41 protein-coding genes and 5 pseudogenes are annotated in these 40953 nt (G+C 66.4%); 30 read left to right on the top strand and 16 right to left on the bottom strand.

Going from position 1 to position 40953, the window contains the following annotated elements; translation table 11 throughout:
- Positions 1-362 (bottom strand): annotated as a pseudogene (locus tag ACQUQ0_RS15855) (IS5/IS1182 family transposase); the annotation flags it as partial.
- Positions 363-437: 75 nt separating this feature from the next.
- Here ACQUQ0_RS15855 and ACQUQ0_RS15850 point away from each other — a divergent pair.
- A pseudogene (locus ACQUQ0_RS15850) lies at positions 438-704 on the top strand (CoA-binding protein); the annotation flags it as partial.
- 120 nt (positions 705-824) lie between these two features.
- Here ACQUQ0_RS15850 and ACQUQ0_RS15845 read toward each other — a convergent pair.
- Positions 825-1847 (bottom strand): succinylglutamate desuccinylase/aspartoacylase family protein, encoded by a 1023-nt coding sequence (locus tag ACQUQ0_RS15845; protein ID WP_435186527.1) that lies wholly within the window; start codon positions 1845-1847, stop codon positions 825-827.
- Between the two features lie 187 nt (positions 1848-2034).
- Between ACQUQ0_RS15845 and ACQUQ0_RS15840 the strand changes: the two genes are divergently transcribed.
- The 3 genes from ACQUQ0_RS15840 to ACQUQ0_RS15830 all read left to right on the top strand — a co-directional run bounded on the left by ACQUQ0_RS15840 (position 2035) and on the right by ACQUQ0_RS15830 (position 4413).
- Positions 2035-3348, top strand: coding sequence for a RimK/LysX family protein (locus ACQUQ0_RS15840; RefSeq protein ID WP_435186525.1), 1314 nt, complete (start codon positions 2035-2037; stop codon positions 3346-3348).
- Positions 3349-3485: 137 nt separating this feature from the next.
- On the top strand, positions 3486-3758 hold the full coding sequence (locus ACQUQ0_RS15835) for a hypothetical protein (RefSeq protein ID WP_435186524.1): 273 nt from the start codon (positions 3486-3488) through the stop codon (positions 3756-3758).
- A 58-nt stretch (positions 3759-3816) separates the two neighbouring features.
- A complete protein-coding gene (locus ACQUQ0_RS15830; protein ID WP_435186523.1) occupies positions 3817-4413 on the top strand; it encodes a helix-turn-helix domain-containing protein in 597 nt (198 codons plus the stop codon).
- A 41-nt stretch (positions 4414-4454) separates the two neighbouring features.
- Here ACQUQ0_RS15830 and ACQUQ0_RS15825 read toward each other — a convergent pair whose 3' ends face one another.
- Together ACQUQ0_RS15825 and ubaA are read right to left on the bottom strand one after the other, a co-directional pair.
- Positions 4455-4823 carry a SaoD/DsrE family protein gene (locus ACQUQ0_RS15825; RefSeq protein ID WP_435186522.1) on the bottom strand — a complete coding sequence of 123 codons (369 nt, stop codon included), beginning with the start codon at positions 4821-4823 and terminating at the stop codon, positions 4455-4457.
- Between the two features lie 187 nt (positions 4824-5010).
- Positions 5011-5865 carry an SAMP-activating enzyme E1 gene (ubaA, locus tag ACQUQ0_RS15820; RefSeq protein ID WP_435186520.1) on the bottom strand — a complete coding sequence of 285 codons (855 nt, stop codon included), beginning with the start codon at positions 5863-5865 and terminating at the stop codon, positions 5011-5013.
- 140 nt (positions 5866-6005) lie between these two features.
- On the opposite strand from ubaA, the gene ACQUQ0_RS15815 reads away from it, so the two are divergent.
- On the top strand, positions 6006-6269 hold the full coding sequence (locus ACQUQ0_RS15815) for a MoaD/ThiS family protein (RefSeq protein ID WP_435186519.1): 264 nt from the start codon (positions 6006-6008) through the stop codon (positions 6267-6269).
- 16 nt (positions 6270-6285) lie between these two features.
- Here the strand turns inward: ACQUQ0_RS15815 and ACQUQ0_RS15810 are convergent, their stop codons facing one another.
- From ACQUQ0_RS15810 to ACQUQ0_RS15800, 3 genes are all read right to left on the bottom strand, one after another.
- Positions 6286-7926: a histidine kinase N-terminal 7TM domain-containing protein gene (locus ACQUQ0_RS15810; protein WP_435186517.1), complete on the bottom strand. Its 1641-nt coding sequence runs from the start codon at positions 7924-7926 to the stop codon at positions 6286-6288.
- A 106-nt stretch (positions 7927-8032) separates the two neighbouring features.
- The gene (locus ACQUQ0_RS15805) at positions 8033-9064 is read right to left on the bottom strand and encodes a PLP-dependent cysteine synthase family protein (protein WP_435186515.1); all 1032 of its coding nucleotides are present in this window, start codon (positions 9062-9064) and stop codon (positions 8033-8035) included.
- A gap of 93 nt (positions 9065-9157) precedes the next feature.
- Positions 9158-10366: a YeeE/YedE family protein gene (locus tag ACQUQ0_RS15800; RefSeq protein WP_435186514.1), complete on the bottom strand. Its 1209-nt coding sequence runs from the start codon at positions 10364-10366 to the stop codon at positions 9158-9160.
- A 155-nt stretch (positions 10367-10521) separates the two neighbouring features.
- On the opposite strand from ACQUQ0_RS15800, the gene ACQUQ0_RS15795 reads away from it, so the two are divergent.
- The 6 genes from ACQUQ0_RS15795 (at position 10522) to ACQUQ0_RS15770 (ending at position 14995) form a co-directional block, all read left to right on the top strand.
- Entirely contained in the window at positions 10522-11826 is a 1305-nt protein-coding gene (locus ACQUQ0_RS15795; protein WP_435186512.1) for a YncE family protein, read from the top strand.
- Positions 11826-12884, top strand: a complete 1059-nt coding sequence (locus tag ACQUQ0_RS15790; RefSeq protein WP_435186510.1) for a sulfurtransferase — start codon at positions 11826-11828, stop codon at positions 12882-12884. Before ACQUQ0_RS15795 ends, ACQUQ0_RS15790 begins: the two co-directional genes overlap by 1 nt.
- Complete coding sequence (locus ACQUQ0_RS15785) at positions 12884-13825, top strand: YncE family protein (RefSeq protein ID WP_435186509.1); 942 nt, start codon at positions 12884-12886, stop codon at positions 13823-13825. The genes ACQUQ0_RS15790 and ACQUQ0_RS15785 overlap by 1 nt, the downstream gene beginning before the upstream one ends.
- A 108-nt stretch (positions 13826-13933) precedes the next feature.
- On the top strand, positions 13934-14230 hold the full coding sequence (locus ACQUQ0_RS15780; RefSeq protein ID WP_435186507.1) for a sulfurtransferase TusA family protein: 297 nt from the start codon (positions 13934-13936) through the stop codon (positions 14228-14230).
- Positions 14231-14232: 2 nt separating this feature from the next.
- The gene (locus ACQUQ0_RS15775) at positions 14233-14556 is read left to right on the top strand and encodes a rhodanese-like domain-containing protein (protein WP_435186505.1); all 324 of its coding nucleotides are present in this window, start codon (positions 14233-14235) and stop codon (positions 14554-14556) included.
- Between the two features lies 1 nt (position 14557).
- Positions 14558-14995: a desampylase gene (locus tag ACQUQ0_RS15770; protein ID WP_435186504.1), complete on the top strand. Its 438-nt coding sequence runs from the start codon at positions 14558-14560 to the stop codon at positions 14993-14995.
- A 42-nt stretch (positions 14996-15037) separates the two neighbouring features.
- Here ACQUQ0_RS15770 and ACQUQ0_RS15765 read toward each other — a convergent pair whose 3' ends face one another.
- Together ACQUQ0_RS15765 and ACQUQ0_RS15760 are read right to left on the bottom strand one after the other, a co-directional pair.
- Positions 15038-15985, bottom strand: a complete 948-nt coding sequence (locus tag ACQUQ0_RS15765) for a sulfite exporter TauE/SafE family protein (RefSeq protein ID WP_435186502.1) — start codon at positions 15983-15985, stop codon at positions 15038-15040.
- Between the two features lie 117 nt (positions 15986-16102).
- Positions 16103-16528 carry a hypothetical protein gene (locus tag ACQUQ0_RS15760; RefSeq protein ID WP_435186501.1) on the bottom strand — a complete coding sequence of 142 codons (426 nt, stop codon included), beginning with the start codon at positions 16526-16528 and terminating at the stop codon, positions 16103-16105.
- Positions 16529-16697: 169 nt separating this feature from the next.
- Here ACQUQ0_RS15760 and ACQUQ0_RS15755 point away from each other — a divergent pair, with 169 nt between their 5' ends.
- Positions 16698-17084, top strand: a complete 387-nt coding sequence (locus ACQUQ0_RS15755; protein ID WP_435186500.1) for a winged helix-turn-helix transcriptional regulator — start codon at positions 16698-16700, stop codon at positions 17082-17084.
- A 32-nt stretch (positions 17085-17116) separates the two neighbouring features.
- Here ACQUQ0_RS15755 and ACQUQ0_RS15750 read toward each other — a convergent pair whose 3' ends face one another.
- On the bottom strand, positions 17117-17848 hold the full coding sequence (locus ACQUQ0_RS15750) for an NAD(P)H-hydrate epimerase (protein WP_435186499.1): 732 nt from the start codon (positions 17846-17848) through the stop codon (positions 17117-17119).
- A 514-nt stretch (positions 17849-18362) separates the two neighbouring features.
- On the opposite strand from ACQUQ0_RS15750, the gene ACQUQ0_RS15745 reads away from it, so the two are divergent.
- The 3 genes from ACQUQ0_RS15745 (at position 18363) to ACQUQ0_RS15735 (ending at position 21701) form a co-directional block, all read left to right on the top strand.
- On the top strand, positions 18363-19913 hold the full coding sequence (locus ACQUQ0_RS15745) for an ATP-binding protein (RefSeq protein ID WP_435186497.1): 1551 nt from the start codon (positions 18363-18365) through the stop codon (positions 19911-19913).
- A 65-nt stretch (positions 19914-19978) separates the two neighbouring features.
- Positions 19979-21121, top strand: coding sequence for a DUF3179 domain-containing protein (locus ACQUQ0_RS15740; protein WP_435186496.1), 1143 nt, complete (start codon positions 19979-19981; stop codon positions 21119-21121).
- On the top strand, positions 21108-21701 hold the full coding sequence (locus ACQUQ0_RS15735) for a hypothetical protein (protein ID WP_435186494.1): 594 nt from the start codon (positions 21108-21110) through the stop codon (positions 21699-21701). Before ACQUQ0_RS15740 ends, ACQUQ0_RS15735 begins: the two co-directional genes overlap by 14 nt.
- A gap of 146 nt (positions 21702-21847) precedes the next feature.
- Here the strand turns inward: ACQUQ0_RS15735 and ACQUQ0_RS15730 are convergent, their stop codons facing one another.
- Positions 21848-21985: a hypothetical protein gene (locus tag ACQUQ0_RS15730; RefSeq protein WP_435186493.1), complete on the bottom strand. Its 138-nt coding sequence runs from the start codon at positions 21983-21985 to the stop codon at positions 21848-21850.
- Between the two features lie 148 nt (positions 21986-22133).
- Here ACQUQ0_RS15730 and ACQUQ0_RS15725 point away from each other — a divergent pair, with 148 nt between their 5' ends.
- The 3 genes from ACQUQ0_RS15725 to ACQUQ0_RS15715 all read left to right on the top strand — a co-directional run bounded on the left by ACQUQ0_RS15725 (position 22134) and on the right by ACQUQ0_RS15715 (position 24763).
- Positions 22134-23093: a DUF3179 domain-containing protein gene (locus ACQUQ0_RS15725; RefSeq protein ID WP_435186491.1), complete on the top strand. Its 960-nt coding sequence runs from the start codon at positions 22134-22136 to the stop codon at positions 23091-23093.
- Positions 23090-23617 (top strand): hypothetical protein, encoded by a 528-nt coding sequence (locus ACQUQ0_RS15720; RefSeq protein ID WP_435186490.1) that lies wholly within the window; start codon positions 23090-23092, stop codon positions 23615-23617. Before ACQUQ0_RS15725 ends, ACQUQ0_RS15720 begins: the two co-directional genes overlap by 4 nt.
- 123 nt (positions 23618-23740) lie before the next feature.
- The gene (locus tag ACQUQ0_RS15715; protein WP_435186488.1) at positions 23741-24763 is read left to right on the top strand and encodes an NAD(P)/FAD-dependent oxidoreductase; all 1023 of its coding nucleotides are present in this window, start codon (positions 23741-23743) and stop codon (positions 24761-24763) included.
- A gap of 25 nt (positions 24764-24788) precedes the next feature.
- Here ACQUQ0_RS15715 and ACQUQ0_RS15710 read toward each other — a convergent pair whose 3' ends face one another.
- Complete coding sequence (locus ACQUQ0_RS15710) at positions 24789-25493, bottom strand: methyltransferase domain-containing protein (protein ID WP_435186487.1); 705 nt, start codon at positions 25491-25493, stop codon at positions 24789-24791.
- Positions 25493-26983 carry a radical SAM protein gene (locus ACQUQ0_RS15705; RefSeq protein ID WP_435186486.1) on the bottom strand — a complete coding sequence of 497 codons (1491 nt, stop codon included), beginning with the start codon at positions 26981-26983 and terminating at the stop codon, positions 25493-25495. The genes ACQUQ0_RS15710 and ACQUQ0_RS15705 overlap by 1 nt, the downstream gene beginning before the upstream one ends.
- Positions 26984-27117: 134 nt before the next feature.
- Between ACQUQ0_RS15705 and ACQUQ0_RS15700 the strand changes: the two genes are divergently transcribed.
- The 11 genes from ACQUQ0_RS15700 (at position 27118) to ACQUQ0_RS15650 (ending at position 38644) form a co-directional block, all read left to right on the top strand.
- Entirely contained in the window at positions 27118-27855 is a 738-nt protein-coding gene (locus tag ACQUQ0_RS15700) for a DUF547 domain-containing protein (RefSeq protein WP_435186484.1), read from the top strand.
- Between the two features lie 41 nt (positions 27856-27896).
- Positions 27897-28403 (top strand): peroxiredoxin family protein, encoded by a 507-nt coding sequence (locus ACQUQ0_RS15695; RefSeq protein ID WP_435186483.1) that lies wholly within the window; start codon positions 27897-27899, stop codon positions 28401-28403.
- A 99-nt stretch (positions 28404-28502) separates the two neighbouring features.
- A complete protein-coding gene (locus ACQUQ0_RS15690) occupies positions 28503-29930 on the top strand; it encodes a dihydrolipoyl dehydrogenase (RefSeq protein WP_435186481.1) in 1428 nt (475 codons plus the stop codon).
- 153 nt (positions 29931-30083) lie between these two features.
- Positions 30084-30440, top strand: coding sequence for a DsrE family protein (locus ACQUQ0_RS15685; RefSeq protein ID WP_435186480.1), 357 nt, complete (start codon positions 30084-30086; stop codon positions 30438-30440).
- Positions 30441-30506: 66 nt separating this feature from the next.
- Positions 30507-31580: a two-component system sensor histidine kinase NtrB gene (locus ACQUQ0_RS15680; RefSeq protein ID WP_435186478.1), complete on the top strand. Its 1074-nt coding sequence runs from the start codon at positions 30507-30509 to the stop codon at positions 31578-31580.
- A 190-nt stretch (positions 31581-31770) separates the two neighbouring features.
- Entirely contained in the window at positions 31771-33756 is a 1986-nt protein-coding gene (locus ACQUQ0_RS15675; RefSeq protein WP_435186477.1) for a thiamine pyrophosphate-binding protein, read from the top strand.
- Between the two features lie 111 nt (positions 33757-33867).
- Entirely contained in the window at positions 33868-35565 is a 1698-nt protein-coding gene (locus ACQUQ0_RS15670; RefSeq protein WP_435186475.1) for a glutamate synthase-related protein, read from the top strand.
- Positions 35566-35709: 144 nt separating this feature from the next.
- Positions 35710-36039 (top strand): hypothetical protein, encoded by a 330-nt coding sequence (locus ACQUQ0_RS15665; RefSeq protein ID WP_435186473.1) that lies wholly within the window; start codon positions 35710-35712, stop codon positions 36037-36039.
- Between the two features lie 52 nt (positions 36040-36091).
- Positions 36092-36574: a dihydrofolate reductase gene (locus ACQUQ0_RS15660; RefSeq protein ID WP_435186529.1), complete on the top strand. Its 483-nt coding sequence runs from the start codon at positions 36092-36094 to the stop codon at positions 36572-36574.
- 19 nt (positions 36575-36593) lie between these two features.
- Positions 36594-37862 (top strand): M20 family metallopeptidase, encoded by a 1269-nt coding sequence (locus ACQUQ0_RS15655; RefSeq protein ID WP_435186471.1) that lies wholly within the window; start codon positions 36594-36596, stop codon positions 37860-37862.
- A 32-nt stretch (positions 37863-37894) separates the two neighbouring features.
- Positions 37895-38644, top strand: a complete 750-nt coding sequence (locus ACQUQ0_RS15650) for a sulfite exporter TauE/SafE family protein (RefSeq protein ID WP_435186469.1) — start codon at positions 37895-37897, stop codon at positions 38642-38644.
- Positions 38645-38661: 17 nt separating this feature from the next.
- Here ACQUQ0_RS15650 and ACQUQ0_RS15645 read toward each other — a convergent pair whose 3' ends face one another.
- Both ACQUQ0_RS15645 and ACQUQ0_RS15640 read right to left on the bottom strand, forming a co-directional pair.
- Positions 38662-38922 (bottom strand): winged helix-turn-helix transcriptional regulator, encoded by a 261-nt coding sequence (locus ACQUQ0_RS15645; RefSeq protein ID WP_435186467.1) that lies wholly within the window; start codon positions 38920-38922, stop codon positions 38662-38664.
- 82 nt (positions 38923-39004) lie between these two features.
- Positions 39005-39327: pseudogene (locus tag ACQUQ0_RS15640) on the bottom strand (winged helix-turn-helix transcriptional regulator).
- 184 nt (positions 39328-39511) lie between these two features.
- Between ACQUQ0_RS15640 and ACQUQ0_RS15635 the strand changes: the two are divergent.
- Positions 39512-40477: pseudogene (locus ACQUQ0_RS15635) on the top strand (FAD-dependent oxidoreductase); the annotation flags it as partial.
- 30 nt (positions 40478-40507) lie between these two features.
- Here the strand turns inward: ACQUQ0_RS15635 and ACQUQ0_RS15630 are convergent.
- A pseudogene (locus tag ACQUQ0_RS15630) lies at positions 40508-40756 on the bottom strand (bifunctional 4-hydroxy-2-oxoglutarate aldolase/2-dehydro-3-deoxy-phosphogluconate aldolase); the annotation flags it as partial.
- Positions 40757-40953: the final 197 nt, after the last annotated feature.

Genomic DNA, 40953 nt, shown 5'->3' with positions numbered 1-40953 from the left:
CGTTCGTAGAATGTCGCGTCGATCGCGCCGTGTTTCGAGGGGTCGTGCAGCTGCGCCGACTGGCGCAGCAGCACTCGACAGACGCTTATGCTGATCCGGTCGAACGCCTTACACAACGTGGAGGGCGCGGGGAGATCGGCCGCGTCAAGGCCGATCTCCCCGGTTATTTGTGGCATCTCTTTGAGCAAGTCAATCGTCATTCGGTAGGACGTGTCGAGATAAATCCGGAGACAATAGAGGGAAACGAGAGCATAGTCGGCGAATTCGCCGCCACCTTCCGGGGCGGCGGATTCGTCTCCATCGCCAGTAACTCTTTGAGAAATCGGGACGACTTCGCTAGTGAAGCGGGAGATTTGGGTCATAGACAACTGGAGTCTCCCGCTTCAACTCCTTCGATTTAGCGACCTATCCCGACGCCGTCTAGTGATTCAACACAGCCGGTCAATCCCACTGCAGACGAGGTTCTCGGACGACCCACCTACGATTCGCTCTCCGACGTCGAGGAGGAAATCGATATCGTGGACGTGTTTCGACCGAGCCCCGAAGTGTCTGGCATCGTCGACGAGGCTCTCGCCCGCGACGACGTCAAGGTGATCTGGCTCCAGCTCGGCATTCGCGACGACGATGCCGTTGCCCGAGCAGAGTCAGCCGGCCTGCGCGTCGTCCAGGACCGATGTGTGAAACCGGAACATCAACGGCTGGTCGCATCAGCGGAGATTCTCCAAGGACGGAGCCCTCCACACCCAGTACTCCGAAAACCGTCCATACCGAGCGACCTCGTGAAGTATCCTCAGCTTCGCTCACAGAGGACAGGTTAAGTCGAGCTATTTGTGAGGTACACCACGCTGATTCTCGATGATGCGTTCTTGCATTTCCTCGAGCTTGATGAAGTGACAGAGTGGGTTCCCAGGATACACAACGGGGTTTTCGAGAACTCCGACAAGCAATCCGGTGAATGGGGCTTCAACGGTCGTTTCATCGGCTTTGAACGGGTTCGTGATCCGGCAGATCGTCTCGCCCTCGTGGACTAACTCCCCCCGTTTGGTGTTCATTTCGACGATCCCGCCGGCGTCAGCACGGAGCCACGTCTTTTCACTCCAGCCCTCGATTACGGTCCGCCAGCCTGGCCATCGAACCGTTTCCTGTTGGTAGATACCATATTCGGCGAAGACGCTTCGAACGCCATCGAGGGCGTGGTCGATCAAGTCCCGCTCGAAGCGATGTGCTTCCCCCATCTCGAGGGTGATCGTCGGAATGCCGGCGTCGGTCGCCTCGCGACGCAGCATCCCCGAGGAGCCTTCACCGGCCATAATGAGATTTGTTCCGAAGGCACGAGCGAGTCGGGCAGCCCCCTCGTCGTCCATATCGGCACGGACGTGGAACATATTCGTTCGCCCCCGCGTAGAGGTGTGAAAATCGAGGCCGAAATCGCAGGGTTCGATGAAATTATGATAGATCTGGTAAGCGATCCGGTTCGAGCTCGTGCTGTCCTGTTTCCCTGGGAAGGCTCGATTCAGGTCTCGTTCGTAAATCGGGAGATACCGCTCCTGCGCAACGAATCCCTGGACGTTCAGAACGGGGAGACAAACGAGCGTCCCACAGACGTCTGAATGGTCCCACTCCTGAGCGACTTCTCGGACGACCTCAATGCCGTTGAGCTCGTCACCGTGGATCGCAGCCGAGAGAAATGCCGTCGGGCCGGGCTGTGGGCCGTTGATAATCGTCACTGGAATGCGAACCGGATCGCCCAAATAGGTCTCACTCACTGGATATCGGAGTTCTTCCGTTTCACCGGGTTCCACACGGCCGCCATCGAATGTGAACGCGTCCGCCTGTTGTTCGCTCATCAGTCCCTACATAGTGGATCCTATCGGGTTAAGTCGAGAGAGCGGTTGTAACTGTGTTACACGTTCGCAGAACTCGTAATGACGGGGGTTCCGAATACGAACGTGAGCAACGCTAATGACTGCCTCTTCCAATTCCCCCGAACCGGAGGGTGCGACGGACTCGGCACGGTCTGCGAGCATCGATAGTGTGCAGACCGATGCTGGGACACAGCGAGTGGGCGTGTTGAGCACCCACAACAGCAAGGAGACCAAAGCGATCCTGAACGCGGTTCGGGTGCTGGGGCACGAACCCGTCTGGATCCGCGACGAGAACGTCACCTCACGGATCGAGGACGGCACTGTCCAGCTCTCACCCCGTGTCGATGTGCTCGTCAACCGGATGCTCTTAACCAAGAGTGACCACCAGCTCGAAGATCTTCAACTTGCTGCGCTCTACGAGGAGACGACGCCCGTTGTGAACACACCGCAAGCCGTCGCGAACACACTCCATAAGTATCGCGCCGGTGCGAAGCTCGCTGCAGCCGGCCTGCCAGTACCGGACGCGTTCTTCGGCCGCTCCCCGCGAACGTTCGAAGAGTGGCCGGAGCACCTCCCGGATACCGCTGCCTACAAGCATACCATCGGGACGAACGGGCAGGATATGTCGGTCGTCTCGCCGAACGAGCCCGTCAGTCCGATGATCAACGACGAACACGCGTTCGTCCAGGAGTTCCTGGAGGACTCCGACGACCGCCCCTCCGACGTGCGCGTGTACGTCGTCGACGGTGAGATCGTCGGGGCGATGCGACGCCACGCGCCCGAGGGAGACTGGCGGACGAACGTCGCGCTCGGTGGTGACGTCGAGGGCGTGACCGAGGAACTCGGGGGAGAACCGCGCCGACTCGCCACGGAGGCGACGGCTGTCCTCGGACTGGACCTCGCCGGGGTCGACCTGATGCCGATAGACGGCGAGTGGTACATCCTCGAAGTCAACGCCACCGCGGGATTCAAAGGGCTGTTCTCGGCGACGGGCGTCTCGGCCGCTCCGCACATCGCACGCCTCGCCATCGAGCGGGCGGGCGGCAGCGTCGACGCCTCCCGAGTCGTCGAACTGGAAACGACACTGGACGACTCAGTCCCCGACTGCAAACCGCCGCTCGTCCAAGAACAGGGCGGGGACGGCGTCCTCGGCTACACCTCGCGGATACGGATCAACGGCCGCGACGGGGCAGAACAGGCGGTCGCGAAGTCGGACACGGGCGCGAAGCGAACGAGCATCGACACGGAGCTCGCCGGTCGGATCGGCGCCGGCCCCCTCGTCGGCACGACCGACGTGCGGTCGGGGGCGGGAGGCGACACGGAGACCCGCCCCCTCGTCGACGTCGACCTCTGTCTGAACGGACGGTGGCGGACGGTCACCGCCAGCGTCACCGACCGGTCGGATATGACGTATCCGGTCCTGCTCGGCCGAGACGTGCTCGAAGCATACACGCTGGACATCAGCCGAACCGTCGAAGAATAACCCCGGAAACACGATGGAAGCCACACCCCGGTACCGACGCATTGAACCCCCGCCAACGGTGAGCGGGACACGGAGCGCGCAGCAATGGTTCTGACACGTATGTCTCCTCCGCCGGGGCAGAACGCCCGCCACTCCCGATGTCCGTAACGAGACGAGCCGTCCTGGAGCAGCTGGCTGCCGCGAGCGACGCGACGCGACGGGAGACGACGACCGTCGACGCGCTCGCAGGGACGCTCGGCGTCGACGAGCACGCGGTCGAAGTGCATCTCCGCGGCCTGAAGGCCTGTGATCTCGCCCGAATCGCGCCCGATGGAACCGCACGAGTGACGATCACCGGGGAGGAACTCCTGGCGCTGGACACCGATGCGGTGGTCATCGTCGACGCCGCGAGACCGAGTTCAGACGGATGAGAGGACCGGCATTTATCAGAACTGCAGGTGATATGAACCGTATGGAGCTGCATAGCTAATGGCGGGAGGCGAGGCAGATCAGCCGTCTGATCCCCCCGAGGAGGTACAGTACGACCCCGACGCGAGCCGATATAACCTCTATGAGTGCCCGGACTGCGACAACGTCGTTCTCGCGCTGGGGCGCGACGAACCGCCGATGTCGTGTCACGACAAGCCGATGGAACGGGTGACCGACGTCGAGATGAGCGTCAAGCCGCCGGACGTCAAACAGGTGCTCCTCCAGGCGTTCGGACTGCCGAAAGCCGGCCTCGACATCTGTCTGTGCGTCATCGGCGAGGGGCCGCTATCGGCCAACGAGGTCGCCGAATCGCTGGGGTACGACCGAAGCACGATCACCCGCTATCTCAACAAACTCGTGGAGTTAGGCCTCCTCAGACGGTCCGAACTGAACCGGGAGAACGGGGGCGTCGTCAACGTGTACCACTCCGTCGACCTCGAACGGATGCGACGCGAGACGCTGATCGGGTTCTACGTCTGGGCGGGTGAAGCCGCCACGCTGATCGAGGACGCGAACCTCACGAAGCAGGACTACCTGGACGAAAACCCCGAGCAGGACCTGCCGGACGTGTTCTGGGACTCGTTCGGGACCGACTGACCCCACCAGGCTCCGAGGCTCTCACGACTCCGCACGTCGTATCAGAGCGTGATCACCTGGTCGACCCCGACCTCGCCGAGGGCGGCGTAGAGGTCAGGGAAACACCCGACCGTGGCGTTCTCGATCGTGTTCGTCGGCGTGAAGTGATCCCTGCCGGCCTCGTCGGTGTGATCGAACTCCGCGAGCCCGCGCTTTCTCGCACACTGATCGCACAGCATCAAGAGCATCTCCCGCTCGTCGGCGAGGTCGTCGAGCCGTTCGCCGATCGGATCCCCTTCTCGGAGCGCGTACGTGTTGTCGTGGAAAAAGAACATCCCGGCCACGTCGACGCCGTGAGTGCCGGCTTCGAGCTGCGGCAGGATCATACCGCCGAGCACGTAGTCGATCGTCTGTCCGGCCGTCGCGAACACGTAGGCGACTTTCGTAGTCGTCCGTCCGGGCTGGTACCTATTTCGCTACCGACTCCGGAGCGGATCGCCGCTGTCTCTGACACCGGCTCTACGGACCGTCCGTTTCATAGTGATTACTCTGACTGTTTACCGCCGAACGCGACGCCCGGTGACGGCGCTCGGCGGTAAGAGACGAGAGTACTCACTATCAGTCCATCGAGAGTTCAGGATCTGCTTCCTGACCGACGTCGATCGCACAGGAGGCGGTGTATTCGACGTCGTGGACCGAGTCGATCGCCGGATCGTCGCCGCAGACCGGGCAGTCGTCCTTTTTGGTGATCTCGACGGTGTCGAACTCCATATTCAGCGCGTCGTAGAACACCATCCGCCCGTCGAGGAGTTCGCCCTTGCCGATGATCGCCTTCACCGTCTCGGTGGCCTGAATGCACCCGACGGTGCCCGGGAGGACGCCCAGCACGCCCGCGGTGGCACAGTTGGGGACCATCCCCGCGGGCGGCGCTTCGGGGAACATACACCGGTAGCACGGCGAGTCATCGCCGCCGGTGAACGTCGTGATCTGGCCCTCGAACTTGAAGATCGAGCCGTGGGAGAAGGGGACGCCCGCCAGCGTACACGCGTCGTTGACGAGGTAGCGCGTCTGGAAGTTGTCCGTCCCGTCGACGACGAAGTCGTAGCCCTCGATGAGTTCCTCGATGTTGTCCGGGCGGACCCGGAGGTCGTGCTTCTCGACGTCGACGTCGGGGTTCAGGTCTTCGACGAACTCCGCGGCGCTGTCGACCTTCTTCCGGCCGACGTCGTCGTCGCCGTGGATGACCTGCCGCTGGAGGTTCGACAGTTCGACCTCGTCGTCGTCGGCGATGCCGAGCGTCCCCACGCCGGCGGCCGCGAGGTACTGGATGATCGGCGCTCCCAGCCCTCCGGCCCCGAGGACGAGGACGTTCGCGTCGAGGAGATCCCGCTGTCCCTCGGGGCCCACGTCGTCCATAATGATGTGCCGGGAGTACCGGTCCAGCTGCGTCGGGTCGAGGTCCAGTTCGCTCATATCCCTCGTATGGAATCCCCGGGCGAAAAGGCCGACGGAGGTGTGCGCGTCTTCCGCTATCGCGGGCGCGACGGATCCCCGTGGACACCGTGGTTGCCGCCGACGTGCCGCTTATGTGTCGTACGGCCCAACCGCGGCGTATGCCGAAGATCAAAGTGCCGGCAGTGCTCGGCGGCGGCAGCGCCTCTTCGACCGTCGAAGTCGCTGGGGGAACGCTCGCGGAAGCGTTCGAGAACCACGCCGCCGAACACGGCCCGGAACTCCGAGACAGCGTGATCGACGACGGCGAGATCAAGGAGTTCATCAACGTCTACGTCGACGGCAGCGAGGTCGCCGACCTCGACGCCGCCGTCGAGGAGGACAGTCGGATTCGGGTCATTCCCGCCGCCAGCGGCGGCCGGTAGTCGAGATCGGTACGCCCTACGACGTTTTGATGCGGATCGTCAGCCCGTCGTCGTCCGCGGTCCCCGTGGCCTCCCAGCCGTGGGCCCGCGCGAGCGTCCGGACGTTCGGGAGGAGCATCCCGGTCTCCGCGGAGGGGACCGCCTCCCCGTAGCTGAACGCGCGCTCGAACTCCGCGGGCGAGAGGGCATCGCCGTCGCTCGCGATTCTGAGTTCCTCGTCCGTCCGCGAGACGGTGACTGTCGTCGCCCCGTTCGCACGGGCGAACTCGAAGGCGTTCTTAAACAGGTCCGCGATGCGGACCTCGTCGCCGTAAATCGATCCGTCGGCATCGATCGAGAGCGACATCCCGTCCGTCGTCGCGGCCGCCCAGCCGCGATCGACGACCGCCGAAACGTGGCATACGTCCCGCCCCTGGAGGGTCTGGCCGTCACGTGCGAGCTTCGAGAGGTCGGTGGTGATCCGGTCCATCCGCTTGAGGGCGTTGGTCACCCGCTCGTAGAACTCGGGAGAGGCGGACGACGACCCCGCGTCGTCGAGGGCCTCCTCGCCCATCACGTCCAGATACCCCCGGGCGATCGCCAGCGTGTTCCGGAGTTCGTGGGTGATGGCCTCGGCGAAGTCGTCGAACTGGTCGTTCTGCCGCTGGAGCTCCCGGCGCTGGCGCTCCAGAACCGTGACGTCCGAGAGGATCACGACTCGCCCGAACCGCTCGCCACCGCTCTCGAGCGACTGCCGCTCGACGGCGTAGTACTGCGTCACACCGCCGACATCGGTCTCGACGAGGTCGTCCCCGTCCGTGAGCTTCGCCGCCAGCGACGGGTACGCGGCGGCGAGCGGCTCTCCCGCCGCGTCCCCCAGGTCGGGGAAGTGGTCGGCCGCGGCCGTGTTGTAGTCGCGGATCGCCTCCTCCCGATCGAGCACGACGATGGGTTCGTCGAGCGCCTCCAAGACGTCCTGCCGCCAGAACGCCGGCAGGGCGACGAACTGCTCGTCGACGACATAGAGGACGCCGACGGCGAACACCGCCACGCCGACGGGCTCGTAGTTCAGCGTGAAGAGGAGGTCGCCGGTGTAGCTGAGGATGTCGAGGACGACGGGGAGCGCCGTGACGAGGACGAGCGCGCTGAGCGATCTCGTCTCCAGGCTCGACTGGGAGAACAGCTCGTACAGCAGATAGAAGCCGATCGCGGTGAGGACGTAGGAGAGCCCCGTCACGAACCAGTGCGCCGGCATCAGCTGAATCGTCAGGTGGGGGAACGGCTCGGCGACGAGGCTGCTCCGGAAGTAGAGGCCGTGGTAGGGGTTCGTGATCTTCACCGCGACGACTACGGTGTAGACGACGACGGCGAGCTGTCGAAACACCGGCTTGCGATGATAGTCGTGACCCGTGTAGGCGGAACAGAAGAACAGCCAGGCGCCGACGGTGGGTAGTCCTACCACCAGCCCGAGGATGTACACCAGTTCCTTGCCGGCCGGGGACGGAACGAGCAGCCGAGCGGCCTCGCTCGCCGCCCACAGCCCGCTCAGCAGGAGCAGCGCGAGGAGCCCCCGCCGGACGTCCGCGTTCGGCACCTGCGAGACGGCCCGGATCGCCGCGAAACACACCGCCCCCGACAGCGCGAAGAGGAGAACCAGCGCTATCTGGAGCGCGTTCATAGGGTAATCCTAAGTTATTCTTAGGAAATTCGCTTAAAAAGTGTTACTTAAACGCATATGCAGTTTTTTCCGCGACAGCGCGTCGAATCCCGGCGTTCCGCCACGATTACGCCGCGTCGGAGGCCAGATAGTCCTCCCACAGCGGGATGTCGGCGTACTTGTCGCCGCGGTCGCACAGCACGATCACGATGGTGTCGTCGGCGCTCAGGCCCGACTCGGCGTGCAGTTCGTGGACGGCCTGGACGCCGCCGCCCGAGGAGGTGCCAACGACGAACTGGCCGTCGACGCGGAGTTCGTCCCGCACCGTCGACTCGTCGTACTGGCCGGTGTCGACGATCGGGACCTCGTCGTCTTGGTAGCGCTCCCTGAGCTCCCTGGCGCGGTCGTAGGCGTCGTCGGTGCCGACGTAGACCCTCTCGTCGAGCACGGACTCGTCGTAGGTCTCGGGGTGGTAGTGATCGCCCGTCCTGAGGTATTTCAGGCCGTCGATGGCATGGAGCGCCTCGGCGGGCTCGAAGCCGACGACCGTCACGTCGCCCCGCTCGTGGAGCCCCCGGCCGGTGCCCGTGACGGTACCGCCGGTGCCGGCGCCCGCGACGAAGTGGGTCACCTCGCCGCCGGTCTGGTCCCAGATCTCCGGGGCGGTCGTGCGCTCGTGGGTCCCGGGGTTGTCGGGGTTCTCGTACTGGTTCGGGCGGTAGTACCGGTCGGGGTCGGCAGCGATGAGCTCCTCGCAGCGCTCGATGACGGCGTCGTAGCCCAGGTCGGCGTCGACGAAGTGGATCTCCGCGCCCGCGTCCTCCACCGCGCCGATCTTGCCGCCGCTGGCGTTGTCGGGCATCACGATCTCGACGTCGTAGCCGCGGGCGCTCGCCAGCCGGGCGATCTCGCTGCCGGTGTTGCCGCTGGTCGGCTCGATGACGGTCTTCTCGGGAGTGAGGTCGCCGCGCTCCTCCGCGCCGTCGAGCATCCCCTTGGCGATGCGGGACTTGATCGACCCGCCGCCGTACGGGGCGCCGTAGAGGTTCAGCCACTCCACCTTGGCGTAGACGGTCGCGGGCACGTCGACGTCGAGTTCGACGAGCGGCGTCTCGCCGATGTGGGCCTCGTCGAACACCGGCGCGTCGCTGTCGCTCATATCCGGATCACCGCCCCGGACGGCCAAAGGCCTGCCGTCTCCGAAATCGTCGGACGGAGACGGGAGTCGTCGCTATTGAGCGCTCCGGCGGCCTCAGATCGCACAGCCGACCTCCCGGTAGAGCCAGTGGGTCATCACGTACGTGCCGAGGATGATGCCCGCGCCCGCGAGGATCGAGTGCAGCGACAGCAGCGCGACGCCGCTGAAGAGGTTCGCGATGTTACAGCCGGGGGCCAGCCGGGAGCCGACGCCCATCAGCAGGCCGCCGACGATGGGGTTCGGCAGGCGCTGGAGCTTGGGCCACCGGATCCGGAAGTCCCCCGAGGCCCGCGCCGCGAGGAACGAGCCGACCACGACCGAGAGGACCATCAGCATGTCCACCGTGACCGAGATGTCGCCGCCGCGGAACAGGATCGACCCCCAGTACTCGACGCTGCCGACGTCGACGCCGGCCTGCGCGAGGAGCCAGCCGGCCCACTTGGCCTCGCTGCCGGTGATCGCCCAGGCCCCGTACACCCAGAACCACAGGCTGGCGACGAGCGCGAGGCCGATTCCGGCGGTCCGCGCGTCCCAGGAGTCCCGCAGGCGGTCGGCGAGCGGCCGGTCGTCGGAGCGGATCCCGTCGACGTACGCCCGACTCCCGTCGAACACCTCACGGAGCCCGATCGACAGCGCCGAGATCGAGCGGGTGGGCAGATTCGCCTGCGCCCGGGCGTCGGCGGGCGCGTCGGTCCCGCCGCGCGGCTCGTCGGGCAACTGCGCCCGGCCCCGCACGAACGCGTACAGGAGTACGAGCACTGCGGCGACCAGCACTCCGGTGAGCGCCGGCGGCCACGGCAGCGCGAGGTAGAGCGTCGCGCCGTCGCCGAAGCGCAGCGGCTCGAAGTAGACCGAGCGGAGCGTCGGGAAGGCGTACGCGAAGGCGACGTAGCCGACCCCCATAAACAGGAGCGTGATCCAGAACTGCACGTAGCCCTGGCCGGCCCGGTAGAGCGTTCCCGAGGCGCAGCCGCCGGCCATCGTCATCCCGATCCCGAAGACGAAGCCGCCGAACAGCGACGCCAAGCCCCACGGCGGCGTCCAGAAGCCCCGGAAGAAGCCCAGCGTGGCCTGGAGGCTCCAGAACAGGGTCATCACGATCACCCCCGCGATGACGCCTTTCAGCACGCGGGTGTCTTTGAACGCGACGAAGTCGCGGAACGCGCTGACGAAACAGAAGCGTGCCTTCTGGAGGAGCACTCCGAAGGCGAGGCCGACCCCGATCGAAACGAGGACGTACCCCAGTGGCGAGAGCGTTGGCATAGGAACGGGAAAGCGCTCCCGGCGCGTCCCTCTGACGAAGGGGACCAGTCTTGCCCGTTGACGCCGAAAAAGGCAACATATTCTCCTTTCGGAGACAACGGGCAATGGCTGAGCGCTCCGACGTACCTAACCCTGTACGCCCTGTTTACTCGACAATGAGCGACGAGTCCGACGACGAGATCCTCTATCCGAACCGAGGCTCCGCGGGGGAGCGAGACGACGGCGGCCGCGTGTCGCGACGGGCGCTGCTCGCCGGCTCCGCGGCGGCGGGGACGGCGGCGACGGCCGGCTGTACCGGGCTGACCGGGGGCGACGGCTCCGGCGGCGGGGGCGGGCAGGAGGGCCCGCCGACGGTGTTCGTGTTCAACACGGGCGACATGACGGTCAGCGTCATCGACGCCGAGGCGGACGAGCTGGTCACCACGACGTATTTGGGCGCGACGGCGTCGTTCCCCTCGAACCAGTACATCGTCGAGCAGCTCGATCAAAGCCGGCCCATCGCGTGGCTCAACGTCGACAACGGCGTCCGCGGCGTCGACGTCGCGTCCCTCTCCGAGGAGGCCTCCTTCGAGACCGGCTCCGGCGCCAACTGGCAGGAGGTCACCCCCGACGGGAAGCACCTGATCGTCAGCGCGCGCGAGCCGGTCCACAAGCAGTTCCGGCTCGACGCCGACCCGAGTTCGGAGACGTTCGGCGAGGTGACCGGCGAGATCGACCGCAAGCCCGAGGGCGGCCGCGGTGACCACTCGGGCCCCGGGCCGTGCGACGTCACGATCCACCCGGACGGCGAGTACGCGTTCGTCCCGGACATCTTCAGCGACACGCTCACCGTCCTCCGGATCGACCCCTTCGAGATCGTCACGCAGGTCGGCGTCGATCCGGTCGTCGACGGCGTCGACGCTGTCAGCCCGTGGATGGACACCGCCGCCTGGAACGGCGACACGCTGCTCGTCGAGAACAACGAGGGCGAGCACGGCACCGAGAGCGTCTGGGACGTCAGCGACCCCGAGAACCCCGAGGAGGTCACGCGGCTAACCGCCGAGGACGACCTCGGCGCGCTGCCGCTGACGAGCGAGATCGGCCCCGACTCGAAGACCGGCTACGTCTTCACCGCCAACTCCCAGGACGTGACCGTCGTCGACCTGGAGTCGAACGAGGTGACGAACCGCCTCGACGTCGGCGGCTCGGCGTTCGTCGGCACGTGGGGGCCAAGCCAGGAGAAGCTCTACGTCCCGGTCCAGACGTCCGACGAGGTCAAGATGATCGACCACGCCGCCGGCGAGATCACCGCGACGATCGGCGTCGGCTCCAAGCCCTACGGGGCGACCGCGGGCAACGTCCGCCCCGAGGGCGACACCGCGAGCGACCTGATGGCGTCGATGGCGAAGCTCGGCGTCGAGTTCGCGAACGCGGGAACGACGTACTGCATCGGGAACTGCGCCTGCGGCCACCAGCTGTGATGCGCGGCGGCGACAGGAATTCGACCGACGCTGGCGACGAGGCCGCACTGACTCGCCGGTCCCTCCTGGCGGCCGCGGCGGGCGCGGGCGTCGCCAGCACCGCCGGGTGTTCGGGCGTGAGAACGCCCGCCGATGTCGCGGAGGCGGCGTCGATCGGCGGCAACGTGGCCTACTTCCGCGGGCCCGACCAGGTCCGGCCGGACTCGGAGGTATTCCTCGACGCCCGGCGTCGGGAGCAGTTCCGCACGGAACACGTCTACGGCGCCCGCCACGTCCCGGTCGACGACCTGACAGCCCGGACCGAGACCGACGCGGGGCTGGTCCCCGACGCCGACGCGCTCGCGGACCGACTCGGTGCGCTCGGCCTGACTCGCGACACCGACGTCGTCGTATACGGCAGCAGCGTCGGTTCGCGGGTCTCGCGAGTGGTGTTCGTCCTCGAGTACCTGGGCCACGAGGGTGACGTCTCGGTCCTCAACGGCGGCTACGAGGCCTGGAACGGCCGCGTCGGCGTCGGCTCCCGGTCGCCCAGGGGCGCGACCTACGAGGCGTCTCCCCAGGAGGAGTTCGTCGTGACGCGCGACTGGATCGCCGAGCGAGTCGGCTCGTTCAACGCCGACGGGCCCGGCCTCGTCGACGTCCGACCGCCCGAGGCGTACCTCGGCGCCCGGAAGTCCCCGGAACTGGTCGCCTCCAACGACCGCCACGGGCACATCCCGGGCGCGATCGACGTCCACTGGACGGGGAACGTCGACGGCCGGATGCTCGCCGAGCCGGGGACGCTCGCCGGGCTGTACTTCAACAACGCGGGCCTGAGCCAGAGCGGTCGGACCGTCGTCTACGGCCAGGGCAACGTCAATCCGACCCACACGTGGCTCGTCCTCCGTGCGCTCGGCGCCGAGGACGTCTGCCTCTACGACGGCGGCTTCGCCGAGTGGGCAAACGTGCCCGAAGACCGCCGCGGCCGCTACCCCGTCGAGACGAAGACCACGACCGTCGTCGAGACCTCCGGGAGCGTCGGCGGCGGGGGTGGCGGCGGCTTCTCCTGCACCGGGTGATGCTCGTCGCCGTCCCCTGCGCCGGCGCGGACTGCGTCGTCCTGCTCGACGGCGACGACGGGACCGAGCGGGGCCGGATCGCGGTCGGGGACCACCCCGTCCACCTCGCGGCGGTCGGGAGTGCGGTGTTCGTCGCCACGATGGGCGAGCGGGCGGTCAGCGTCGTCGACGACGGGCGAGTCGGAAAAATCGGGACGGGCATCCTCGGCCCCTCGCACTTCGCGCTGGCCGACGGGCTGGTGTTGGTTCCCTGCACCGGCGGCGACGCCGTGGCGATCCTCGATCCCGATTCCCGCTCGCTCGCGGGCCGAGTCGGCGTCGGCGCCGAACCGCACGACGCCGCCGTCCGCGACGGGCTTGCGTACGTCGGCAGCCGCGTCGACGGGACCGTCTCCGTGGTCGATCCCGACGCCGCCCGGGTGAAGCAGACGATCGACGTCGGCGCGGACGCGCGGGTCCAGGGCGTCGACGCCGGCTTCGGCGCCGTCTACGCGGTCGACCAGACCGGGGGGCGCGTCGTCCGCGCCGACGAGACCGACGTCACGGCACGCGCGGACGTCGGCGCCAACCCCTACGAGGCCACGCTCGGCCCCGAGCGCGTGTACGTCGCCGGTCGCGACGACGGGACCGTGACGTCGCTCGCGCCGGACCTGTCGGATCCGGAGACCCACGGCGTGGGCGGCCGACCCACGGCCGTGTCGATCGTCGACGGCGCGCCCTGGGTGCTCGACCGCGAGCGCGCCCGGATGGTCGCCCTCGACGCCGACGCGTCGCTCTCCCTTCCGGCGCCAGCCTTCGCCGCGGACCCGGTCGGCGACGGCGACGGCGTGACGGTCTCCCACTACGACGACGACCGGGTGAGCCTGGTCTCCACTGCGGACCGCGAGGTTCGCTGGACCGTCGAGACGCCGGCCCAGCCGTTCGAGCCGCTCGTGCTGTGAACGCAGTGCGCGCGCTGAACCTAGTGGACGCGGGACGCGCGTCAGAGATACGGGAGATGACTGCGACGTTCGAAAAGGGTTTGCTTGCAGGCGACCTCGAAACCGGTAATGGCTACTGACTGGGAAGACGTCGTCGAACTCCCCGACGAGCTCGACGACGAGACCGCAGAAGAACTCTACGAACAGGCCGACGAGGTGCAGGATATGACCGGCGAGGTCTGTCCGTATCCCCAGGTCGAGGCCAAGAAGGCCATCCAGGGGCTCGGCTCCGGCGACCTCCTGGTGCAGGAGACCGACCACGTCCCGAGCACCGAGAACGTCCCGAAGGCCGTCGAGGAGATGGCCCAGGCCAACGTCTGGAAGAGCGGCGACGGGCGCTATCGCATCTTCCTCCGGAAGCGATAACGATGGTCGACGAGATCACCACCGACGAGCTCCACGAGCGCATCGAATCGGGGGACGCCCCGCAGATCGTCGACATCCGCGACCCCGACGAGTACGAGCGGGGCCACATCCCCGGCGCGGTCAACGTCCCGATGAGCGAGCTCCCGAGCCGGATCGGCGAGATCGAGTGGGACGACGACGTCGTCGTCGCCTGCCCGATCGGCCAGTCATCGGTCCAGGCCGCCCGGCTGATCGGCAGCTACGAGGACGTCGACGACGCCGGGAGCGTCCGGAGTATGGCCGGCGGCTACGAAGCCTGGGAGTACGACCTCGAATCCGAGGAGTGACGTGAGCGACTCGACCCTCGTTCTCGACCGCGACGCCTACGACGAGATCGTCTACCAGGGCTACGGCGGCGGCGACAAGGAGATCTGCGGCATTCTGGCCGGCGCGTACGGCGAGACCGAGAGCGTCGTCCACGAGGTTCACCAGGTCACCAACGCCGCGGAGACGCCCCAGATCCGCTACGCGATGGATCCCGAGGAGCAGCTCGAAGTCACCGAAGCGATCGAGGACGCGGGGCTTGAGGTGGTCGGGTTCTATCACTCTCACCCCGCGGGGCCGGTCCACCCGAGCGAGACCGACGCCGAACGCGCGACGTGGCCGGGGTACTCCTACGCCATCTGCGCGTTCGACGGCTATCCCTACCTGGGGTCGTGGCGCTGGACCGACGAGGGGTTCGAGCGGGAGATGGTCCGCCTGTCCGATGCCCCGGCAGAGTCGTAGGCCCCCGCGAGCGAGGTCGGCCAACCGACCGATACCTGCGTCCTACGCGAGCAGTTCGCTGGCGAGCACGACGACACCGACGACGGAGAAGACGGCCCCGAGAGCCGGCTCCATTACCTCGCTGGGGACGTACTTCCCGACGCGGGTGCCGACCGTCCCGCCGATGAGGACGCCGGGGATCGACCACGCCACGACGTACCACACGGGCGTCGCGGCGAGCGCGTGCACCGCCGCGCCCGCGAGGGCGGCCACCGCGAGGACGAAGACGCTGGTCGCGACGGCCACGCGCGGCGGGAGGCGACAGCGGACGATCAGTTGCGTGGTCGTCACCTCCGGGAGGCCCGCACTTATCAGCCCCGTGATGAAACCGCCGGCGGTGGCGAGTCCGACGCCGGGAGGGCGCCAGCAGGTGTCGTACGTGAACGTCTCGCCGTCGGTCGTCTCGACGGTCGTCGTCCCCCGTCCGGTGTTCTTGCGTCGGAGGAACTCCCCTTCGCACTCGCCCGGGACGCACTCCTCGGGCGGATCGTAGTACACCAGGAACCCGCCCAAAACGAGGAGCCCGACGCCGAAGGCGAGTTTGAGAAGCGTCGTGGGGACGTAGTGGGCAGCGAACGCGCCGGCGACGACCGCCGGGACCGCACCGAGCAGGAGCCACTTCGCGGTGGAGTAGTCCACGACCCGCTGCCGCACGTAGTTCAGCAGCCCGTTGCCCATCCCGAACACCTCGGTCAGGAGTCCGGCACCGATCGCCTGCGACGGCGAGAGGCCGACGATCAACATGAAGAACGGGCTGAAGAACAGCGCCCCCGACACCCCGGACGCGAGGGCCACGAGCGAGAACAGGATCGAGGCAGGGAATATCCACCAGTGGGCGAGAAACTGCTCGACCGGGAACCCCGCCGGCACGGGGAGCGACTGCAACGCGGACGTCCCAGCGGACATCGTCGCCGCTGCTGCAGGCGACGTCACGGCGAAGAGGCTAATCATCGACACGAGACCACCGAAGACGACGAAGCGGGAGCGGATCATAACGGCGTATCGAGCGAGTGAAATTGGAAGCGGGCCACGGCGTGATCGACGGACGGCACGAGACGATAGGCGCGCTTACGCGAGGATACCCGTCCCGAGGAACGCCCCCAGGACGACGCCGTAGACGACGTGAACCATCCCGAACATCACCATCATATCGCGGTCGGGTTCCATCCCGATGATCGTCCGCATCCAGAACATCATCCCGCCGATCATCAGCACGATGCCGTACACGATTCCGAGGCCGACCGCGACGGCGATCGAGCCCAGACTGAGGCCGAGCAGCGGGACGCCGACGACGAAGACCGCGCCCGCGACGATCCCGTAGACGAAGTGCAGTGCCATCCCGGGCATCGCGTAGTCCTCGGCATTCCCGTCGGAGAACTTCGCGACGAGCGCCGCGGTCGGCGGCGGACCGCCGTCGCCCATCACCATCATCACGATGGTCATTACGATCGTCGCCACGAGACCTCCAGCCAGGCCAGCGAAAACTGATACCATACCTCCACCGACGCGAGAGATCTATTAAACCGTAGCGCGGCCGTTGAATCGCGCCACACGACCGTGACGAGCGGCCCAGTCGATCGTTGCAAGCACCCTGCACTCGCACGTCAATACTAACATCTTCGCCCCCGACGGTCCAGCCAGCGACACTCATCGTTACCTGATTATGACGAACGAACCGACGGAATCCGTCGCCGAACTCGAGGGCTGGTGCGCCGGGGAGGAGTGGTGTCCGATAACGACGACCTCCGCGCTCATCGGCAAGAAGTGGCACCCGGTCATTCTGCATCGGCTCCTCGAACACGGCCCCAGCGGATTCAACGAACTCAAGGGGAACATCGACGGCGTCTCCAGCAAGGTCCTCTCGGACAGCCTCGAGGACCTCTGCGAGAAGCGCCTCGTCGAACGGGACGTCATCAACACCAAACCGTTTCGGGTGGAGTACTCCCTCACCGACCACGGGCGCTCTCTCGAGTCCGTGATCGACGAGATGTACGAGTGGGGGCTCGAACACCTCTCGGAACCGGACAGCCAGACGTCGCCGGTCGTCTGAACCGCCGCCAGCCGTCCCAGGTCGCCGCGGCGTCACCCACCGGGGTTCCGGTGTAACTCGACGGAGGGCCGCCCGTCGAACGGCGGTCGGTAGTCGATATCCATCCGGTCGTATACCGTTCGCGGGACGCCGATGTCCGCGAGGAAGAGCGACCCCTCGACGTCCCGAAGTCCGGTCTTCGGAAGCGCCAGCGTCACCGTTCGGTCCGGACTGACGGGGGGTCCCTCCTTGTGACCGTCCGACGCGTCGACGCCCGACGGGACGTCGAGCGAAACGACGGGGGCCGGGGAGCGGGCCGTCCGTTCGATCAGCTCCCGGGCCGTGCCCCTCACGGGTCCGGACAGGCCGTAGCCGATGAGCGCGTCGACGAGGACCCCGGACTCCGCCGGGTCGCCTCGCTCCTCGGCCCCGTTCCGGACCGGGACGGCCATCTCGTCGAGGATGCGGTGTTGGTGGGCGGCCGCGCCGGACAACGTGTCGGGGTCCCGGTCGAGGACTACTGTGATGGGGACGCCGTTGTTCGCGAGGTGCCGCGCGCAGACCATCCCGCCGCCGCCGTTGCCGCCGTTGCCGGCGAGGATCTCCACGGGCGCGTCGGGGGCGGAACGCGCCTCGAAGACGTGCGACGCGAGCGCGCGTCCGGCGTTTTCCATCATCTGCAACAGTTCGAGACCGACGTCCTCGACGGCGACTCGGTCGACCGCTCGCATCTCCTCGGCAGTTACCGCCGGGACGATGCGGCCGTCGTCGGTTCGGAACTCCATACCCGTCCCGAGGGACACCCGTCTGTTAGCAGTACGTCGTTCGTGCAAGGAGCACACACACCACGCCCCGGGCGGAGGATCGCCCGTCAACTAGTGGGGTCGCGGACGTCGCGTCGGTTTGTGTGCAGAACGGCTCGTCGTGGGAGTTACCCCGTGGAACGACTCGTCGCCACCGCGCTCCGGGGAACGTGATGGGTGCTCTCGGGTGACAAAAGGGGATGTGGGAGAAGGGGGGGTGTGGGAGTGAGCTACGGTTGGGGGCGTGACACCGGCAGCCGACCCCCCGGTAGCCGGTTGTCCCACGGTCCACATAAGCTCACGCGAACGTATTCGTATCCGAGTTACCGCGTGGTAATCGAATGAGTTTCCCGTTCCCGAAGGATGATTCCGGACGGTCTCGCATACCGTACCGTGATCTCCTCGTGACTCTACTGACCCGTTCTCGGAATCGCTGTGGCTGGACGAGAGGGGGCCGAGACCGGTGGCATCCGTCACTCCTGGGCGGGGGGCCGCGATGAACGTCACCGATCGGTTGGAACCCGGGGGCCTGCTCATCGCGATCTCCGGGTTCGGCGTCACGCGGTTCTTCGTCGCGGAGACGCTCAGGACCGACGCCGCGCTCCCGTTTCTGGTCGCGGGACTCCTCCCGCTCGTCGTCGGACTGGGACTGAGCGTCTACGGCGTCGTCCTCACGGTCGGACCGTTCGAGTCCGATTACGTGAACACGGTCGCCCGGTGGCACGTGTTGGGGGTCGCGGCGATGGCAGTCGTGTTCGGGATCACGGCGGTCGATCAACTGCTCCGCACCGGCGCGATCACCGTCGGTCGGGAGGCGCCGCTCCTCGTCGCGAACGTGCTCCTCGGCGGTGCGATCGGGGGGACGCTCACCGGCGTTCAGTCGGGCAGGGCGTTCCGACAGCAGCAGGAGATCCAACGGTCCGCGAACCGCGCGCTGCTCGTCAACCGACTGCTCCAACACGAGGTGGTGAACGCGATCACCATCATCGGCGGGCACACCGACGTGCTGAGCAGCACCGAGGGGGGCCGCCCGGCGTCGACGGCGGCGATCCAGCGAGCAATCGATCGGATCCGCAACACGATCGAGGAGGTCGGCGTCGTCGCTAGGGACGCCGACCGGTCGACTCGGACCGATCTCGAACGGATCGTCAGGGCCGAAGTGGAGGCCATCCGGGAGGCGTACGACGTCGATCCGGAACTCGCCGTCGACGCCGAGGACACGACCATCGTGGGCGACGATCGCCTCTCGCTCGTGGTCCGCGAGTTGCTGACGAACGCCGCGACCCACGGCGACGCACCGAGCATCACGATCACCGAGCGGCTCCACGCCCTCGAACTCACGGTCGCCGACGACGGACCGGGGCTCCCGCAGCGACAGCGGTCGCTGCTCGAGACGGGGCAGTTCCCGGAGTTCGACGATCCGTCGGCCGGGTTCGGGCTGCAGATCATCCGTCTGCTGGTGACGCAGTTCGGCGGGACCATCCGGGTGAGTTCGGGCGAGTCCGGGGACGGCCGCACGGAGATCGCGGTCGCGTTTCCCCGCACCGAACGGGAGCGGATCCGACCGGAGTCCATCGGCCTCGGCGTCTCGACTCTCATCGGCGCCATCGTGGCCGGACTCGTGGGCGGCGTCGCGATGGGAGCGTACTTCCAGCTGACGGCCGGCGTCCTGCCGGTCATCGGGTCGCTGTACGGCATCGAGAGCCCGCTGGTGGGGTGGATCACTCACCTTTTCCACAGCGCGATCTTCGGACTGCTGTTCGCCGCCGGGGTCGCAGCGCCGGGGCTCCGCCGATACGCCTCGTGGCCGGGTGGGTCCGGGGTTCTCGGCCTCCTGTGGGGCGTCGTGCTCTGGCTTGTCGCCGCCGGGATACTGATGCCGCTCTGGCTCCAGTTGCTCGGGATACCCGCGGCTCTCCCGAACCTCTCGGTCATCGGGCTCGTCGCGCACGCGATCTGGGGGACAGTGATGGGTATCACCCACCCGCTCGTCAGCGGTGCCGACCCGGCGCGGGTCCTCCACCGGGTCCGACGATGGCTGCGCTAACACGGAGCGGGCGGTTACCCGCTGGTTAGGGTGCGCTTTTCACCTTCGGGTGGCAACGTGTGGGTATGGTTACCACTTTAACTCGGAGAGCGGTGCTCGCCGCGCTCGGGACTGGGTCGGTGGCGGGCTGTCTCGGCGGCTCACGGGGCGGGTCCGCCGGTGACGCCCGGGAGCGTGCGGCCAACGGGAGCGAGCGCAATGCCACGACGGCGTCCTCGACGGGCGCACGACCGCCCCCGACGACCGAGGAGCGCCTTCCGCTGCCGATGCAGCCGGGCGAGATACGCGACCAAGCGGTGTCGGGCGGTCCGCCGAAGGACGGGATCCCCTCGATCGACGACCCGTCGTTCGTCGAGAGCGAGACGGCGTCGTCCTGGCTCGCCCCGGGCGATCCCGTATTCGGTGTGGCCGCGAGCGGAGAGACGAAGGCGTACCCACAGTCGATCCTCGTCTCCCACGAGATCTGTAACGACGTCGTCGACGACACGCCCGTGAGTGTCACCTACTGCCCGCTGACAGGGACCGCGATGGGGTTCCGGCGGGGCGAGACGACGTTCGGCGTCTCCGGTCGGCTGGTGAACAATAACCTGATTATGTACGACCGGGCCACCGAGACGTGGTGGCCGCAAGTGCTCGCGACGGCCGTTCCCGGCCCCTGGAACGGCGATCCGACCGTCCAGTCGCTGTCGGAGTTCCGGGTAGTCTGGACCACCTGGCGGCGGTGGAGAGAGACGTATCCGGAGACGCTGGTCCTGTCGCGCGACACCGGCTTCGCGTCCAACTACGATCGGGATCCCTACGGATCGTACAACCCCCGTTCCGGGTACTACAGCCCGGATTCCGGGACGATGTTCCGGTCGCTCTCGGAGGACGACCGCCTCGAACCGAAGCGCGTCGTCATCGGGACCAGAACGCCCGAGGGGGCGGCGGCCTTCGAGAAAGAGGCGCTCCGGAACCGGAAGGTCATCCACGGAACGCTCGGCGAGAGTCCGATCGTCGCGGCGTACGAGCCGACGCTGGATACCGGCTACGTGTTCCGCAATCCCGACGAGACGCGCTACGAGTGCCGGGATGGGCGCATCATCGACGAGACCGGCGAAAGGCACGAACCCGCGGCGCTCCCGGGCGAGCGCCTGCTGGCGTTCGACGCGATGTGGTTCGCCTGGAGCGGCTTCTACCCCGATACGTCACTGTATGTCCGAGACTGACCGCGGGTTCGCTGCCGGCCGCGACGCGCTCATCCGAACGCGGACGGCGCTATCCGCCGCCTGGTCCCGTCGGGACGCCCGGTTCGTCCTCGTGGGCGCGGGGGCGCTCTACCTCATCGGCTACCTGCTCACCGTGGGCGACATCGCGGTCGGCGGCGGCGGTCAGCCGTCGATCCGCGTCGCCGACGACCTCTCTCGGGCGTTCGCCAGCCTCGGGTTCTTCCGGTTCGGCGCCGTCGCCGTGGTTTCTATCGGCCCGCTGACGTACCTGTTCTCCCCGCTCAACACCGCCCTGGCGCTCGCACTCGCCGCACTCGTCGGGGCGAACCTCGCGCTCACGTACCTCGGCTTGGTTCAACCGCGCGCCTGCGGACTGAAGAGTTCGACCGGCGTGCTGGCGGGGGTCCCGGCGCTGTTGTCCGGCGCGGCCTGTTGCGGCCCGACGATCCTCCTCGTGATCGGCGTCCAGGCCAGCGCGACGATCGTCACCGGGTTCCAGTTCCTCGTGCCCATCGCGTTCGCGATGCTCGTCGGGAGTCTGGTTTCGATCGGGCGGAAGGTCGACCCTGCGGCGGTCTGACGGGCGTCCGCGGGCTACTCGCAGTCGAGCCGGCACTCGTAGGTCCGCGTGTACACCCAGTACTCCCCGTCGGTCGCCGGAGCGAACTCGGCGTACTCCACCGAGACGAGGGGGTCGTCGGCCCGGTCGAGCGTCTCTACGTAGTTCTACTCGCCCGCCTGCGCCCGAGCGGTCACCCGCCGCTCCCAGACGTGGATCGACTCCTCGCGCACGTTGATCGCGTAGGAATCGGGGATCGCCGTTTCGCGAGGAGGTTCCGCCGGCGCTCGATCGCTGTCGGACATACACGAAGGTTCGTGGGAGACTCTGATGACGCTGTGGCGGGAGCGCAACGCCGATACACGATCGGGGGTGATTTATCAACTCCCGGCGACTGCTCTCCGCACGACCAGTCTCCGGGTAGCGAGCCCGATAGTGGCCGTGTGATCTCACGTGACTTCGGAGCAAACAATCCGGGACGTCCTCCCCCGAGATGCGATCCCCTCGATCGACGACCCGTCGTTCGGTCGGGAGTACATCGGCGATCCCGGCGACGAGGTGATCGTCGTCGACGGTGACCCGCCCCGCGCGTACCCGATCCGGATCCTCAGTTACCACGAGATCGTGAACGACGCCGTCGGCGGGCGGCCCGTCGCTGTGACGTGGTGTCCAATCTGCTGGAGTGCTGTCGTGTACGACCGGACCGTCGACGGCCGGACGCTCACGTTCGGAACGTCGGGAAAGCTCGCGGACGACGCGCTCGTGATGTACGACCGCGAGACTGAAAGCGAGTGGCAACAGCCCACCGGCGAGGCCATCGCGGGCGAGTTGGCGGGGCGGCGACTGACGGCGCTTCCCGCGCCGATCGTCGCCTGGGCGGCGTTCCGGGAGCGCCACCCGGACGGGGTCGTCCTCCAGCCCGTCCGCGGATCAGCCGATCCCGGCGGGCCATCCCCGAGCGAAGTCTACGATATGACCCCCTACGAGCGGTACGCAGACGGCTCGGAGTTCGGCCTCTATGGGATGCGAGGCGAGGGACCTCGGCGCTCCTGGAAACGAGACGACCTCGACGCCAAAACCGTTGTTCTCGGGGTCGAGATCGGAGACGACCACGTCGCCTACCCGATCGATCGAGTGGCCGCCGCGGGCGGTGTCGTCACCGACACTGTCGGTGCCGTCGACGTCCTCGTCGTCGCGGACGAGGGGACCGCCGCCGTCTTCGAGGATCCCGGACTCGAGTACGAACTCCGCGACGGGACGATCCGCGCCGACGGGGCGACGTGGGACCCGACGACCGGCGAGAGCGACGACGGCCGGCGGCTCGCGCCGGTCCCGTCGCGGCGGCTGTTCGCCTTCGCCTGGCAGGACGCGCACGGCCCCGACGCGTTCTACGAGGGGGGTGCGGACCGGTGAGCGCGGCGGACGACCCGCCGGTGACGGGTTCGCGATCGGACGGGGACGCGGACGCCTCGGATGCGGCGGACCTGCCGGAGTCGCGAGCGCTCCCGTCCGTCGGAGCGCTCCTCACCGTCGTGGTGGCCGGGCAGCACCTGCTCCACCCCGAGAAAGGGATGCTCGAACTGTTCGCGGTCCTGAACGCGAACCCCGCGTTCCTGCTCTTCGATCCGCGCCCGCTCGCGTTCACCGCCTCCGGCGTCGCCCTTTTCGTCGGCCTGTCGCTGAGTCGGAACGCGCCCGACAGGCGGCCGTACTACCTCGCCGGGATCGCCGTCGCGGCCGTCTACCTCGTCGGCTATTTCGCCTGGCACTTCACCGGCCACGGCGGCTTCCTCCCCGGGCGCGAGCCGCTGTTCCACGGCCTCCCGCCGCTCGAAAACGTCGTCAGTCACCTCACGACCGACGTCTGGGCGGCGACGACGAAGGCCGGCGAGGTGGCGCTGATCATCGTGCTGTCGCTCCTGTACCGCGCGGAGTAGCGCGAGTGTGTGGCGCCACGTTGTCGCAGCCCCGCCTCCGGATGCTGCACCCGACCGTTCGGGCCTGTAGCGCGGTCCCACGCCCGAGATAGATTTTTTACTCTGTCTGCGGTCGACGGAGGTATGACCGACGAACTCCCGACCGAGAAGTACGAAGTCGTTGTGGTCGGCGGCGGTCCGGCCGGCCAGACGGCCGCGATGTACAGCACCCGACTCGGGCACCGGACGGCGCTGGTCGATCGGGGCGGCGGGCGCGCCGCGATGATGCAGGAGGTGCATAACCTGATCGGCGTCAGAGAGGAGACGAGCGGCAACGAGTACCTCGGCGTCGGCAAAGAGCAGTTAGAGGAGTACGGGTGTGATCTCCACCGCGATATGCTCACTTCCTGTGACCGAAGCGAGGGGGGATCGCTCGAACTCCAGGGCAACAGCGCCGTCTACCGGACGGAGTACGTCGTTCTTGCGACCGGCTTCAACGACATCCGTCCGGACCCGCCGCTCCCGCGGACCGGCCGCGGACTCCACTACTGCCTCCACTGCGACGCCCATATGTTCGTCGACCAGTCCGTGTACGTGATGGGTCACGCCGAGAGCGCGGCCCACGTCGCGGGCATAATGTTGAACTTCACCGACGAGGTCGACCTGCTCACCCGCGGCGACGACCCCGAGTGGAGCGACGAGACGGCGCGGATGCTCGAGGACCACCCGATCGACGTGATCCACGAGGACGTGACCGGCGTGCAGAACGGGGAAGACGGCTGGCTGCAGGCCCTCGAATTCGAGGACGGGTCGGTCAGGGAGTACAAGGGCGGCTTCGCGATGTACGGCGCGGAGTACAACAACGGGCTCGCCCGCGAACTCGGCTGCGACATCAACGACGACGGTACCGTCGACGTGAGCGATCACGGCGAGACGTCGACCGAGCGGGTGTACGCCGTCGGCGACCTGACGCCGGGACATAATCAGGTCCCGATCGCGCTCGCGGAGGGCGCCAAGGCCGGCATCGACATCCACTTCGCGCTCCGGGACTTCCCGCGGGAACCCGACGCCATCGCGGAGGCCGGTCCCGTCCGCTCCGAGGAGGTCCCCGGCATCCCCGACGAACTGCTCGAACAGGCCGTGGATTTCCACACGTACGGCGAATGAGATCGGGGCAGCGTGCGGCCCTGATTCAGGCGCTCGCGACGAGCGAGACGTAGCTCACCCGGCCGGCTTCGACCGCGGCCTCCAGTTCCGCGATCGCGTCCAGCGCACGCCGGCCGCGGTCGCCCATCAGTCCGAGGATCCCCTTGTAGTCGACCCGATCAGCCACGCGATCGCGCATCGCGAGGAGTTCCTCGCGGTGCTCGGCGGTGTGTTCCACGTCGAAGCCAGCGTCGGCAAGCCGACTGGTCAGTCGCTCACGGCTACGCGCCCCGTTCAGACAGAGGGCCTCGGCCATCCGATCGGGGACGTCGAGGTCCCCGCCCTCGACGACGACGTCCGAGAGGGCGATCCGCCCGCCGCGGTCCAGGACGCGACGCGCTTCCTCGAGGGCCGTCGGGAGGTCCGTGAGACAGAGGACACACTCCGCGAGCAGGACGTCCACCGCCCCGGTCCGCACGGGGAGCGCCGTCGCGTCACCCCGGATCGTCCGGTCGGTGTTTCGCGGCGGGTCGGGGTCGACGCCGAACGCGCGAGCACCGCGTTCGCGGGCGACCCGCAGCGCGTCGCCGGCGCCGCAGCCGACGTCCAACACGCGCGTTCCGGGGCCGACGTCGGCCCGATCGAGCAGTCGCGCCGTCGCCTCGGTGCCGCCGGGGTGGAGCGGTCCGTCTAGGACCGTCTCGAGCGTTCCCCACGGGTTCGCGAGCGCGGCGTCGAACAGGCCGTCCATCAGTCGCTCCCGTCGGCGCAGTCCCCTGTGTGACACCCACCGTCGGGAGCCGCCTGGTCGCCCCGGTAGCCGGCCGCGCCGTCGCGCTCCGCGGACGGGGCGTCGGCCGCGCGCTTCCCGCCCCAGCCGTGGCGGTTCCGGAGCGCGTACTCCCCGTCCTCGGTCGTCATATTGTAGCCGCAGAACGGGACCAGGTCGCCGTCGGCGGTCGGGACCGAGATGCAGCAGTTGCTGAGACGATTCAGGTCGGCGGCGTCAGCGTCCATAAACCCCGTGAACGATACCGGGAGGACCTCGTCGAACAGCCCCTTGACCCCGCCGGGCACGTCGACCCCGCAGCACCCGGCCGTCTTGCACGCCCACTCCTCTCCGGCCGCGGTGCCGGCCAGCAGCTCCATATAATCTCCCTCGTCGACCATCCCGGCGAGCGTGTCCCAGAGCCGGTCGTCGACGTACTGCGTGAGCGGGACGAACGAGTCCGCATCGGCGCACGCGTCCCCGCAGCCGCAGGCATCGGCGCGGTTCGCTCCGGTGTCGGCAGTCGCCGTTGGATCCGCGTCCCGCGGGACGAAGGCGGTCCCGATCTGGCAGTACGCGGAACAGCAGGGGGCCGGCAGCATATCCCGGGGCTCCAGCGACTCGATCTGCTCGGCCAGCAGGCGCGTGGCCTCGTCGAGGGCGAACCGGCCGTCGTTCCGCTCGTAGCGGCCGAAGTGCGCCACCGGCTGGAAGTTGACCGAGCGGACGACGTCACGGTTGTCGAGCGCGAAGCGGACGATGTCGCCCATCTCGTGATCGTTCACCCCGGGGACGACCGTCGGTACCAGGACGACCGGGAGGTCGGCGGCCCGGCAGGCGTCGATCGCGGCGTGCTTCTCGTCGACGAGGTCGACCTCGCGGATCTGCTCGTACGTCTCGCTCGTCAGGCCGTCGAACTGCAGGTACACCGCGGTGACGCCGGCCTCGGCGAGTCGCTCCGCGTACTTCTCCTCGGTCGCCAGGCGGATCCCGTTGGTGTTCACCTCGACGTGGTCGATCCCCCTGGCGCGAGCGCGCTCGACGAGCGCCGGGAGGTCGTCCCTGACCGTCGGTTCGCCCCCGGAGAACTGCAGCGGACGACCACCGGCGTCGGCGACCGTGTCCAGCAGCGCCTCGATCTCGTCGGTCGACCGGTGGTCGCCGCCGGGCCCGGAGCCGGCGAAACAGTAGGAGCACGAGAGGTTGCAGTCCCCGGTCACCTCGACGACAGCCAGGCAGGCGTGGTCCGGGTCGACGGTCAGGTCGCCGTCGTACTCCGGGCTCGGCCCGAAGTCGGCGGCCCACTCCCAGTGGTCCAGCGACCCCCAGACCTGTCGGCTGGTCGTCCCGTGGTCGGGACACTCGCGGGTGAGGAACACGCCGTCGTCGCGTTCCGCGTACCGGCCCGGGACCGCCTCGAGACAGTCCGGACAGAGGCTCGTCGTCGTCGCGATCGTGTCACTCTGTGGCACGCAAAGGAAGGAGGACCGATCCGGAATAAGCGTACCGGGGGTGTGTGACGGCCGAACGGGACCGAGCGCCACCCTCGGGCGCCGTCTTCGCCACAGCGCAGAACCCTTTTTCGCGAGCGTCGCCAACCGTCGCTATGTCACGTCCGGCGTCGGCGACGACCCAGTCGGACCGCTCGCCGACGACGCTCGCACGGGAGTTACTCCTCGCGCACAAACTCGGCGAGCCGACCGAGGATCTCCGGAGCGCGCTCGCGACGGCCACCGCCGAGGACCTCCACCGGGTCCGGAGCGACCGACGGACCGCGCTCGCGTTCTGGCTCAACTGCTACAACGCGGGCACGCAGCACCTCCTCGCCGAGCACCCCGAACTCTACGAGAGCCCCCTCCGATTCGTCCGCTTCTTTCACGCCCCCGCGGTGAGTGTCGCCGGCGCGGCGCTGCCGCTCGACCGCATCGAGAACGGGATCCTGCGCGGGGGTCGGTCGAAGTACGGGCTGGGATATCTGCCGAAGGTCTACGTCACGGACTTCGAGCGGCGCTACCGGCTCGAGGACTGCGATCCGCGGCTCCACTTCGCGCTGAACTGCGGGGCCGAGAGCTGTCCGGCGATCCGCGCGTACGAACCGGATCGCGTCGACGACCAACTGGATCTGGCGACCCGTAGCTACCTCGACGCGACGGTGGCGTACGATCCCGGAACGAACGTCGTTCGCGTGCCCCGCGTGTTCCTGTGGTTCCGCGGCGACTTCGGCGGGCGGACGGGCATCCGCTCGTTTCTCAAATCGTACGGGGCGCTTCCGGGGGACGCGAGGCCGAAGATCCGCTATCGGTCGTGGGACTGGTCGAAAGCGCCCGGTGGATTCGTCGAGTAGCCGCCCGCACGGTTTTCACCGTCGGCCCTCCACACTCCGGTATGGCCGAGGAAACGGACGAGAGAATCGAAGTCGAGGACGTTTCGCTCCCGAACGTCGCCGTCGGGCCGGACCCGTTTTCGCTGGCGGCACTACCTCCCGATGTCTCCTTCGTCGTCCTCTTCTTTCAGCGTGATCACTACTGCACGAACTGCCGAACGCAGGTCCAGGCGCTCGCCGACCGGATCGACGAGTTCCGCGAGCGCGACGCCGAAGTGGTCTCGGTCGTCCCCGAGCCGGTCGACCGCGTCGAGGCGTGGCAGGAGAGTTACGACCTCCCATATCCACTACTGGCGGATCCGAACACGGAGGCGGGCGACGCGTACGATCAGCCGGTCCGGTTCGGTGTCCTCGGGAAACTCTCCGACTTCTTTGGTCGGATGCCGCAGGTGGTCGTCGTCGACAGACGCGAGAGCGCGCCGGAAGTCGCGTACGTGCACAGAGGCTCGTCGACGTTCGACCGCCCCGAGATCGACGAGATCCTCGCGGAGATCGACGAAGTCCGCTGAGGCGTCGGGGCCGCCTCGGGCTGTCGATCCCGTCGCGGCTGGGTACCGAAGCGACACACCTGCGGTGGGTATTATGTCTCCGGGAGGGAGAGGACGAGTATGAACGACGTCGACTTCCTCGTCGTCGGTTCGGGGTCGGGACTGGACGTGGCCAACGCCGCCGCGAACCGCGGGCAGTCGGTCGCTGTCGTCGAGAAGGGGCCGCTCGGGGGGACGTGTCTCAACCGAGGGTGCATCCCCTCGAAGATGTTGCTCTACCACGCCGACGTGCTCGAGACGATCGATCGGGCAGGCGAGTTTCACATCGACGCCGAGGTCGCCGACGTCGAGTTCGCCGAGATCGTCCGCGAGGTCAACGAAGAGGTCCAGGCGGACGCGGCGTCGATCCGGGACGGACTGCGCTCCTCGTCCCGTCACGACCTCTACAAGGGCGAGGGTCGATTCGTCGACGACCGGACGGTCGAGGTCGTGAGCGGCGCGGACGAAGGAGCCAAGATCCGCGCGGAGACGGTCCTCATCGCCGCTGGGACTCGGCCCGCGGTCCCTGACGTCGACGGGATCGACGAGGTGGACTTCCTGACGAGCACGGAGGCGCTCCAACTGGAGACGCCGCCGGACCACCTCGTGATCGTCGGCGGTGGGTATATCGCGGCGGAACTGGGCCACTTCTTCGGCACCTTCGGAAGCGACGTGACGATCGTCGGCCGGCGTCCGAACCTGCTCCCGGAGGCCGACGCGGAGATCGCCGAAGCGTTCACCGAGCGCTACGCCGATCGCTTCACCCTCCACACGGGTCACGCGGCCACCGCCGTTTCGGAACGCGACGGGGCGGTGACCCTCGAAGCGCGTCCCTACGAGTACGGTCCCGACGGCGGGGCCGTCGGCGACGAGTCCGTGACCGTGACGGGCGACGAACTGCTCGTCGCGGCGGGCCGCACGCCGAACACGGACCTCCTGAACCTCGACGCGACGGGCGTCGAAACCGACGGACGGGGGTTCGTCGAGACCGACGAGTACCTCAGGACGACCGCCGACGGCGTGTGGGCGCTCGGCGATATCGTCGGCGAGTACCTGCTGAAACACAGCGCGAACCACGAGGCGCAGGCTGTCGCCCGAAACCTCTTCGGGGACGAACTCCAGCCCGTCGATTACACCGCGATGCCCTTCGCGGTGTTCGCCTCGCCCGAGGTCGCCGGCGTCGGCGCTCGCGAGGAAGAACTCAGAGAGGCCGACCGCGAGTACGCCACCCGGACGTATCAGTACGATCAGACTGCGCGGGGGAGCGCGATGAAGGCTGACGGGTTCCTAAAGGCGATCATCGACCTCGACGGGCAGATTCTCGGCTGCCACATCATCGGCCCGGAGGCGGCCGACCTGATCCAGGAGGTCGTCGTCGCGATGACGGCGGGATCGGGGACCGTGCAGGACATCCGCGAGTCCGTCCACATCCACCCCGCGCTGTCAGAGGTCGTCCAGCGCGGGTTCTCCGGGCAGTTCTCCCGCGGGGACGCCGGCCACTCGCACTGAACGACCGGTCCGGGAGCGACGTCGTCGAACCGTCGCGGTCAGACGAGCCCGTCCCCAGCGACCAAGGCTCGTATATAAATGTGTCTCGGGAGGGTTTCGGGATCACACGGCTACAGCCGATATATACCGGTCCGGGACGTATCGGAGCGTGCAATGACGAAAGCAGCAGTCATCATCCTCGCAGGAACAGAGGGACACGAAAACGCCGGGCGCCTGGTAAACGGGCTCGAAACGGCGAAGGAGTTCGCCGAGGCGGACGGCGACGAGGTCGAGGTCATCTTCGACGGCGCGGGCACGCAGTGGATCCCGGAACTCGAAGACGAAGCCAACGACTACCACGAGCTGTATCAGGCGGTCCGCGACGACGCCTCCGCGTGTGACTTCTGTTCCGGCGCGTTCGGCGTCGAGGACGCCGTCGCCGACGCGGGCGTCGTGACGCTCGACGACCACGACGGCCACCCGAGCATCCGCTCGCTGGTCGACGACGGCTACGAGGTCATCACGTTCTGAGTTCGGTCCCGGAGACCGAAACCGACTAACGGCTTTTTGATAGGGGAGCGTGGAGACCGACAAACGATGCCGACCGACTCGAACGGTGATCGCGGACGAAGCTCCGATCCAGCGAGCGACGGCCGTTCCTCGGCCGCCGAGGAGCGCTACCGGAAGATCTTCGAGCACAACAACGACGCCGTGATGGTCGTCGATCTCGAGTCCGAGGCGTTCGTCGACGTGAACCCGAGAGCGTGCGAGCTGCTCGGGTACTCCCGGGAGGAGCTCCTGTCGATGCATCCCGAAGACATCCACCCGTCCGATATCGACCGGGTGCGCCGCGAGTTCATCTCCCAGGTCGTCGAGGAGGGGTCCGGATTCACCGACGAGCTGACGTGTCTGACGAAACACGGCGACGAGATCCCGACAAAGATCTCGGGCGCGGCCTTAGAGCCCGCTGACGGCGGAGGTGAGCCGACGACGATGATCGCGATGCTCCGTGACGTCTCCGAGCGCGTCCAGCACCGCCGCGAGCTCGAAGAGACGATCGAACGGCTGGATCGGTTCGCCGGGATCGTCTCTCACGACCTGAAGAACCCCCTCTCCGTCATCACGGGCCACCTGACGCTCGCGCGGGAGACCGGCGATCCGGAGCACTTCGACGCCATCGAGCGGGCGGCCGACCGGATGGACCGAATGCTGTCGGAGCTCCTCCGGCACACCAGAGGGGGCGAACTCGTCGAGGAGCGGACGGGGGTCGAACTGAAGGCCCTGGCGCGTGAGGTCTGGAGCGACTGCGAACTCGGCGCTGCCACCCTGCGAATCGAGTCGTCTCTGCGCCTCCGCGCCGACCGGGGTCGGGTCCGCGAACTCCTCGTGAACCTCTTCGAGAACGCGTCCGCCCACGGCGGGGAGTCGGTGACCGTCCGGGTTGGCACGTTCGAGCGCGAGGGGGAGAGCGGCTTCTACGTCGAAGACGACGGGCAGGGCGTCCCCGAAGACGAGCGGGAGGCCATCTTCGAGTGGGGCCACACGACGTCCGACGACGGGACCGGCTTCGGCCTCGCCATCGTCGCCGAAATCGCGGCGGCGCACGGGTGGGAAATCGAGGTCTGTGACGCCGAAGAGGGTGGCGCGCGCTTCGAGGTCGAGACGTCGTGACGCCGTCGCGGACGGGCCTACGGGGATCCCGACGCCGCAGGCGGATGAATCGGAACGGACGCGCCCGATAGAACAGGATGAGTCTGATCGACGGCCGGGATCGGATCTGATATATAAATCGTTTGGTGGGGTGAAACGCGGTTCCACGCCCACGGCGTCGTTAAGCCCTTCCGCCCCGGTCTGCTCCTGTATGGGCGATCACTCGTCCCCGAACACGCCCGACGGGGACACGACGTGGTACAAGGCACTCTCCCCGGACGAGCTCCCGGAGGGCCGCGTCACGGCCGTCAGCTGTGGCGATACGACCGTCGCGATGACGCATTACGACGGCGAATACGCGGCGCTCGACAACAGCTGTCCCCACCAAGGCGGCCCGCTCGGCGAGGGCTCGATCGAGACCGGCTGGCTCCGCTGTCCGTGGCACGGGTGGGACTTCGACCCGCAGACCGGCGAGACGCCCGGCCCGCACGACGACTGCGTCCGGACGTTTCCGGTCGAGGAACGCGAGGACGGCATCTACGTCGGCTTTCCCGAAGAAGCGCCCCACGAGCGGACGGTCTCGGACGTCGTCGCCGAGACGCTCGTCAACTGGGGCGTCCGGCAGGTCTGGGGGATCGTCGGCCACTCGAATCTCGGCCTCGCCGACGCGCTCCGCCGCGAGGCCGACCGGGGGAACCTCTCGTACTACGGCGTCCGTCACGAGGGCGCCGGCGCGTTCGCCGCCTCGGCGTACGGGAAGCTCACCGGGCGTCCGGCGGCCTGTTTCTCCATCGCCGGTCCCGGCGCGACGAACATGCTCACGGGACTGTGGGACGCCAACGTCGACGGGTCGCCGACCATCGCGCTCACGGGACAGGTCGAGTCGCAGGTCCTCGGGACGGGCAACTTCCAGGAGGTCGACCTCGAGGCCGCCTACGGCGACGTCGCGGAGTTCGAGGCGACCGCCCTGCCGGACAGCCAGCACGCCGAACTCGCGACCCGCGCCGCCAAGACCGCCATCCTCGAACGGGGGGTCTCACACCTGATCTTCCCCGACGAGATCCAGACCCAGTCCGCCGAGGATGTCGAACCAGGCGACCCCGAGGGACGCATCACGGATCGCGACATCAGTCCGCCAGAGGACGCGCTCCAAGATGCTGTGGACTTACTCGAGACCGCCGAACGGCCGGTCATCATCGTCGGTCACGGCGCTCGCTTCGAGATGGACGGGATCGTCGACCTCGCCGAGCGGTTCGACTGTCCGGTGCTGACGACGTTCAAGGGCAAAGGGCAGATTCCCGACTCGCATCCGCTTGCTGGGGGTGTCCTCGGGCGAAGCGGGACGCCCATCGCCAGCCACTTTATGAACGAGGCGGACCTGCTGGCCGTCTTCGGGGCGAGCTTCTCGAATCACACGGGCATTGCCGAGTACAAGCCGACGATCCACGTCGACTACGACGCGATGACGCTGGGGAAATTCCACAGTATCGACGTGCCCGTCTGGGGCGAGATCGGCGTCACAGTCGACGAACTGCTTGACCGTATCGACGATATCGAAGCGGAGAGCCAGCGCGAAGAACTCGCCGACCGGTGGGCGATCTGGCGCGAAGAGAAGGCGACGCGCCGCGCCGGGACGCCCGAGCGTGGCGTCAACTACGCCACCGCCTTCGACGCGATGACGCGGCTCGTCCCCGACGACGCGATCATCCCCGTCGACGTCGGGAACAACACCTACGCGTTCGGACGGTACTTCGAACCGGAACACCAGTCGGTACTTATGTCAGGCTATCTCGGCTCAATCGGCTTTGCGTTCCCGGCTGCGCTGGGCGCGTGGGCGGCCACACAGGAACCCGAGTCGCCGTTCGCCGGTCGCAAGGTGGTCTCGGTCTCTAGCGACGGCGGCTTCGGCCAGTACATGAGCGAGTTCACGACCGCCGTCAAGTACGATATGGATATCACGCACATCCTTTTGAACGACGACGAACTCGGGAAGATCAGCAAGGAGCAGCGCACGGGCGGCTGGGACGTCTGGCAGACCGATCTGGTCAATCCTGAATTCGCTGCATTCGCCGAAAACTGCGGCGGTCACGGCGTCTTCGTCGACGACGAGGACGCACTCGACGAAGCACTCGAAGATGCAATCGGGTACGACGGCCCCGCCCTCGTCGAAATCCTCACCGACTCGGATCCGGTGTGAACATTCCCGAAACGACACTCCAATGATGATACACACTACATCGATTTCCGGTCAGCAGTCGTCGAGTCGTATCGAGCGCCGATCTACCCCCCAAGCAGGGAGGTACACAATATGAGTCGCTCCAACGAGGGAGCGGCCGAACAGGTCGCCGTCTGGAGCGACCTCCCGGATCGTGAACCCACACACGCTCGGGTTGAGGATGTCGACCTCGTGGTCGTCCGGTACGACGACGAGGTGTCGGTCCTGTACGGTCGCTGCCTGCATCGCGGGGTGCTCCTCGGCGACGGCCACGTCGAGGGGCACAATCTCATCTGCGGCGTTCACGGTTGGGATTACCGATACGACACGGGCGTCAGCGAGTACGACAACTCGGAGGTTCTCGAGACGTTCACCGCGTGGGTCGACGAGGACGAGGACGCCGTCTTCGTCGACGCCGAGGAAGTCGCGACGTGGGCGGAAGAGAATCCGCAACCGTACGATCCACCCGAGGCTGGAGACGGCGACGACGGGGCGATGCAGGGAGCCACCGACGATATCGACGGGGGATCGGTCGACCCCGAGTTCTACGGTGAGCCCGACGACGAGAACGAGCCGTACACACACTACATCCAGAGTCTCGCCCAGGAGGGACCCGAGGGAATCGGTGAGCACGGTGACGTCTCCGCGATGGGCGTCCCGCGTTCCGAACTCCCGTCCTGGGACGACCTGCAGATCCTGACGGCTCAGCTCGCCCAGACCCCGCTCGACGACGAAGCCCCAGTCGATACGGAACTCGTGATCGGCCCGAACGCGGAGAACCCGCTCCGGCTGGACATCCCGATCTTCGTGAGTGATATGAGTTTCGGGGCGCTCAGCGAGGAGGCGAAGATCGCTATCTCGAAAGGGGCAGATCAGGCGGGTACGGGCATCTGTTCCGGTGAAGGTGGGATGCTTCCCGAAGAACAGGATGTCAACTCTCGGTATTTCTACGAGTACGCAACGGGGAAATTCGGCTGGGACATCGACCTTGTCGAACGGGTCCAGGCGTTCCATTTCAAAGCCGGCCAAGGCGCGAAGACCGGAACCGGTGGCCACCTCCCGGGCGAGAAGGTACAGGGCCGGATCGCCGAGGTTCGTGACCTCGAACCGGGGACGGACGCTGTGAGTCCGTCACGGTTCGACGACCTGCGGACGCCCGAGGACTTCGCCGAGATGGCTGACCGGGTACGCGACGTCGGCGGCGGCATCCCGATCGGATTCAAGCTCTCCGCCCAGCACGTCGAGGAGGATATCGACTTCGCGCTGGAGACCGGCGCGGACTATCTCATCCTCGACGGCCGGGGCGGAGGAACCGGCGCAGCGCCGGACGTGTTCAAGAACAACATCTCCGTCCCGACGATGGCAGCGCTCGCGCGTGCCCGCCGCCACTTAGACGAGCGCGACCGGCCGGATGTGACGCTCATCGCAACGGGCGGCCTCCGGACGGAATCTGACTTCATCAAGGCGATGGCGCTCGGCGCTGACGGGGTCGCGGTCGCGAACTCCGCGATGCAGGCGATCGGCTGTCTCGGGATGCGGGCCTGTGACTCGAACAACTGTCCGGTCGGGATCGCCACCCAACGAGAGGACCTCAGAAACCGCCTCGTCATCGACTCCGCCGCCGACGGCTTACAGAATTTTTTCGAGGCGACGGTCGAACTGATGAAGGTGATGGCCCGTGCCTGTGGACACGACAGCCTCTCCGGATTCGAACGCCGTGATCTGACGACCTGGAAGAAGGATATCGCCGACCTGACCGGCGTCGAATATGCGGGGGTTACGGAACCGTGACGCCGATGCCCCAACGCTTGAATGTTCGGCACGAACAGAGACTAACTAATGCGAATTCGTGGCCGTCCAGCGATTCTGTGGGTATTGCTGGCGGTGCTTGGCCAGCTCGCGGTCCGTGCAGCAATCGGCGGTGTGGCCTTGCTGATGACCTCTTCCGGAAAGATTGTGGGCCTCTCGTCGGCTCCACTCGACGGGACGCCGTTCGAGAACTTCCTTGTTCCGGGCCTCATCCTCTTCGTCGTGTTCGGACTCGTCCCGGCAGTCGTGTGCTACGGGCTCTATACGCGACGCCGGTGGGGGTGGACCACGAGCGTCGGCGTCGCCGTTGCGATGCTGGTCTGGGTATTCGTGGAGGTGGTTGTCGGCTTCGATCGTCCAACAATCTATCTGAACCTCGCAACCGCCGGAGCGATCGTAGTGATTGCTGTTCACCCAGCAGTCCGCCACGACAGATCGAATATCAAGCGGTCGTGATAGGGGCAAACCTACCGGAAATACGCAAAATCACCACCGATTGAATATGGATATAGAACTAATTACAGTCGCTGCGGTGGCAGAGAACGGCGTTATCGGCCGGGACGGCGAACTACCGTGGCCGAGCATCTCGACCGACAAACGACAGTACCGAAAGCGGATCGCAGACTGGCCCGTCATCCTCGGTCGTCGAACGTTCGACTCGATGCGTGATGACCTGCCCGGAACGGCACAGATCGTATTGAGCCGATCGGCGTCCGAATACGACGTCGAATCAGCACACCACGTGGGAGGCATCGACGACGCGGTCGCAACCGTCGAGTCGCTTGGGTCCGACCGCGCCTACGTCATCGGTGGGGCAGGCATCTACGACCTGTTCCAGCCCGTCGTCGATCGAATGGTACTCAGCCGGATACCCGGTGAATACGACGGTGACGCCTACTTCCCGGAATGGGATGCGAATGAGTGGACCGTCGTCGATCGCACCCCCTACGACGACTTCACCCTCGAAGAGTGGGTGCGAGAACCGAGCTAACGAGTACTCCTTACCAATTATGGATACGTCTGATCTACCCACACCTGTCGCCGAGTACCTCTCCACCAATCGTACAGAGCTGTTCGAGTTCACGGAGACGCTCGTGGGCTACGAGACACAGAATCCACCCGGGCGAACGATCGATGTCGTCGAGTGGCTCGAAGATACGCTCGAGGAACCTTCGCTGTCCGTAGAGCGCTTCGAAGTCGACCCCGAAAAGCCCAACCTCGTCGCTACGCTCCCCGGCCAAGTCGACCGGACGCTGTGTTTCAACGGCCATCTCGACACCGTCCCGTTCGACGAGAGCGATTGGGCGTACGATCCGCTAGGTGAGCGAGACGACGACCGCATCTACGGACGTGGAACGACCGATATGAAAGGTGCCGTCGCTGCAATGGTGCAGGTCGCGCTCGCCTACGCTCGCACCGGGACTGAACCACCTGTGACACTCCAGTTCGCGCTCGTGAGCGACGAGGAGACCGGCGGAGACGCCGGCCTCACGACGCTGCTAGAGACGTCCGAGTTCAATCCCGACGCCTGTGTCGTTGGCGAAACCACCGCTCGGAACGGGCGACATTCCGTCTCGGTTGCCGATCGTGGGAACATTTGGCTGACGCTCGAAGCGTCGGGCACGGCTGCCCACGGCTCACGGCCGATGATCGGGGAGAACGCGGTTGATCGACTAACAGATGCAATCGAGCAGCTTCGACACGACTTCGGACAGCAGAAACTGTCGGTCGATTCATCGATGGACGAGATTATCGAGGAATCCATCGACTTCTACGAGCCGGAGGCCGGGGGCGAGGCTGCCCGCAGCCTGTACCGATACCCGACGATCAATCTCGGCATCATCGAGGGCGGAACGGCGATCAACACAGTGCCGGCCTCGGCGTGTGCGAGAGTCGATATTCGATTGACCGCCGGTGTCGATACCAGAGAGGCACTCGGCGGGATACGGAACTGCTTGACCGGGATGGATGGTATCGAGATTGCGGACATCTCCTGGACCCGTGGGTCGTACGAACCGCTCGGGAGTCCCATCGTCGAAGCGAGCGCGCAGGCGGCCGAGCACGTCGTCGACGACCAGGTCTACCGACGGAGTGCGACTGGTGGTGGCGACGCCAAGGTCCTCCGACACAACGGAACTCCCACGGTCGAGTTCGGCTTCGGCACCCAGACAGCGCACGGAACTGATGAATACATAACGACCGAGGCCCTGGTTCGAAACGCTATCAGCTACGGAACACTCCCAGTCCTCTACGAGCAATTCACGAGTACTGACGAATGATTGCAGCTATTGGGGGGCCAACAGTCGCGCTGATGACGCTCGTTATTCTGATCGCCGGAACGACGAATGGGCTGGCTGGCTTCGGGTTCGCCCTCGTCGGGACGATGGCACTCGCAACGGTGATCGATCCGGCGACGGCAGTCGTGTTCATGATCATCCCTATTCTCGCGGTGAATCTTTCGCTGGTACGTGATCTCTCCCGGGAAGAGCTCCGAACCTGTAGTCGACGGTTTGCTCCACTCATCGGTGCTGCGCTGGTCGGCACGGTAGTCGGGATGGCCGTCCTCAGTAGTCTTCCAACCGCCCCACTGCGTGTGGGGCTCGGAGTATTGACGCTCGGCTTCGTCGCGACCGCTCAGCAACGGATTCCCCTCCCAGAATGGTCGGCAGGTAGAATCGGTGCGTTCGCTCACACGCGAACTGGGATGGTCGGTGTCGGCGGCATCTCGGGACTGTTGTTCGGCGGGACGAACGTCGGTGTACAGCTCATCGCGTATCTTCGGAGCTTCGACCTCTCACACGGATTATTCGTCGGCGTCGTCGCGCTCGTATTCCTGGGACTCAACGGTATCCGCGTTGGTGTGGCGGGGCTGTTCGGGCTATATCCGAGCGGAATTGTCCTGTTCGCGTCCGTCGTCGCTGCCATCCCGGCCGTCATCGGAGTCGCAGTCGGGAAGCGCCTTCGAATCACCGCCAGCGAGCGCTCTCGCAGACTCGTCGTGCTGGGGCTGCTTACCGTGGTGGGAATCCGTCTGGTAGGCGGCGGGGCCGGAATACTGTGAATAGCGATGTCAGTATTTCAGTCGAGATCCGCTTCAAGTGAATAGATACGCTGCCTGGCATCGATAAACGAGATACGTGACTTGACGAGCCCGTTCTCTTCGAGTTGGGTGAGTGCATAGCGAACGGTTCGCGCTGGAAGAAGTGTCGACTCGGCGAGGGCCGACTGGGTACTATCGCCCTCATATTCGAGTGTTTTCGCGACGAGTTTTGCACTCGGCGGGAGGTCGTGGAGGGCAGTCGAAGGTGCTTGAGTGGACAAAGACGACTGGTCTGGCATCAATATCAGAGAATGGGATGGAATCATCTTAACCGACTACCGGAGATGCAACGCGGTTACACAACCGTTCGCTGGTCATCAATTACTCGTCCGTCGAGGTCCACTCCAAGAGGGGTTCGAGCCGAGTTCTCACCTCGCCCCCGTCGTCGGTCAGCGAGTACTCGACGCGGGGTGGAATCTCGTTATACTGATAGTGATTACTCTCACTGTTTACCGCCGAACGCCGTTACCGGGGGTAGCGTTCGGCGGTAAGAGACGAGAGTAATCACTATGAGTCCGAGAGACCAGTCCGGCCTCCTCGAATTCGTCCAACCGTTTCGAGATGGTCGAGGTACTGGCGCTCGAGAGGTGCTCCTCGATCGCCCCAAACCGGAGTGACTCGTGAGCGCCAATGATGCTAATCAGCTACATCGCACATTTCTGGCTGAGCGTGTCGATGACACCGGTCAGCGGACAGTAGCACGTTCCGTCGACATCGCACGTAAGGGGGGAGATGATGTTGAATCTGCCATAGCTTCGTGGCCTCCGACCTACTCCATAGCTTTGGACTCCACAGTACAATTACTTCGCGTTCTAAATCTGTGACGAGATGGAGGAGCACAATTCGTATGATCTCGTGATTCTCGGCGGCGGAGCCGCTGCCTTTGCTGCCATCACAGAAGCGAGTGGACGAGGGCTTTCGACAGCATTGGTGAATACAGGACTCCCAATCGGCGGGACGTGCATAAACGTCGGCTGTGTCCCGAGCAAACACCTCCTCGCTGTCGGCGAGAGTGCTGCCGCACCGCAGGAGAATCCGTTCGAGGCAGTCCGGTACAGCGACGACGAGCCGACGGTCGACCGGGCGGAGGCACTCGACGGCACCGACGCTCTGGTCGAGCGGTTCCGGCAGGAGAACTACGTCGACGTCGCCGAGCACTTCGAGACTGATATCTACGGGGGCTACGGCCAACTGATCGACAGCAAGGGACTACGTCCCTCGGGCAACCGAAACGCTGAGCGTTCCGGTGACGACACGGCCATCGAAATCGTCGATGGCCCCGACAAAGGGATCCAGATCACCGGCAAGAAAACGCTAGTCGCGACGGGGAGTTCACCCTGGGCACCACCCATCGACGGGCTCGACGACGTCGACTACTACACGAGCGAAACCATTCTCGAGGAACGCGATCTTCCCGAGAGCATCGTCATCATCGGTGACGGGTACATCGCGCTCGAATGGGGACAGATCCTCCACCAGGTCGGTGTCGACATCACGATTCTCCAGCGCTCCGAGCACGTCCTCTCCGGAATGGAAGGCCAGCTCGGTCGTGAGATGTAGAGGACGTTCGAAGCAGAGGGTATCGCGGTGGTCACCGGTAACGACTTCCAGCGCGTCCGCACGCCAGCAGCCGACGGAAGCGCCGACACGAGACAGTCAGGCATCATTATCGAGACGATTGTCGACAACACCGAGCGCACGGTCACCGGGGACGCGCTGTTCGTCGCGACTGGCGTCACGCCGAACAGCGAGGGGATCGGCCTCGAGACCGTCGGGATCGAAACTCGGTGTGATGATGAACTTCGCCCCCGCTCGGAGCGCCGCACCCGCCGTTTCGGCGTCGAGAACGGTCCCCGCCTCGACGAGTACCTCCGACCGGTCGAAAGCGTCGCTCATACGGCTGATCGTCTCCAGTGCGCCGTCCGTGTCGGCGGTCACCTCCACCACGTCGACGCCGCCAGCGGCGAGCGCGTCGACCACGTCGACCGTCTTCGGCGCCGGTGCGCCCCGGATAATTCCCACGATTCCGGTGTCGAGCAGGCGCGCGAGGTCGGTATGTCGGTGTCGGCTCATACGCCTCCCTGTCGAGTGACGGTGATAAATCGACTGACGAACGGCGCGTTCAGGCCGCTTTTTGTTCGTTTTTAGTGAACAAAGATCAAAAGTTAATTTTTGTTTAGCATTACTGAACACCTCAGTCAGCGAGATCGAGCTCGACTCGTTTGGCCGCGCTGAGGACGAGTCCGGGGAGGTCCTCTTCGAGGCGCTTG

This window comes from Halobellus sp. EA9, assembly GCF_051195055.1.
GTDB classification, from domain to species: Archaea; Halobacteriota; Halobacteria; order Halobacteriales; family Haloferacaceae; genus Haloquadratum; species Haloquadratum rubicundus.
The sequence above is the reverse complement of the archived record's forward strand: the minus strand, read 5'-3'. Positions and strand labels throughout refer to the sequence as shown.

What these genes read in the sequence shown, in the direction of transcription:
- ACQUQ0_RS15845 (WP_435186527.1), bottom strand. Translation starts at nt 1,847, where the DNA reads ATGAGCGAACAACAGGCGGACGCGTTCACATTCGATGGCGGCCGTGTG.
- ACQUQ0_RS15835 (WP_435186524.1), top strand. Translation starts at nt 3,486, where the DNA reads ATGTCCGTAACGAGACGAGCCGTCCTGGAGCAGCTGGCTGCCGCGAGC.
- ACQUQ0_RS15830 (WP_435186523.1), top strand. Translation starts at nt 3,817, where the DNA reads ATGGCGGGAGGCGAGGCAGATCAGCCGTCTGATCCCCCCGAGGAGGTA.
- ubaA (WP_435186520.1), bottom strand. Translation starts at nt 5,865, where the DNA reads ATGAGCGAACTGGACCTCGACCCGACGCAGCTGGACCGGTACTCCCGG.
- ACQUQ0_RS15815 (WP_435186519.1), top strand. Translation starts at nt 6,006, where the DNA reads ATGCCGAAGATCAAAGTGCCGGCAGTGCTCGGCGGCGGCAGCGCCTCT.
- ACQUQ0_RS15810 (WP_435186517.1), bottom strand. Translation starts at nt 7,926, where the DNA reads ATGAACGCGCTCCAGATAGCGCTGGTTCTCCTCTTCGCGCTGTCGGGG.
- ACQUQ0_RS15805 (WP_435186515.1), bottom strand. Translation starts at nt 9,064, where the DNA reads ATGAGCGACAGCGACGCGCCGGTGTTCGACGAGGCCCACATCGGCGAG.
- ACQUQ0_RS15800 (WP_435186514.1), bottom strand. Translation starts at nt 10,366, where the DNA reads ATGCCAACGCTCTCGCCACTGGGGTACGTCCTCGTTTCGATCGGGGTC.
- ACQUQ0_RS15795 (WP_435186512.1), top strand. Translation starts at nt 10,522, where the DNA reads ATGAGCGACGAGTCCGACGACGAGATCCTCTATCCGAACCGAGGCTCC.
- ACQUQ0_RS15790 (WP_435186510.1), top strand. Translation starts at nt 11,826, where the DNA reads ATGCGCGGCGGCGACAGGAATTCGACCGACGCTGGCGACGAGGCCGCA.
- ACQUQ0_RS15785 (WP_435186509.1), top strand. Translation starts at nt 12,884, where the DNA reads ATGCTCGTCGCCGTCCCCTGCGCCGGCGCGGACTGCGTCGTCCTGCTC.
- ACQUQ0_RS15780 (WP_435186507.1), top strand. Translation starts at nt 13,934, where the DNA reads ATGGCTACTGACTGGGAAGACGTCGTCGAACTCCCCGACGAGCTCGAC.
- ACQUQ0_RS15775 (WP_435186505.1), top strand. Translation starts at nt 14,233, where the DNA reads ATGGTCGACGAGATCACCACCGACGAGCTCCACGAGCGCATCGAATCG.
- ACQUQ0_RS15765 (WP_435186502.1), bottom strand. Translation starts at nt 15,985, where the DNA reads ATGATTAGCCTCTTCGCCGTGACGTCGCCTGCAGCAGCGGCGACGATG.
- ACQUQ0_RS15760 (WP_435186501.1), bottom strand. Translation starts at nt 16,528, where the DNA reads ATGGTATCAGTTTTCGCTGGCCTGGCTGGAGGTCTCGTGGCGACGATC.
- ACQUQ0_RS15755 (WP_435186500.1), top strand. Translation starts at nt 16,698, where the DNA reads ATGACGAACGAACCGACGGAATCCGTCGCCGAACTCGAGGGCTGGTGC.
- ACQUQ0_RS15750 (WP_435186499.1), bottom strand. Translation starts at nt 17,848, where the DNA reads ATGGAGTTCCGAACCGACGACGGCCGCATCGTCCCGGCGGTAACTGCC.
- ACQUQ0_RS15745 (WP_435186497.1), top strand. Translation starts at nt 18,363, where the DNA reads ATGAACGTCACCGATCGGTTGGAACCCGGGGGCCTGCTCATCGCGATC.
- ACQUQ0_RS15740 (WP_435186496.1), top strand. Translation starts at nt 19,979, where the DNA reads ATGGTTACCACTTTAACTCGGAGAGCGGTGCTCGCCGCGCTCGGGACT.
- ACQUQ0_RS15735 (WP_435186494.1), top strand. Translation starts at nt 21,108, where the DNA reads ATGTCCGAGACTGACCGCGGGTTCGCTGCCGGCCGCGACGCGCTCATC.
- ACQUQ0_RS15730 (WP_435186493.1), bottom strand. Translation starts at nt 21,985, where the DNA reads ATGTCCGACAGCGATCGAGCGCCGGCGGAACCTCCTCGCGAAACGGCG.
- ACQUQ0_RS15715 (WP_435186488.1), top strand. Translation starts at nt 23,741, where the DNA reads ATGACCGACGAACTCCCGACCGAGAAGTACGAAGTCGTTGTGGTCGGC.
- ACQUQ0_RS15710 (WP_435186487.1), bottom strand. Translation starts at nt 25,493, where the DNA reads ATGGACGGCCTGTTCGACGCCGCGCTCGCGAACCCGTGGGGAACGCTC.
- ACQUQ0_RS15700 (WP_435186484.1), top strand. Translation starts at nt 27,118, where the DNA reads ATGTCACGTCCGGCGTCGGCGACGACCCAGTCGGACCGCTCGCCGACG.
- ACQUQ0_RS15695 (WP_435186483.1), top strand. Translation starts at nt 27,897, where the DNA reads ATGGCCGAGGAAACGGACGAGAGAATCGAAGTCGAGGACGTTTCGCTC.
- ACQUQ0_RS15690 (WP_435186481.1), top strand. Translation starts at nt 28,503, where the DNA reads ATGAACGACGTCGACTTCCTCGTCGTCGGTTCGGGGTCGGGACTGGAC.
- ACQUQ0_RS15685 (WP_435186480.1), top strand. Translation starts at nt 30,084, where the DNA reads ATGACGAAAGCAGCAGTCATCATCCTCGCAGGAACAGAGGGACACGAA.
- ACQUQ0_RS15680 (WP_435186478.1), top strand. Translation starts at nt 30,507, where the DNA reads ATGCCGACCGACTCGAACGGTGATCGCGGACGAAGCTCCGATCCAGCG.
- ACQUQ0_RS15675 (WP_435186477.1), top strand. Translation starts at nt 31,771, where the DNA reads ATGGGCGATCACTCGTCCCCGAACACGCCCGACGGGGACACGACGTGG.
- ACQUQ0_RS15670 (WP_435186475.1), top strand. Translation starts at nt 33,868, where the DNA reads ATGAGTCGCTCCAACGAGGGAGCGGCCGAACAGGTCGCCGTCTGGAGC.
- ACQUQ0_RS15665 (WP_435186473.1), top strand. Translation starts at nt 35,710, where the DNA reads ATGACCTCTTCCGGAAAGATTGTGGGCCTCTCGTCGGCTCCACTCGAC.
- ACQUQ0_RS15655 (WP_435186471.1), top strand. Translation starts at nt 36,594, where the DNA reads ATGGATACGTCTGATCTACCCACACCTGTCGCCGAGTACCTCTCCACC.
- ACQUQ0_RS15650 (WP_435186469.1), top strand. Translation starts at nt 37,895, where the DNA reads ATGACGCTCGTTATTCTGATCGCCGGAACGACGAATGGGCTGGCTGGC.
- ACQUQ0_RS15645 (WP_435186467.1), bottom strand. Translation starts at nt 38,922, where the DNA reads ATGCCAGACCAGTCGTCTTTGTCCACTCAAGCACCTTCGACTGCCCTC.